The sequence below is a fragment of the Methylobacterium sp. AC433 genome (assembly GCF_979253015.1).
On sequence record NZ_CEEDBN010000024.1, the window covers coordinates 1 to 48,297 of the forward strand.

51 protein-coding genes are annotated in these 48,297 nt (G+C 72.1%); 28 read left to right on the top strand and 23 right to left on the bottom strand.

Annotation, left to right across the window (positions count from 1 at the left end; all coding sequences use genetic code 11):
* Nucleotides 1-87 precede the first annotated feature (87 nt).
* Complete coding sequence (locus AC0IWM_RS22165; RefSeq protein ID WP_471758610.1) at nt 88-900, bottom strand: SCO family protein; 813 nt, start codon at nt 898-900, stop codon at nt 88-90.
* 340 nt (nt 901-1,240) lie between these two features.
* On the opposite strand from AC0IWM_RS22165, the gene AC0IWM_RS22170 reads away from it, so the two are divergent.
* From AC0IWM_RS22170 to AC0IWM_RS22215, 10 genes are all read left to right on the top strand, one after another.
* The gene (locus tag AC0IWM_RS22170) at nt 1,241-1,900 is read left to right on the top strand and encodes a cytochrome c3 family protein (protein WP_471758612.1); all 660 of its coding nucleotides are present in this window, start codon (nt 1,241-1,243) and stop codon (nt 1,898-1,900) included.
* Nucleotides 1,900-4,893 (top strand): TAT-variant-translocated molybdopterin oxidoreductase, encoded by a 2,994-nt coding sequence (locus AC0IWM_RS22175; protein ID WP_471758614.1) that lies wholly within the window; start codon nt 1,900-1,902, stop codon nt 4,891-4,893. The genes AC0IWM_RS22170 and AC0IWM_RS22175 overlap by 1 nt, the downstream gene beginning before the upstream one ends.
* A 3-nt stretch (nt 4,894-4,896) precedes the next feature.
* Entirely contained in the window at nt 4,897-6,903 is a 2,007-nt protein-coding gene (locus tag AC0IWM_RS22180) for a quinol:electron acceptor oxidoreductase subunit ActD (protein ID WP_471758616.1), read from the top strand.
* The gene (locus AC0IWM_RS22185) at nt 6,900-7,469 is read left to right on the top strand and encodes a c-type cytochrome (RefSeq protein WP_471758618.1); all 570 of its coding nucleotides are present in this window, start codon (nt 6,900-6,902) and stop codon (nt 7,467-7,469) included. Before AC0IWM_RS22180 ends, AC0IWM_RS22185 begins: the two co-directional genes overlap by 4 nt.
* Nucleotides 7,466-8,470: a hypothetical protein gene (locus AC0IWM_RS22190; protein WP_471758620.1), complete on the top strand. Its 1,005-nt coding sequence runs from the start codon at nt 7,466-7,468 to the stop codon at nt 8,468-8,470. The genes AC0IWM_RS22185 and AC0IWM_RS22190 overlap by 4 nt, the downstream gene beginning before the upstream one ends.
* Nucleotides 8,471-8,481: 11 nt before the next feature.
* Nucleotides 8,482-8,997 carry a hypothetical protein gene (locus AC0IWM_RS22195; RefSeq protein WP_471758622.1) on the top strand — a complete coding sequence of 172 codons (516 nt, stop codon included), beginning with the start codon at nt 8,482-8,484 and terminating at the stop codon, nt 8,995-8,997.
* Complete coding sequence (gene coxB / locus AC0IWM_RS22200; protein WP_471758624.1) at nt 8,994-9,956, top strand: cytochrome c oxidase subunit II; 963 nt, start codon at nt 8,994-8,996, stop codon at nt 9,954-9,956. The genes AC0IWM_RS22195 and coxB overlap by 4 nt, the downstream gene beginning before the upstream one ends.
* On the top strand, nt 9,953-11,632 hold the full coding sequence (locus AC0IWM_RS22205) for a cytochrome c oxidase subunit I (RefSeq protein ID WP_471758626.1): 1,680 nt from the start codon (nt 9,953-9,955) through the stop codon (nt 11,630-11,632). The genes coxB and AC0IWM_RS22205 overlap by 4 nt, the downstream gene beginning before the upstream one ends.
* Nucleotides 11,629-12,303: a cytochrome c oxidase subunit 3 gene (locus tag AC0IWM_RS22210; protein ID WP_471758628.1), complete on the top strand. Its 675-nt coding sequence runs from the start codon at nt 11,629-11,631 to the stop codon at nt 12,301-12,303. The genes AC0IWM_RS22205 and AC0IWM_RS22210 overlap by 4 nt, the downstream gene beginning before the upstream one ends.
* Nucleotides 12,304-12,381: 78 nt before the next feature.
* Nucleotides 12,382-12,624 carry a cytochrome C oxidase subunit IV family protein gene (locus AC0IWM_RS22215; protein WP_471758630.1) on the top strand — a complete coding sequence of 81 codons (243 nt, stop codon included), beginning with the start codon at nt 12,382-12,384 and terminating at the stop codon, nt 12,622-12,624.
* Between the two features lie 108 nt (nt 12,625-12,732).
* On the opposite strand, the gene AC0IWM_RS22220 is transcribed toward AC0IWM_RS22215, so the two are convergent.
* From AC0IWM_RS22220 to madL, 4 genes are all read right to left on the bottom strand, one after another.
* Nucleotides 12,733-12,999: a hypothetical protein gene (locus tag AC0IWM_RS22220; RefSeq protein ID WP_056471075.1), complete on the bottom strand. Its 267-nt coding sequence runs from the start codon at nt 12,997-12,999 to the stop codon at nt 12,733-12,735.
* A gap of 198 nt (nt 13,000-13,197) precedes the next feature.
* Entirely contained in the window at nt 13,198-13,881 is a 684-nt protein-coding gene (locus AC0IWM_RS22225) for a GntR family transcriptional regulator (protein ID WP_471758632.1), read from the bottom strand.
* A gap of 38 nt (nt 13,882-13,919) precedes the next feature.
* The gene (madM, locus tag AC0IWM_RS22230) at nt 13,920-14,684 is read right to left on the bottom strand and encodes a malonate transporter subunit MadM (RefSeq protein ID WP_447678860.1); all 765 of its coding nucleotides are present in this window, start codon (nt 14,682-14,684) and stop codon (nt 13,920-13,922) included.
* A 4-nt stretch (nt 14,685-14,688) separates the two neighbouring features.
* A complete protein-coding gene (madL, locus tag AC0IWM_RS22235) occupies nt 14,689-15,150 on the bottom strand; it encodes a malonate transporter subunit MadL (protein WP_471758634.1) in 462 nt (153 codons plus the stop codon).
* 224 nt (nt 15,151-15,374) lie between these two features.
* Here madL and mdcA point away from each other — a divergent pair, with 224 nt between their 5' ends.
* The 8 genes from mdcA to AC0IWM_RS22275 are packed head-to-tail and all read left to right on the top strand — an operon-like array spanning nt 15,375 to nt 22,477.
* The gene (mdcA, locus tag AC0IWM_RS22240; RefSeq protein ID WP_471758636.1) at nt 15,375-17,021 is read left to right on the top strand and encodes a malonate decarboxylase subunit alpha; all 1,647 of its coding nucleotides are present in this window, start codon (nt 15,375-15,377) and stop codon (nt 17,019-17,021) included.
* Between the two features lie 13 nt (nt 17,022-17,034).
* Nucleotides 17,035-17,346, top strand: coding sequence for a malonate decarboxylase acyl carrier protein (gene mdcC, locus AC0IWM_RS22245; RefSeq protein ID WP_447678857.1), 312 nt, complete (start codon nt 17,035-17,037; stop codon nt 17,344-17,346).
* A complete protein-coding gene (locus AC0IWM_RS22250; RefSeq protein WP_471758638.1) occupies nt 17,346-18,278 on the top strand; it encodes a biotin-independent malonate decarboxylase subunit beta in 933 nt (310 codons plus the stop codon). The genes mdcC and AC0IWM_RS22250 overlap by 1 nt, the downstream gene beginning before the upstream one ends.
* A 1-nt stretch (nt 18,279) precedes the next feature.
* Nucleotides 18,280-18,996, top strand: coding sequence for a biotin-independent malonate decarboxylase subunit gamma (gene mdcE / locus AC0IWM_RS22255; protein WP_471758694.1), 717 nt, complete (start codon nt 18,280-18,282; stop codon nt 18,994-18,996).
* Nucleotides 18,989-19,645 (top strand): malonate decarboxylase holo-[acyl-carrier-protein] synthase, encoded by a 657-nt coding sequence (mdcG, locus tag AC0IWM_RS22260; protein WP_471758640.1) that lies wholly within the window; start codon nt 18,989-18,991, stop codon nt 19,643-19,645. Before mdcE ends, mdcG begins: the two co-directional genes overlap by 8 nt.
* 9 nt (nt 19,646-19,654) lie before the next feature.
* Entirely contained in the window at nt 19,655-20,527 is an 873-nt protein-coding gene (gene mdcB / locus AC0IWM_RS22265; protein ID WP_471758642.1) for a triphosphoribosyl-dephospho-CoA synthase MdcB, read from the top strand.
* The gene (locus AC0IWM_RS22270; protein WP_471758644.1) at nt 20,524-21,447 is read left to right on the top strand and encodes an acyltransferase domain-containing protein; all 924 of its coding nucleotides are present in this window, start codon (nt 20,524-20,526) and stop codon (nt 21,445-21,447) included. The genes mdcB and AC0IWM_RS22270 overlap by 4 nt, the downstream gene beginning before the upstream one ends.
* A 25-nt stretch (nt 21,448-21,472) precedes the next feature.
* Nucleotides 21,473-22,477 carry an aldo/keto reductase gene (locus AC0IWM_RS22275; protein ID WP_471758646.1) on the top strand — a complete coding sequence of 335 codons (1,005 nt, stop codon included), beginning with the start codon at nt 21,473-21,475 and terminating at the stop codon, nt 22,475-22,477.
* A gap of 146 nt (nt 22,478-22,623) precedes the next feature.
* On the opposite strand, the gene denD is transcribed toward AC0IWM_RS22275, so the two are convergent.
* The 5 genes from denD to AC0IWM_RS22300 form a co-directional block, all read right to left on the bottom strand.
* Entirely contained in the window at nt 22,624-23,583 is a 960-nt protein-coding gene (gene denD, locus AC0IWM_RS22280) for a D-erythronate dehydrogenase (protein ID WP_471758648.1), read from the bottom strand.
* A 25-nt stretch (nt 23,584-23,608) separates the two neighbouring features.
* Nucleotides 23,609-24,889 carry a 3-oxo-tetronate kinase gene (gene otnK, locus AC0IWM_RS22285; protein ID WP_471758650.1) on the bottom strand — a complete coding sequence of 427 codons (1,281 nt, stop codon included), beginning with the start codon at nt 24,887-24,889 and terminating at the stop codon, nt 23,609-23,611.
* Complete coding sequence (gene otnI / locus AC0IWM_RS22290; protein ID WP_471758652.1) at nt 24,886-25,683, bottom strand: 2-oxo-tetronate isomerase; 798 nt, start codon at nt 25,681-25,683, stop codon at nt 24,886-24,888. Before otnI ends, otnK begins: the two co-directional genes overlap by 4 nt.
* 11 nt (nt 25,684-25,694) lie before the next feature.
* Entirely contained in the window at nt 25,695-26,639 is a 945-nt protein-coding gene (ltnD, locus tag AC0IWM_RS22295) for an L-threonate dehydrogenase (protein WP_471758696.1), read from the bottom strand.
* Between the two features lie 119 nt (nt 26,640-26,758).
* On the bottom strand, nt 26,759-28,075 hold the full coding sequence (locus AC0IWM_RS22300) for an MFS transporter (protein ID WP_471758654.1): 1,317 nt from the start codon (nt 28,073-28,075) through the stop codon (nt 26,759-26,761).
* A gap of 204 nt (nt 28,076-28,279) precedes the next feature.
* On the opposite strand from AC0IWM_RS22300, the gene AC0IWM_RS22305 reads away from it, so the two are divergent.
* On the top strand, nt 28,280-29,308 hold the full coding sequence (locus AC0IWM_RS22305) for a LacI family DNA-binding transcriptional regulator (protein WP_471758656.1): 1,029 nt from the start codon (nt 28,280-28,282) through the stop codon (nt 29,306-29,308).
* A gap of 35 nt (nt 29,309-29,343) precedes the next feature.
* Nucleotides 29,344-30,015 (top strand): 3-oxo-tetronate 4-phosphate decarboxylase, encoded by a 672-nt coding sequence (otnC, locus tag AC0IWM_RS22310; RefSeq protein ID WP_471758658.1) that lies wholly within the window; start codon nt 29,344-29,346, stop codon nt 30,013-30,015.
* 37 nt (nt 30,016-30,052) lie between these two features.
* On the opposite strand, the gene AC0IWM_RS22315 is transcribed toward otnC, so the two are convergent.
* Nucleotides 30,053-31,162, bottom strand: coding sequence for an apurinic/apyrimidinic endonuclease family protein (locus tag AC0IWM_RS22315; protein ID WP_471758660.1), 1,110 nt, complete (start codon nt 31,160-31,162; stop codon nt 30,053-30,055).
* Between the two features lie 104 nt (nt 31,163-31,266).
* On the opposite strand from AC0IWM_RS22315, the gene AC0IWM_RS22320 reads away from it, so the two are divergent.
* The 4 genes from AC0IWM_RS22320 to AC0IWM_RS22335 all read left to right on the top strand — a co-directional run bounded on the left by AC0IWM_RS22320 (nt 31,267) and on the right by AC0IWM_RS22335 (nt 33,358).
* Nucleotides 31,267-31,641, top strand: a complete 375-nt coding sequence (locus AC0IWM_RS22320; protein ID WP_471758662.1) for a hypothetical protein — start codon at nt 31,267-31,269, stop codon at nt 31,639-31,641.
* Between the two features lie 127 nt (nt 31,642-31,768).
* Entirely contained in the window at nt 31,769-31,900 is a 132-nt protein-coding gene (locus AC0IWM_RS22325) for a hypothetical protein (protein WP_272481499.1), read from the top strand.
* Complete coding sequence (locus AC0IWM_RS22330) at nt 31,900-32,112, top strand: hypothetical protein (protein ID WP_108040341.1); 213 nt, start codon at nt 31,900-31,902, stop codon at nt 32,110-32,112. The genes AC0IWM_RS22325 and AC0IWM_RS22330 overlap by 1 nt, the downstream gene beginning before the upstream one ends.
* A gap of 52 nt (nt 32,113-32,164) precedes the next feature.
* Entirely contained in the window at nt 32,165-33,358 is a 1,194-nt protein-coding gene (locus tag AC0IWM_RS22335; protein WP_471758664.1) for an MFS transporter, read from the top strand.
* A 7-nt stretch (nt 33,359-33,365) separates the two neighbouring features.
* Here AC0IWM_RS22335 and AC0IWM_RS22340 read toward each other — a convergent pair whose 3' ends face one another.
* Together AC0IWM_RS22340 and AC0IWM_RS22345 are read right to left on the bottom strand one after the other, a co-directional pair.
* Nucleotides 33,366-34,001 (bottom strand): TetR/AcrR family transcriptional regulator, encoded by a 636-nt coding sequence (locus AC0IWM_RS22340; protein ID WP_471758666.1) that lies wholly within the window; start codon nt 33,999-34,001, stop codon nt 33,366-33,368.
* Nucleotides 34,002-34,144: 143 nt separating this feature from the next.
* Nucleotides 34,145-35,374 (bottom strand): acyl-CoA dehydrogenase, encoded by a 1,230-nt coding sequence (locus AC0IWM_RS22345; protein WP_471758668.1) that lies wholly within the window; start codon nt 35,372-35,374, stop codon nt 34,145-34,147.
* Between the two features lie 185 nt (nt 35,375-35,559).
* On the opposite strand from AC0IWM_RS22345, the gene AC0IWM_RS22350 reads away from it, so the two are divergent.
* Nucleotides 35,560-36,810 carry a CaiB/BaiF CoA transferase family protein gene (locus AC0IWM_RS22350; protein ID WP_471758670.1) on the top strand — a complete coding sequence of 417 codons (1,251 nt, stop codon included), beginning with the start codon at nt 35,560-35,562 and terminating at the stop codon, nt 36,808-36,810.
* Here the strand turns inward: AC0IWM_RS22350 and AC0IWM_RS22355 are convergent.
* The 5 genes from AC0IWM_RS22355 to AC0IWM_RS22375 form a co-directional block, all read right to left on the bottom strand.
* The gene (locus AC0IWM_RS22355) at nt 36,791-37,591 is read right to left on the bottom strand and encodes a fumarylacetoacetate hydrolase family protein (RefSeq protein WP_471758672.1); all 801 of its coding nucleotides are present in this window, start codon (nt 37,589-37,591) and stop codon (nt 36,791-36,793) included. The two genes, AC0IWM_RS22350 and AC0IWM_RS22355, sit on opposite strands and share 20 nt — an antisense overlap.
* Before the next feature lie 100 nt (nt 37,592-37,691).
* Nucleotides 37,692-39,410: an IlvD/Edd family dehydratase gene (locus AC0IWM_RS22360; protein WP_471758674.1), complete on the bottom strand. Its 1,719-nt coding sequence runs from the start codon at nt 39,408-39,410 to the stop codon at nt 37,692-37,694.
* Between the two features lie 22 nt (nt 39,411-39,432).
* Nucleotides 39,433-40,368: a dihydrodipicolinate synthase family protein gene (locus tag AC0IWM_RS22365; protein WP_471758676.1), complete on the bottom strand. Its 936-nt coding sequence runs from the start codon at nt 40,366-40,368 to the stop codon at nt 39,433-39,435.
* 335 nt (nt 40,369-40,703) lie between these two features.
* The gene (locus AC0IWM_RS22370) at nt 40,704-41,699 is read right to left on the bottom strand and encodes an NAD(P)-dependent oxidoreductase (RefSeq protein ID WP_471758678.1); all 996 of its coding nucleotides are present in this window, start codon (nt 41,697-41,699) and stop codon (nt 40,704-40,706) included.
* Between the two features lie 62 nt (nt 41,700-41,761).
* On the bottom strand, nt 41,762-42,700 hold the full coding sequence (locus tag AC0IWM_RS22375; RefSeq protein WP_471758680.1) for a 3-hydroxyacyl-CoA dehydrogenase NAD-binding domain-containing protein: 939 nt from the start codon (nt 42,698-42,700) through the stop codon (nt 41,762-41,764).
* Nucleotides 42,701-42,814: 114 nt separating this feature from the next.
* Between AC0IWM_RS22375 and AC0IWM_RS22380 the strand changes: the two genes are divergently transcribed.
* Genes AC0IWM_RS22380 through AC0IWM_RS22390 form a run of 3 tightly spaced genes read left to right on the top strand, consistent with a single transcriptional unit; the run spans nt 42,815 to nt 45,430 of the window.
* Entirely contained in the window at nt 42,815-43,807 is a 993-nt protein-coding gene (locus tag AC0IWM_RS22380) for an ABC transporter substrate-binding protein (RefSeq protein WP_082511050.1), read from the top strand.
* 8 nt (nt 43,808-43,815) lie between these two features.
* Nucleotides 43,816-44,619, top strand: a complete 804-nt coding sequence (locus AC0IWM_RS22385; RefSeq protein WP_447678830.1) for an ABC transporter permease — start codon at nt 43,816-43,818, stop codon at nt 44,617-44,619.
* A 16-nt stretch (nt 44,620-44,635) separates the two neighbouring features.
* The gene (locus AC0IWM_RS22390) at nt 44,636-45,430 is read left to right on the top strand and encodes an ABC transporter ATP-binding protein (protein WP_471758682.1); all 795 of its coding nucleotides are present in this window, start codon (nt 44,636-44,638) and stop codon (nt 45,428-45,430) included.
* Nucleotides 45,431-45,658: 228 nt separating this feature from the next.
* On the opposite strand, the gene AC0IWM_RS22395 is transcribed toward AC0IWM_RS22390, so the two are convergent.
* The 5 genes from AC0IWM_RS22395 to AC0IWM_RS22415 all read right to left on the bottom strand — a co-directional run bounded on the left by AC0IWM_RS22395 (nt 45,659) and on the right by AC0IWM_RS22415 (nt 48,057).
* On the bottom strand, nt 45,659-45,943 hold the full coding sequence (locus AC0IWM_RS22395; protein WP_471758684.1) for a hypothetical protein: 285 nt from the start codon (nt 45,941-45,943) through the stop codon (nt 45,659-45,661).
* A gap of 78 nt (nt 45,944-46,021) precedes the next feature.
* Entirely contained in the window at nt 46,022-46,255 is a 234-nt protein-coding gene (locus AC0IWM_RS22400) for a DUF2171 domain-containing protein (RefSeq protein ID WP_471758686.1), read from the bottom strand.
* Nucleotides 46,256-46,325: 70 nt separating this feature from the next.
* The gene (locus AC0IWM_RS22405) at nt 46,326-46,595 is read right to left on the bottom strand and encodes a hypothetical protein (RefSeq protein WP_471758688.1); all 270 of its coding nucleotides are present in this window, start codon (nt 46,593-46,595) and stop codon (nt 46,326-46,328) included.
* Between the two features lie 102 nt (nt 46,596-46,697).
* On the bottom strand, nt 46,698-46,940 hold the full coding sequence (locus tag AC0IWM_RS22410; RefSeq protein ID WP_471758690.1) for a helix-turn-helix domain-containing protein: 243 nt from the start codon (nt 46,938-46,940) through the stop codon (nt 46,698-46,700).
* Between the two features lie 820 nt (nt 46,941-47,760).
* Complete coding sequence (locus tag AC0IWM_RS22415) at nt 47,761-48,057, bottom strand: hypothetical protein (RefSeq protein WP_471758692.1); 297 nt, start codon at nt 48,055-48,057, stop codon at nt 47,761-47,763.
* Nucleotides 48,058-48,297 lie beyond the last annotated feature (240 nt).

Sequence of the window (48,297 nt, forward strand, 5' to 3'; positions counted from 1 at the left end):
ACAGGTTCAAATCCTGTCCCCGCAACCAAACCGACAAAGCCCGTCACGCACACACGCGTGACGGGCTTTGGCCGTTCTGGATCCGACTCAGGTCCGGCTGCGCCGGTGCAGCACCAACATGCCGAGGCTGATCGCCAGCACCGTCGCGGCTCCGGCGAAGCTGAGAATGCGCTCGATCAGGGGCGTGTAGACGCCCCGCACGGCGTCGTAGCCGTAGCAGAGCAGGGTGAGCCGATCGGCGAGCGTGCTGCCCCGCCCCTCCCCCGCCTCGATCAGGGCGAGGCGCAGGTCGCGGCCATTGAGCGCCAGGGGCGACAGGATGCGGGCGACGCGGCCCTCGGGCGTGAGCAGGATCGCGGCGGCCGGATGCGCGATGCTGCCGGTGCCGCCGTCGACCACGAAGCGGTAGCCCAGTGCCGCGGTGAGGTCGGCGATGGCCGGCGCCGTGCCGACGAGCGCCCGTGCCGCGGAGGCTTCGCCGCCTTCCTCCCGCAGCATGCGTCGGGCCGCCGCGACATCGTCCTGCGGATCGAGTCCCACCAGGACGAAGCCGACGTCGCGTCCCGGCACGAGCCCGGTCGCCGCGAGGGCCGCGCCGGTCATCGCCAGCATCGGGTCGCAGACATTGGCGCAGGTGTAGTCGACCGGCAGAAGCAGGGCCGCCCGTCCTCCGAGGGCGGCCCCCAGGGTGGTCGGCCCGCTCCCGGCATCGGTGAAGGCGAGACCGAGGGGCACTCGGGCGTCGGGCGCCGGCGTGACGCCGACGCGCGCCAGATCGTTCTGGGCGAGGCGTGCCAGGCCCAGTCCGGGCAGCGTCCCGGATCCCACGAGGCCGAGCAGGAGAACCGCCGGCCAACGGGGCTGCATCCGGATCGAGCGCCTGCGGCCGTGATGTCGCATGGACCCCCTCATGCCCGATCCGGAGGGGCGGCACAGCCCGGCGTGGCGCCGCACGGCCCACGGCTTCCGTCGCGATACCTGCGGTCGCGAGATCTTGCGTCGCGCCGCTCCGGCTCCTGGGGCAACGCTCCTCGGAGAGGCCGGGGTTCCGCCGGATCGACGCGCGGCTGGTCCGGATTGGGTAAAGTTTCGCGGGATGAAATCGCGCACTGAACCGTAGCCGTCAGGTCGCGGTTATCCAGGCGGACCGGGAGGCGTGAGAGCGGATGAGACGACCCCGTGACATCCGGCATCCGGCCTTGCCGCGCCCGGCCCTGCGTTCCGGCGGGCGCCGCGCCTGATGGCGCAGCTGTTCGCGCCCGGGGCCGACGCGCTCCTGCGCCTGGCCATCCTGTCCGGTGCGGCCCTGATCGCCGGGGGCGCCGTGGTGGTGGCCGGGATCGCGCGCTCGGATTACGTCACCGGCGTGGGCATCGCCCCGGCCCAGCCGGTGCCTTTCAGCCACAAGCACCATTCGGGCGAACTCGGCATCGATTGCCGCTACTGCCACACCACGGTGGAGACGCAGGCGACGGCTGGGCTGCCCCCGACCCAGACCTGCATGACCTGCCACGCGCAGATCTGGACCGGCTCGGACATGCTCAAGCCCGTGCGCGACAGCTACGCCAGCGGCGAGCCCCTGCGCTGGGTTCGCCTGAACAAGCTGCCGCAATACGTCTCCTACAACCATTCCGTCCACGTGACGAAGGGGATCGGCTGCTCCACCTGCCACGGGGACGTCACCACCATGCAGATGACGTTCCGGGCCAACGCCTTCGAGATGCAGTTCTGTCTGGGCTGTCACCAAGCGCCCGAACGCTGGGTGCGCACGCCCGACCAGGTCTGGAACATGAACTGGACCCCGCCCGCCGACCAGGCGACCCTCGGGCCTCAGCTGGTGGCGAAGAACCATATCCACGGAGGCGACCGGCTCCTCGAATGCGGGATCTGTCACCGCTGATGGATCAGGACCTCGATCTCCCGCAACTGCGCCAGCGCCTCGCCTCCGGTGACGGACCCGCCTTCTGGCGCAGCCTCGACGGGCTGGCCGGGACGGAAGCGTTCCAGGCCTATCTCCGATCGGAATTCCCCGGCGCTCTGCCCCTGGCGCAGGGGCCGGAGCGGCGCGGCTTCCTCAAGCTGATGGCGGCCTCGTTCGCGCTCGCCGGGCTCTCGGCCTGCGACGCCTTCGACGGACGCGGGCGCGAGGTCCCCTACGTGGTGCAGCCAGAGCGCATCGTCGCCGGCGCTCCCCTCGCCTACGCCACCTCGGCCCTGTTCGACGGCTTTGCCAACGGCATCCTCGTCACCACGCGCAACGGCCGTCCCCTGAAGGTCGAGGGCAACCCGGACCATCCCTGGAGCCGGGGCGGCACCGACGTCCTGGGCCAGGCCTCGGTGCTCGGGCTCTACGACCCCTTCCGCAGCCAGGCGGTGCAGCATCTCGGGCGGCCCGCCGCCTGGTCGGCCTTCCGCGGCGCCCTGCTGGCGCGGCTCGCGGCCCTGCGCGAGACGGGCGGCGCGGGCTTCCATCTCCTCACCGGGCCGGTCACGTCGCCCTCGCTGGCCGCCGAGATCGACCGATTGCGGTCGGCCTATCCGGGCCTGCGCTGGCACGTCTCGCAGACGGTGCCGCGGGACGGGCTCTATGACGGCGCGCGGCAGGCCTACGGCCGGCTCCTGGAAACCCAATTCCGGTTCGAGGCCGCCCGCACCCTCGTCAGCCTCGACGGGGACTTCCTCGATGTCGGGCCGGGCCAAGTCGGCCTGTCCCGCCGCTGGATCGACGCGCGCCGGGCCGCGCAGGCGCAAGGCCGCCTCCTCACCCTGCACGCGGCGGCGCCGACCCCGGGGCTGACCAGCGTCAAGGCCGAGCACACCCTGGCGGCCGGCTCGGACGACCTGGCGCGCCTCGCCGCGGACTTCCTGCGAATGGCCGAGGGCGGTCAGCCCGAGACCGCCGACGGCCCGATGGCGGCGTGGCTCCATCGGGCCGGGGCGGCGCTGCTGGCCGACCGGGGCCGGAGCCTCGTCACCGCCGGTATCGGCCAGCCGGCCGCGGTGCACGCCCTCGTCCACCGCATCAACGGCGCCCTGGGCAACACCGGCACCACGGTGGTGCACACCGCGCCGGTTCCGGCCTCCGGGGCCGAGGGCCTGTCCGACCTCACCGAGGCGATGGCGCGGGGTGCCGTCGGCACCCTGCTGACGCTCGGCGTCAACCCGGTCTACGAAGGGCCGGGCGACCTCGCTTTCGCCGAGCACCTGGCGCGGGTGCCGTTCAAGATCCATGCGGGGACGTATTTCGACGAGACCGCCGCCCATGCCGACTGGCACCTGCCGCTGGCGCATCCCCTCGAGAGCTGGGGCGATGCCCGCTCCCTCGACGGCACCGTGGGGTTGATCCAGCCGACCATCGCCCCGCTCTATGGCGGGCGCTCGGCCCACCAGGTCCTGGCCCTGTTCGGGGCCGAGGCTCCCGCACGGGAAGGCCCCGAGCAGGGGCTCGACCTCCTGAAGCGCCAGTGGCGCCGCCCCGGCGAGGCGGACGCCGCCTTCGAGGCCCGGTTCGCGGAGGCCCTGCGCCTCGGCTTCCTGCCCGACACCGCCCTGCCCGCGGAGACCGTGGCCCTGACCGGGCGCGTCGCGGACCCTGCGCCGGCCCCCGCGACGGAGGACCGGATCGAGGCGGTCTTCCGGCCCGACCCCTGCGTCTGGGACGGGGCCTTCGCCGATCTCGGCTGGCTGCAGGAACTGCCCAAGCCCCTGACCAAGGTGGTCTGGGAGAACGTCGTCGCGATCAGCCCGCGTCTGGCCGAGCGCCTGCACCTCGCCACCGGCGATGTCGTGGCGGTGGAGGCGAACGGCCGCCGCCTCGAGGGCGCGGCCTGGATCCTGCCCGGCCAGGCCGAGCGCACCGTGACCCTCACCCTCGGCTACGGCCGCCGGGTGCCGGACCACCTCGCGCAGGGTCTCGGCTACGACGCCCAGGCCCTGCGCCCCGCCGCCACGCCCTATCGCCTTCCCGACGTCACCCTGACGCGGACCGGCCATCGTGCCAGACCGGCGACGACGCAGGATCTCGGCACGATGCAGGGGCACGACTTCGTGCGTGTCCAGGCCCTGGGCGCCCCGAGCGTCGGCGACCCGCCGGGCGTGGCGGTGCCGTCCTTCTATCCCGAGTCGCCCGCGGCGGGGCGCAGCGCGGCGTCGGCCGATTCGGGCACTGGCGCCGGCCGGGCCTGGGGCATGGTCATCGACCTCGATGCCTGCATCGGCTGCAACGCCTGCCTCACGGCCTGTCAGTCCGAGAACAACATCCCGGTGGTGGGTCGCGAGGAGGTCGCGCGCGGGCGCTGGATGAACTGGCTGCGGGTGGACCGCTACTATTCCGGCGACCTCGACGCGCCGGCGACGCATTTCCAGCCGGTGCCCTGCATGCATTGCGAGGCGGCCCCCTGCGAGCTCGGCTGCCCCGTGGAGGCGACGGTGCACGACAGCGAGGGCCTGAACCTGCAGGTCTACAACCGCTGCATCGGCACACGCACCTGCCAGAGCTACTGTCCCTACAAGGTCCGGCGCTTCAACTACCTCGACTATACCGGCGGCATGGCGCCCGTGGAGCAGCAGCAGCGCAACCCCGAGGTCACCGTGCGGGCGCGCGGCGTGATGGAGAAGTGCACCTACTGCCTCCAGCGCATCGCGGGCGCGCGCATCGATTCCGCCAAGGACTCGCACGCGCCGATTCCCGACGGGGCGGTGGAGACCGCCTGCCAGGGCGCCTGCCCGACCCGCGCCATCGTGTTCGGCGACCTCTCGGACGCGGGCAGCAAGGTCGCGGCGGCGCGCCGGGATCCGCGCAACTACGCGCTGCTCGGCGAACTCAACACCCGGCCGCGCACGACCTACCTCGCGCGCCTGGCGCCCGGCGCCGAGCCGGGCCGGGAGGGCTGAGGGATGGCCGGAGCCGTGCTCACGCCCGACACCCCGGCCCGCGCCGTCTCCGACGCGGCCCTGCACGACCCCCTCGGCCGGCGCTGGTGGATCGCCTTCGCGGCGGCCTCCAGCTTGCTCGCCCTGTTCTTCGGGGTGATCCTGTACCTGCTCTTCACGGGCGTCGGCATCTGGAACAACAACAACGCCGTCGTCTGGGCCCTCGACATCGCCTCCTACGACTGGTGGATCGGCATCGCCTGCGGCAGCCTCGCGCTCGCCGGCACCCTGCGCCTCGCAGGAGGGGCAGCGGGGAGCGCGCTCGGGCGCGGGGCGATCAGCCGCCTCGCCGAGGCCAACGCCCTCCTGTGCACGATCGCGGCCGGGCTCTACCCGATCATCCATCTCGGGCGGCCGTGGTTCTTCTACTGGAACCTGCCCTACCCGAACACGCTCGGCCTGTGGCCGCAATTCCGCTCGCCCCTGGTCTGGGACGCCATCGACATCGTCAGCTTCCTCGTGGTCACCGTGAGCCTCTGGTACATCGGGCTGCTGCCGGACCTCGCGACCCTGCGCGACCGGGCCTTCGCGGAGGCGCAGGCGCAGTCCGAGCGCGCCGGGCGGCCGCGGCGCTGGCCGATGCTGAAGGCGCAGGCCTACGGGGTCGCGGCCGCCGGCTGGCGCGGCTCCGCCTCGCACTGGCAGGTCTGGGCGCAGGCCTACCGCATCGTCGCGCTGCTCGGCATCCTCCTCGTGGTCTCGCTCCAGACCGGGGCCTCGGTGATGCTGGCGGGGTCCGTGCTGCCGGGCTGGCACGACACGATCCTGCCCGTCACCTTCCTGGTCAACGCGGTGTTCTCCGGGGTCGCCGTCACCGCCGCCCTGGCGATGCTGGTCCGTGCCCTCTACCGCCTCGAGGCGGTCGTCACCCTGCGCCACGCCGAGATCCTGGCCCGGATCCTCCTCGGCCTCGGGCTCGCCAGCCTCTACGGCCACGCGGCCGAGCTCGTCTCGGGCTTCCTGCACGGCGACGCCTACGCACGCGCGACCCTGGTGCGCCGGTTCACCGGTCCGCAGGCCTGGGCGGCCTGGACCGTGCTGACCTGTGCGCTGCTGCCCGTCCACCTGTTCTGGTGGGCGCGCCTCCGGCACTCGCCCGGGGCGCTGGCCCTCGTGGGCTGCCTCGTGGCGGTCGGCGCCCATGCCGACCACGTCATGGTGCTGGTGGTGACGCTGTCCCACGACTTCCTGCCCGCCGCCGCCCTCGACTACCGGGTCGGACTCTGGGGCATCGCCACCTTCGCCGGGTCGGTGGGGATGTTCCTCGTCCTGCTGCTCCTGTTCCTTCGCGCCCTGCCGGTGGCCTCGATCGCTGACCTGCGCCGGCAGGCGGGCCTGGGCGACGGCTCCGCCCGCGCCGGGGCCGAGGCGGACGCACCCGAGCCCGGGGCGGGAACGCCGCTCTGGGGCGTCAGCGCCGAATTCGCGACGCAGGCGGAACTCGCCGCCGCCATGCGGGCGCTGGCCCGGCACCATCCCCAACACGACGACCAGCCCCCGCGCGGCAACACCATCCGTCTCGACGCCTTCGGCCCGGTGCCGATGCCCGACGCCCTGAAGGGGCTCGGCCGCCACAACCGCTCGATCCTGCCCTACGCCCTCGGCGCGGCGCTCGTTGGCGGGGCCGCCTTCTACGGGATGTGCGTCTACGCCACGGCCTACGGCTACGTCTTCGACGTCGGCGGGCGCCCGCGCTTCTCCTGGCCCTCCTTCGTGGTGCCGAGCGTCTCCTTCGCGATGATGAGCGGGACGCTCGCCGTGCATGCGGTGTTCCTGTTCGTGAACCGCCTGCCGCGCCTCAACCATCCGGCCTTCAACATCCCGGGTTTCGGGCGGGCGATGCAGGACCGCTACTTCCTGGCGGCGGAGGCGCGCGGTCCGGATTTCGATGCCGAGCGCATCGCGCGCCAGCTCGCCGCCCTGCCCGAGGGCGCCGGGCGGCCGCTCGCCATCGCGCGGGTGCCGCGATGAGGCGCCGGTTCGCGCTCAGGCCCGGCCTGGGGCTGCTCTTGCCCGCTCTGGTCCTGGCCCTCGCCGGCTGCGGCGAGGCGAACATGCGCGACCAGCCCAAGGCCAAGACCTGGGACGCCAACCGCTTCTTCCCGCAGGGCATGACCATGCGCCCGCCCGTGGCCGGCACCGTGCCCCGCACCGACCCGGCGCGCTTCGTGCCGCGCCCGGCCGTCATCGACGCGGCCCTGCTGGACCGGGGCCGGGAGCGCTACGGCATCGCCTGCACGCCCTGTCACGGCGACAGCGGCGACGGACGGGGCATGATCGTGGCGCGCGGCTTTCCCGCCGCCCCGCCCTTCGCCGGCGAGCGCCTGAGGGCGGCGAGTTCCGACCGGCTCTACGCGGCGATCACGCAAGGGCACGGGGCGATGTTGCCCATGGGCGCGCAGGTGGCGCCGGCCGACCGCTGGGCCATCGTCGCCTATCTGCGCGCCCTGCAGCTGAGCCAGGGGGCCGCGGTGGCGAGCCTGCCGCCGGAGGACCGCGTCAAGCTGCAGGACAGCGCGATGCGGGCCGTCCGATGAGCGCCGGCCGTCCCCTGATTCTCCTCTGCGCCGGCGTTGCCGCCCTCGGCCTCGCCGGCCGCCTCGGCGACTGGCAGGCCGGCTACCTGGCGGCCTGGCTCGCCCTCCTGGGCCTTCCCCTCGGCGCCCTCCCCCTGGTCGCCGGCCTCGACGCCCTGGCGCCGGAGCGGTTCGCGTCCCTGCGCCCCGCGCTCGTCGGGTGCCTGCGCCTGATGCCGGTGGCGGCCCTCCTCGCCCTGCCCCTGGCGGCAGTGGTGCCGGCGCTCTACCCCTTTGCGAACGGAACGCCCGCCGCGACCCCGCTGGCCGGGATCTGGCTGACGCTGCCGTTCCTCGCCGTGCGCCTCGTGGCGGCGCTCGCCCTCTGGCTCTGGCTCTGCCGCCGGGTCGCGGCGGGCCGGGGACCCGCTGCCCTCGCGCTCGGGCTCCACGCCGTGCTGGCGACGCTGATGAGCTTCGACCTGATCACCGCCCTCGACCCGCGCCTCGGCTCCAGCCTGATCGGGCTCCTGACGATGGTGGCCTGGAGCGGCGCGGCGCTCGCCGCCGCCCTCCTCGTCACGCCCTCCGCGCATCGGCCCGAGACCGGGCTGCCGCCGCTCGCCCTGCTGACGGCCGCCTGGGTCTTCCTGCACTTCGTGCAGTTCCTCGTGGTCTGGTCGGCCAACCTGCCCGCCGAGGTGTCGTGGTACCTCGCCCGTGGCGGCCCCCTCGGGCGGGGCTTGAGCGTCGCGGGCGGGGCCGCCGCCCTCCTCGCCGCCGCCCTCACCCTGCGCCCCGGCCCGTGGACGACGCGGGCGCTGGCGGCTTCGATCCTCGCGGTCCACGCCGCCGAGATGGCCTGGCTCGTGACGCCGGCCGCGCGCGGCGCCTTCGTGCTCACGGGGCTGGACGTCCTGGCCGGGCTCGGCATCGCCGCCCTCGCGGCCGGCCTCGTGCGCCTGCTGGCGCCGCTCCGGGCGCGGCGCGCCCCGATCGCGGACGCCAAGGTCGCCGCATGATGGATCGCCGCATGAGCCCGCCCGATGCCCCCCGCCGCTCCAGCCTCGCCCTCGTCCCGGCGATCCTGGCCGGCCTGATCCTGCGCCGCACCGGCGCGGTGCCGCCCGGCCCCGGGACCCCTGCCGAGGCCTCCCACGGGGGGGACTGGGATTACGAGCGCAGCGACGCCGAGGCCGGCAAGACCGCCTGGGTGATGCTCGGCCTCGCCGGCGCGGTGCTCGCGACGATCGGGGCGGTGCTCGCCCTCAACCACGTGGTGCTCGGGCGCCAGCGTGCCGCCCTGCCGCCCCTCACCGCCCAGCAGACGGCCGCGATCCGGCCGCCGCCGCCGAACCTGCAGCCGGACCCCTACGCGGAGATCGACGCCAGGCAAGCCGAGGAGGCCGGCCGCCTCTCCGGCTACGCCTACCTCGACGCGGACCGCACCCGCGCCCGCATCCCCATCGACCGCGCCATGGCGCTCATGGCCGGCCGGCCCTTCGATGTGGAGACGGCCGCGGAACCCCGGGAGGCGGCATCTCCATGAAGGCCGAGTCCGCCCTCGCCCTGTGGCCGCCCGCGGCCTCCGCCACGGCCGTCGAGACCGACCACATCATCCTCGGCTTCACGGTGCTGACCCTGCTCCTCACGGTGCCGGTCTTCCTCGCGATCACCTACTTCGCCCTGCGCTACCGGCAGGGCGAGGAGGCCGACCGCAGCACCGACGAGCGCCGCAGCGTCCTCATCGAGATCAGCTGGATGCTGATTCCCTACGTGCTGACGCTGTTCTTCTTCGGCTGGGGCGCCAAGCTCTTCATCGCCTCCCGTCATCCACCGCCGGACGCCATGGTGGTGGAGGCCGTGGGCCGGCAGTGGATGTGGAAGTTCCAGCACCCCACCGGGCAGTCGGAGATCAACGACCTGCACCTGCCCATCGACCAGCCGGTCCGCATCCGCATCACCAGCCAGGACGTGATCCACGCCCTCTACCTGCCGGCCCTGCGCCTGCAGATCGCCGCCCTGCCCGACCGGACGACGGAGATCTGGTTCAGGGCCGACCGCACCGGGACCTACCGGCTCTACTGCTCGGAATATTGCGGCACCGACCACTCGGTCATGGACGGCAACCTCACCCTGATGACCCAGGCCGAGTACCAGGACTGGCTGACCCACGGGCACGCGCAGCAATCGAACGTGGCGGCGGGCCGCGCCCTCTACGATTCCTACGGCTGCGCCGGCTGCCACGACGGCGCGGTGGCGGGCGTGAAGGCGCCCGGCCTCGCCGGCCTCTACGGCCGCGCGGTCCACCTCGCCGACGGCCGCACCATCACGGCGGATGCGGACTACATCCGCGCCAAGATCCTGAACCCCAACGAGAACCGGCTCGCCGGCGGCGGCAAGCAGGTGATGCCGAGCTTCCGCGGAGTGATCCCGCCCGACGACCTCGACCGCCTCGTCGGCTACCTGAAAGCCACCGACCGCGTCGCAGAAGGAGCCCAACGATGAGCAGCGCCGGCACCCTGCACGGCGACGCCGCCGCGCGGGATCCCCACATCCCGCCCCCGACCCTCGACCGGCCGGACGACTACCTCCACGCCCAGTCGACCCTGCGCTCGTGGTTCCTCACCACCGACCACAAGCGCATCGCGCTCCTGTACCTCGCCAGCATCACCACATTCTTCGTCATCGGCGCGGTGGCCGCCGGCTTCGTGCGTCTCGCCCTCGTCGTGCCCGACGGCGCGATCATGACCAACGACACCTACAACAAGGCCTTCACCATCCACGGCGTGGTGATGGTGTGGTTCTTCCTGATCCCGTCGATCCCGGCGACCTTCGGCAACTTCCTGATCCCACTGATGATCGGAGCCAAGGACCTCGCCTTCCCGAAGCTCAACCTGACGAGCTGGTACGTCTTCATGACCGGCGCGGTGTTCACCCTGGTGGCGGTGGTGCTGGGCGGCGTCGATACCGGCTGGACCTTCTACGCGCCGCTCTCCACCGCCTTCTCGAACACCTGGGTGCTGCCGGCGCTGATCGGCGTCACCATCGTGGGCTTCTCCTCGATCCTGACGGGGCTGAACTTCGTCGTCACCATCCACACGATGCGGGCGCCCGGCATGACCTGGTTCCGGCTACCGATCTTCGTCTGGACGCACTACGCCACGAGCCTGATCTTCCTGCTCGCGACCCCCGTCATCACCCTGGCGCTGATCCTGCTCATCGCCGAGCGCGCCTTCCATGTCGGCGTGTTCGACCCGGCCTATGGCGGCGACCCGGTGCTGTTCCAGCACCTGTTCTGGTTCTACTCGCACCCGGCAGTCTACATCATGGTGCTGCCGGGCATGGGCGTGATCTCCGAGATCGTGCCGGCCTTCGCCCAGAAGAAGCTCTTCGGCTACCGCTTCGTCGCCTACGCGGCCATCGGCCTGGCCTCCGTGACGTTCTTCGTCTGGGGCCACCACATGTTCGTCAACGGGCAGAGCGACCTCGCCTCCCTCGCCTTCTCCGCCCTCTCCTTCGCGGTGGCGGTGCCCTCGGCGGTGAAGGTCTACAACTGGACCGCCACCATCCATAAGGGCAGCCTGCGCCTCGACACCCCGATGCTGTACGCCATGGGGTATATCGGCCTGTTCGTGCTCGGCGGGCTGACGGGGCTCTACCTCGCCACGCTGGCCATCAACCAGCACATCCATGCCACCTACTTCGTGGTGGCGCATTTCCACTACATCATGGTCGGCGGCACGGTGCTGGCCTTCCTCGGCGGACTGCACTTCTGGTGGCCGAAGATCACCGGGCGGATGTACAGCGAGCCTTGGGGCCGGATCTCGGCGCTGTTCATCTTCATCGGCTTCAACGTCACCTTCTTCCCGCAATTCATCCTCGGCTACCTCGGGATGCCGCGGCGCTACGCGACCTACCCGCCGGAATTCCAGCTCCTCAACGTGCTCTCCTCCGCGGGCTCGACGATCCTGGCGGCCGGCTACCTCTTCCCGATGGTCTACCTCGTCCATTCCCTCTGGTTCGGGCGCCGCGCACCCGGAAACCCCTGGGACGCCAAGGGCCTGGAATGGGAGACCGCCTCCCCGCCCCCACCCCACAACTTCGCGGGCGTGCCTGAGGTGCCGAAGATTCCCTACGACTACCCGATCCAGGCGCAGGAGACCGGGAGGCAGCACACGTGAGCGCCGATTTCGTCGGTGCGAACCCCGCCGAACCCGTCGGCGTGACGCGCGCCGGGCACTTCGCCACGGACGCCCAGCAGCGCCACGCCGCGACGCTCGGCATGTGGGCTTGGCTGCTCACCGAGCTGCTGCTCTTTGCCGGGCTGTTCCTGACGGCGCTGATCCTGCGCCTGCTCCACCCGGAGGCGGTGCAGGCGGCGGCCGGCCATCTCAAGTTCTGGATCGGGGCCACCAACACCATGGTGCTGCTCTGCTCGAGTCTCACCATGTCGGCGGCGATCGAGCTCTCGCGGCTGGGCTGGCAGCGGATGATGGTCGGCTGCCTGCTCGCCACGGCGAGCCTCGGGGCGCTGTTCCTGATGCTGAAGGGCTACGAGTACTACGCCGACTACGAGGAGCACATGATGCCCTTCCTCGCCCGCCGGCCCTACGCGCTCGCCGAGCAGCCGGCGACGCGGCTCTTCGTCAACCTCTACTACGTGGCGACCGCACTCCACGCCCTGCACCTCTTCACCGGCATCGCGATCCTGCTCGGGCTCACCTGGAAGGCGTCGCGCCCGGGCTTCCTGCAGCGGCACCAGAACTGGATCGAGGTCTACGGCCTGTACTGGCACTTCATCGACCTGATCTGGATCATCGCCTTCCCGGTCCTCTACGTGGTCAACCGGTAGGAGGCGGCGCTGCGCAATCCCCTCCACGCCCTCGGTCCCGCGGACCGCGCCCTCCTCTGGCGCCGCCTGCGCAACCCGGTGCGCACCTTCCTGGCGCTCCTGGCGCTGCTGGCCGTGAACGTGGCGCTCGGGGCGACGCGGCCCTTCGAGCAGGTCTGGCTCGTCGAACTCGGGGTGGTCGCCGTCATGGCGGCGATCATCGTCCTGGTGTCGATGGAGGTCCGCCGGGAGCCACCCCTGGTGCGGCTGTTCGCCGGCGTCGGGTTCTTCTGGGTCGCGATCCTGTTCGGGATGACCCTGACCGACTATCTGGCCCGGTGAATCCCCCGACACGCGAAAGCGGCGGGGCTCGCGCCCCGCCGTCTTCGGTTCGGGTGGTTCTCGGCCTCGGACCGGACCGCGCTCGGCGCGGTCCGGCGAAGCGTGACCTCAGTAGGCCGGGCCGCCCGACGTGGTGCCGTAATTGGCGGTGGGCTTGTTGTTCTGCTCGGCGTTGCCGGCCTTGGCCGAGTCGTCCGCGCGGCGGGTGATCGAGCCGGTGGTCACGTCGTCGAAGGCGCCGACGACGCGGCTGCCGGGCGCCGTGGCGGCGGGGATGCCGGCCGGGGCGTTGTAGCTCTGCGCGAGGGCGGACGAGACGGGAGCGCTCAGGGTCAGGACCAGGGCAGCGGCGGCGGAAGCAAGACGAGTCTTCATGATCGTGGTATCCAGATGTACAGGTCCGGTCTCCGTCAAACATTCGAGGATCAAGTCCAGGACGTCCGGGGGCCGTTCTTCTTGGTACGATCTCGATATAGGACCGGGTTTTCCGGCACGGCGTGCGCTGCGGCACCCGGTGCATGTGTTTGGCGCATTTCTGGCGCCGTCCAGGCACTTCTTTATGCGCGTGTTGCATCACACGTCGGAATGGGCCTCGATGTAGTGGCGCAGGGCGCTGGCCGCATTGAGCATGTGGGCGCGCATGCGCCGTGCGGCCGCCTCGCCGTCGCCCTCGGCGATCGCCGCCAGGATGGCCCCGTGCTCCGCGCGCGAGCCGTGGATCCGGTCCCCGTGGCGCAGCTGCGTCCGCCGGAAGCCCGAGAGGCGGGTGCGCAGCGCCAGCGCCTGCTCCTTGAGGAAGCCGTTATGCGTGGCCCCGTAGAGGGCCTCGTGGAAGCTGCGGTTCAGGGTGTCGTAGGCGTCGACGTCTCCGGCCGCGACCATGTCGCCGGAGCGCGCGTGCAGGTCCATGAGGTGGCTGCGCTCCAGGGGCGTCATCCGGTAGGTGGCGAGCCGCACGCACATCGCCTCGAACTCGGCGGTGGTCTCGAACATGTCCATGATCCGCTCGGGGGTCATCCGCGTGACCACGACTCCCCGGCGCGGGCGCAACTCCACCAGCCCGTTGAAGGCGAGCTGGCGCAGCGCCTCCCGCACGGGGGTGCGCGAGGCACCGAAGCGGTCGGCGAGGTCCTGCTCGTCGAGGGCGGTGCCGGCGGCGAGACGGCCGGCCGCGATCTCGTCGGTGAGCGCGTTGCGGATCTGGTCCGACAGGAGCCCGCGCTCCGTCCCTTGCTCGTCCATGCCGCCCTCGTCCATCACTCGCTCCCTCCACAGGACGCGCGACGCCCCGTCCGTCATCCCACGATCGCCCGTACCGTGAGGTAGAACAGCGAGGGACCGACGAGGCAGCCGATGCCCGTGTGGAAGGTCGCCGTCAGCGCGCCGTAGGGCACGAGCTTCGGGTCGGTGGCGGCCAGGCCCCCGGCGACCCCGCTCACCGTGCCCATCAGGCCGCCGAAGGCCATGGCCGAGCGGGGATTGTCCAGGCCGATGAGCTTGGCCACCAGGGGCGTCCCGACCATGACCATCACGGCCTTGGTGACGCCGGTGGCGATGGAGAGCGCCATCACGGCGGAATCGGCGCCGAGCGCCGCCCCGGTCACCGGCCCGACGATGTAGGTCACGGCGCCCGCCCCGATCGTCGTGATGCTGACGGCGTCGGTGTAGCCGAAGGCCACTGCCGTCAGGGCGCCGACGATGAAGGGGATCACGGTGCCGAGGCCCAGGGCCAGGACGCCGAGGAAGCCGGCGCGGCGCGCCTCCACCACGTCGACCTCGAAGGCGGTGGCCACGATGGCGAAGTCGCGCAGCATCGCCCCGCCCATGAGGCCGATCCCGGCGAAGACCGGCAGGTCGGCGACCCCCTTCTTGCCGCCGGTGTAGAGGCCGGCGACGTAGGCGAGCACCAGTCCGAGCACGATGGCGATGGCCGAGCCGTGGACCCGGCCGGCGGTGAGGCGCTTGCCGGCGAAGTTCGAGATCAGCATCAGCCCGCCGACGACCGCGAAGGCGGCCACCAAGCTCTGCTCGACGAAGACGTGTTCGATCATGTGCAGCATGGGGTTACGCCTTCCTGACGGAGTGGGGCGGCGCGACGGGCGCCGCGTCGTCGTCGAGGCCGCCGCCGATGACCACGCCGCCGTGTCGGATCTGGGCGTCCTCCGCCGGCTCGCGCCGCCCGAAGTGGCCGAGCAGGGCGACACAGGCGAAGCAGAGCAGCAGCGAGACCGTGGCGGCGATGAGCACGATGGGTCCGCCGCGCACGGCCGCCACCACGTTCTGCTGCGCGGCCATCGCCACCACGATGGGGATGTACATAGTCGACCAGAACTCGACCCCGAGCTTGATCCCGCCGCCGAGCTTGCCTCGGGCGAGGAGCCAGGAGCGGGCGGCGATGAGCAGGATCATGGCGAGGCCGACGCCGCCGACATTGGCCTTCACCCCGAGGGCGACGCCCAGGAGGTCGCCGAGGAACACGCCGATCAGCGTGCAGAGCGCGAGGAGCGCGACGCCGAAGATGGTCATCGGGCGTTCTCCCGCGTTGTCGGAAGCGATGGGCGAAATGCACGCGACATGGGGCGTCCCTCCTGGGTATGCGGTGATTCGTTTTTTGATTGGGCTCAGTATACATTTGATTGACAAATACGCAATTTGGAATACTGATAGAGGCCAAGAACGGGTTCCGGCATGTCGGGAGGCGCGATTTGCGCCGGGCCGTATACGTGGGGCGGGGCAAGGGAGCGGACGGGATGATGGATTGGCGCCAGGAACGCACCGCCCGCGAGGCGCGCCTCGAACGGGCGCGGCGCTGCGCGGACGGCAAGGTCGTGCCGGCCGCGCGGGTCGTCGACCTCCTGGAGGCGATCCTCCAGCCGGGCGACCGGGTCTGCCTGGAGGGCGACAACCAGAAGCAGGCCGATTGCCTGGCGCGGGGCCTCTCCGCCTGCGACCCGGCCCGGGTCCACGACCTGCACATGGTGCAGTCGGGCATCGTCCTGCCCGAGCACCTCGACATCTTCGAGCAGGGCATCGCGAAGCGGCTCGACTACTCGTATTCCGGGCCCCAGGGCGGGCGCATCGCCAAGATGCTCTACGGCGGCCAGATCGAGCTCGGGGCGGTGCACACCTACCTCGAACTCTTCGCGCGCTACTTCATCGATTTAACGCCGAACGTGGCCCTGATCGCCGGCGTCTCCGCCGACCGGGACGGCAACCTCTATACGGGGCCCAACACCGAGGACACGCCCACCGTGGTGGAGGCGACCGCCTTCAAGAACGGCGTGGTGGTGGCGCAGGTCAATGAGATCGTCGACCGGGTACCCCGGGTCGACATCCCCGGTGACCGGGTCGATTTCGTGGTGGAGGCCGACAAACCGTTCTACGTCGAACCGCTCTTCACCCGCGACCCCGGCGCCGTGACCGAGACGCAGATCCTGATGGCCATGATGGCGATCAAGGGCATCTACGCCGAGTACGGCATCCGCCGCCTCAACCACGGCATCGGCTTCGGCACGGCGGCGATCGAGCTGCTGCTCCCGACCTATGCCGAGCGGCTGGGCCTCAAGGGCCGGATCGCGACCCACTGGGCGCTCAACCCGCATCCGAGCCTGATCCCGGCCATCGAATCCGGCTGGGTGAAGCAGATCCACTGCTTCGGTTCGGAAGTGGGCATGGACAAGTACATCCGTGCCCGGCCGGACGTGTTCTTCACGGGCTCCGACGGGTCCCTGCGCTCGAACCGGGCCTTCTGCCAGACGGCGGGCCTCTATGCCTGCGACCTGTTCATCGGCTCGACTCTGCAGATCGACCTCCAGGGGCATTCTTCCACCGTCACCACCAACCGCGTCGCGGGCTTCGGCGGCGCGCCGAACATGGGCTCGGACCCGCATGGGCGGCGCCATCCCTCCGACACCTGGATGAAGGCGGGCCTGGAGGCCGGCGGCACGGGCGATCCGGCCCTGCGGCGCGGGCGCAAGCTCGTGGTGCAGCTCGTCGAGACCTTCGGCGACAAGCTGGTGCCGGCCTTCGTGGAGCGGCTCGACGCCCTCGAACTCGCCAAGAAACTCGACCTCGAGCTCGCCCCCGTGATGGTCTACGCCGACGACGTGACCCACATCGTCACCGAGGAGGGTATCGCCAACCTGCTGCTGTGCCGGACGCTCGATGAGCGCGAGCAGGCGATCCGGGGTGTTGCGGGCTACACCGATGTGGGCCGTGGCCGCGACCACGCCGAGGTCGAGCGCCTGAGGGCGCGGGGCATCATCCGGCGCCCCGAGGATCTCGGCATCGAGCCCCTCGACGCCGACCGATCGCTGCTGGCGGCGCGCTCGATCAAGGACCTCGTGCACTGGTCGGGCGGCCTCTACGAGCCGCCGGCCAAGTTCCGGAACTGGTGAGGGATTTCGCGTCATGGAGAAGCTGAGCTTCCGCCACACCACCCGGACGGCGCTCCCCGGCACGCGTGCCAGCGCGATCACCGGGGTCGTCGCCTCCGGCAACCTCGAAGTGCTGCTGGAGCGCAACCTGGCGCCCGACGCCTGCCACGTGGAGATCGACACCGCCATCAAGGGCTACGGCGCGGTCTGGGCCGCGGTGGTGGCCGATTTCGTGGCCCGTCGGCAGCCGGGCGGGCTGACCATCACCATCAACGACGGGGGTGCCCGCCCCGACACCGTGTCCCTGCGCCTCGCCCAGGGCGCCCGCCTGATGGAGCTGCCGTGATGGATTGGAAGCCGGTCGCCCTCTCCGCATCGCCCCTCGACCAGAGCTGGTACGAGGCGAGCGCCCGCGCCCGCCTCGCCGGACTCCTCGACACCGACACCTTCGAGGAATTCATCGGCCCGGAGCAGCGGATGATGAGCCCGCACCTGCCGCTCTTCGCTCTGCCCCGCGCCTTCGACGACGGCATGATCGTCGGGCGCGGGCGCCTCGACGGCCGGGACGTTCTGGCCGCCGCCCAAGAAGGCCGCTTCATGGGCGGGGCCTTCGGCGAGATCCACGGTGCCAAGCTCGTCGGCCTGCTGCGGGCCGCGCTGGCCGTGAAGCCCGCCGCCGTGCTGATCCTGTTCGACACCGGGGGCGTGCGCCTGCAGGAGGCCAATGCCGGCGAGACCGCCATCGCCGAGATCATGCGGGCGATCACCCAGGTCCGGGCCGCCGGCATCCCCGTCATCGGCCTCATCGGCGGCCGGGCCGGCTGCTACGGCGGCGGCGGCCTCATCGCCGGCACCTGCGCGCGCCTCGTCATCTCCGAGGGCGGTCGCCTCAGCGTCTCCGGCCCCGAGGTGATCGAGACCAACAAGGGCGCCGAGGAATTCGATTCCCGTGACCGGGCCCTCGTCTGGCGCACCATGGGCGGCAAGCACCGGCGGCTGCTGGGCGCGGCCGACGTCTTCGCGGACGACACGATCGGGGCGTTTCGCGCGGCGGCCTCGGCCGCGATCCCGGCGGCCCCGGCCTTCGACCTGGGGACCCTGGAGGCGGAGCAGGCCCGGCTCGAGGCGCGCATCGCGCGCTTCGGCGACGCCCGGCACGCCACCGAGATCTGGAGCCGCCTCGGCGTCAACGACCCCGACGCGGTGCCGGGCCTGACCACCGAGGGCTTCGACGCCCTGCTCGACAGCTTGCGGGAGGGCTCCCACGATGCCCGATAAGATGCCCCTCGACATCCTCCTCGCCTCCCTCTTCCCGGCGGGGCACGCCGTCACGGTGGCGGACGGCCTGATCACCGGCGAGGGACCCCTGAACGACGGCCGCCTCGCCGTGATCGGCATCGACGGCGACACCGCCCTCGGGATCGAGGGGGCCTGCCTCCTGGCCGGGCGCGTCCTCGACGTGGTGCGGGCCGGCGGCTCCACGCCGATCCTCGTCCTCGTCGATTCCGACAGCCAGCGCATGAGCCGGCGCGACGAACTCCTCGGCCTCAACGAATACCTCGCGCATCTCGCCAAGGCGCTGCTGCTGGCCGACGCGCAGGGCCACCCGACCATCGGCCTGCTCTACGGCCACAGCGCGGCCGGTGCCTTCATCGCCACGGCCCTGGCCACCCGCGTCCTCGCGGCCCTGCCCGGCGCCCATCCGAGCGTGATGGATCTTCCCTCCGTCGCCCGCGTCACCAAGCTGCCCCTGGAGACCCTGCAGGACATGGCCCGCACGACCTCGGTCTTCGCGCCCGGCCTCGACAACATGGTCCAGACCGGCGCCGTGCAGGCGACCCTCGACCCCGACAGGCCCCTCGGTCCCCAGATCGCCGCCCTGATCGCGGACAGCCCGGCGGCCGATACCCGCGACGCCCTGGGCCGCGAACGCGGCGGGCGTCCGCTGGCCCACGCCATCGCCGCGCGCGTCGTTCGCGAGGCGCAGGGTGCGTGAGGTCGCGCGCCACGACCTGCTCACGGTGGCGCCCGCCGCCTGGGGGCCGCTGCTGGCGCAGCGGCCGGACCTCGACGGGATCCCGCACCTCGCAGATTGGGCCGCGCGCGGCTGGCCCGTGATCGTGCGCCGCCGCGTGCCCGGCGAGGATGGCGCCCTGGTTCCGGCCGGGCTGCCGCTGCCGCCCTCACTAGGCAAGCGCCGCATCGGCCTCGCGCTCCCGCCCGAGGCGGTGCGACCGCGCCGGGGCGTGACCCTGGCCGAGGCCCGCGCGGCCGCGCCCGCCGCCTGGCACCCGGTGCTGGACGCGCTCCTGGCCCACGGGTCCGTCCATGGCCGCGCGCCGCGCGTGTTCGGCGGACTGCTCTGGCAGGCCCTGACGGGCCTTTCCTACCTCTCGGCCACCTCCGACCTCGACCTGCTCTGGCCCGGCCCGGTCGACGAGGCCTTCCTCGACGGCCTCGCCGGCATCGCGGCGCGGGCGCCGATGCGCCTCGACGGCGAGATCGGCCTCGCCGACGGCTTCGCGGTGAACTGGCGCGAGCTGCATGCGGCCGGGCCCGGCGACTCGGTCCTGGCCAAGGGCCTGGAGCGGCTGGAGCTCCGGCCGGTCCCGGCCCTCCCGACCGCCCTGCCGCCGGCGGCCTGAGCCATGCCGATGACCGCCCTCTCGCCGATGCCCGCTCGCCCGTCGGAGACCCGGTTCCCCGCTCCGGCTTCCGGCTGCCCGGACCGGATCGGCCGCCTCGCCACGCAATGCCTGCGCCTGGAGCTCGCCACCTATCCCAAGCCCGGCCTCGTCAGCCACGTGGATTGCGGCAGCCATTCGGACATGGATGCGGACACCTTCCGGGCGAGTGCCTCCGCCCTGGAGCCTTACTTCGCGGACCTCGCCGTGGCGGGGTCCGCCGGGGCCGCCATGGCCGAGCTGCGCCGCATCGGCCTCGCGGCGGAGGCGGCGATGCGGGCGGCGACGGGCGGCGTGAACACGCACCGCGGCGCCATCTTCGGCCTCGGCCTCCTCAGCGCCGCGGCCGGTGCCCTGGGTCCGCGCCCCGTCGCCGGGGCTCTCGGCGCCCACGTCCGGGCACGCTACGCCGAGGCCATCGTGGACGGCCCCGAACTGCTGCATGCGCCGGGCGCGCGGGCGCGCCGGCGCCACGGCGTCGGCGGCGCGCCGGCCGAGGCCGCGGCCGGATTTCCGACCCTCTACGAGATCGGCCTGCCGGCCCTGCGCCGCGCCCGTGCCCTGCGCCCCGAGGCACCCGAGGCGGCGCGGGTGGAGGCCTGCCTCGCCCTCATCGCGTGCCTGGAGGACACCAATCTCCTGCATCGCGGCGGTCCGGAGGGCTATGCCTTCGCGCGGGCGCAGGCCGCCCGGTTCCTCGCCGACGGCGGCATCGCGCGGGACGACTGGTTCGCGCGGGGGGAAGCCCTGCACCGGGCCTTCGTCGCCCGCCGCCTCAGCCCCGGCGGGGCGGCCGACCTCCTCGCCATGACGCTGTTCGTCGATGCCTGGGAGCGGTCATGACCCTCGCGGTCCTGCTCTCCGGCCAGGGCGGCCAGCATCCCGGGATGTTCGACCTCACGGCCGATCTGCCCGAGGCGCAGGGCCTCTTCGCGGCCGCGACTCCCTTGCTTGGGCGGGATCCGCGCGACCTCGTGCGCTCGGGAGAGGACCTGCACGCCAACCGCACCGGGCAGATCCTGTGCTGCGTCGCCGGTCTGGCCGCCTGGACCCTGGTTCGGGCGGCGCAGCCCGCGCGCGCCGTGGTGGTGGGCTACAGCATCGGCGATCTCGCGGCCTTCGGCTGCGCCGGCCTGTTCGCGCCCGAGACGGTGCTGCAACTCGCCGCCGCCCGCGCCGAGGCGATGGATGCGGCGGCCGGTCCCGGCTACGGCCTCGCCGGCCTGCGCGGCCTGCCCGCCGCGCGGGTCTTCGCCATGGCGGAGGGGCATGCGTGCCATCCGGCGATCCGCAACGCCGCCGACAGCGTGGTGGTGGGCGGTCCCGTCGCGGCGCTGGACGCCCTCTGCGCGCAGGCCCTGGCGGCGGGCGCGGCCCGGGCCGTTCGCCTGCCCGTGCACATCCCCTCGCACACGCCGCTGCTCGCGCAGGCCGCCGACGCCTTCCGCGAGCGCCTCCGGGCGGCCCCCCTGGCGACCCCGCCGCGTCCGGCTCCGCGCCTCCTCAGCGGCCTCGACGGGGCGGCGGTGTTCCGGCCGGAGGCGGGGCGGGCCAAGCTCGCCGCGCAGGTCGCGCAGACCCTGGACTGGGCCGCCTGCCTGGAGGGCGTCGGCGAATTCGGGGCCGGCAAGGTGCTCGAGCTCGGCCCCGGCCACGCCCTCGCCACCATGGCCCGCACGGCCTTGCCCGAGGCGCAGGTTCATGCGCTAGAGGATTTTCGCCGGTCCGACGGTGTGATCCAATGGATCAAGGACGGGGCCTGAACCCCAACGGAGTGAGACGCACACGATGCAGTATCGCAATCTCGGCCGCTCGGGCCTCAAGGTCTCGCCGCTCTGCCTCGGCACCATGATGTTCGGCGGCCCCACCGACGAGGCCACCGCCGGCCGCATCATCGACAGCGCCCGGGGCGCCGGCATCAACTTTCTCGACACCGCCGACGTCTACAACGAGGGCCGGTCCGAGGAGGTGGTGGGCCGGGCGATCGCTCGGGACCGCGAGGCCTGGGTGCTCGCCACCAAGGTCGCCAACCCGATGGGTCCGAGCGTCAACGACCGCGGCCTGTCGCGCGCCCACGTGCTGCGCGCCGCCGAGGCCAGCCTCCGGCGGCTCGGCACCGACGTCATCGACATCTACTACCTCCACAAGGAGGACCACACCACGCCGCTGGCCGAGACCATCGGCGCCATCGCGCTCCTCGTGCGGCAGGGCAAGATCCGCTACTTCGGCGTCTCGAACTACCGGGCCTGGCGCGTCGCCGAGATCTGCCGGCTGTGCGACGATCTCGGCATCGACCGGCCCGTGGTGAGCCAGCCCTACTACAACGCCCTGAACCGGATGCCCGAGACCGAGCACCTGCCGGCCTGCGCCCATTACGGCCTCGGCGTGGTGCCCTACTCCCCACTCGCCCGCGGCGTTCTCACCGCCAAGTACGACCCCGCCGCCCCGCCGCCCGAGGGCACCCGCGCCGGCCGACAGGACACCCGCATGATGCAGACGGAATGGCGCCCGGAATCCCTGGTGATCGCCCGGACCTTCCAGGCCCACGCGGCCGAGCGCGGCCTGACGGCGGGGCAGTTCGCGGTGAACTGGGTCCTGGCCAACCGCACCGTCACCTCGGTCATCGCCGGGCCGCGCACGGAGGCGCAGTGGGACGAGTATCTGGGCGCTTTGGGCTACACCTTCACGGACGCGGACGAGGCCCTGGTCGACGCCCACGTGGTCACCGGCCACCCCTCGACCCCGGGCTACAACGACCCGGCCTACCCGATCGAGGGCCGCGTGCGGGGGTAGAACCCCGTCTTCGGGAGCGGTGCCGGGCGGCAGGCTCGCGTCCTGCTCTCCACCGCGTGGAAAGGGACCGCGGGTGAGGGCCACCCGACCGCCCCGATTCCCGACCCCTCCCCGCGAGGGGGAGGGGAACGTGCCGGCGCTTGCGCTCAGACCTGCGTCTCGGCCAGATGCAGCTCCACCAGCGCATCGAAGCTGGCGTCGCCCTTGAACCCCAGATCGAGGGCGCGGCGCGTGTCGAAGGCCTCCGGCCAGGTCTCGACGATGGCCTGGATCGCCGGATTCGGCTCGCGTCGGATCAGCGCCACCGCCGCGTCGCCGGCGACCCGGCGCAGGGCCTCGATCTCGTCGGCCACCGTCGCCGAGAGACCCGGCATGGTGAGGCTGCGGCGCAGGCCCAGGGGCGCGAGGTCGATGCGGGCGGCGTGCAGGAGATACTCGGTCGCCGAGCGCGGGCTGGCGAACCAGTGGCGCACGGTGTCGGGCACCGGCAGGATCGCCTCCTGGCCGGCCAGCGGCTCGCGGATGATGCCCGAGAAGAACCCGGAGGCCGCCTTGTTGGGCTTGCCCGGGCGCACGCAGATGGTGGGCAGGCGCAGGCCGATGCCATCGAGGAAACCGCGCCGGCTGTAATCGGCCAGCAGCAGTTCGCCCATCGCCTTCTGAGTGCCGTAGGAGGTGGCCGGCGTCAGGATCATGTCGTCGGGGATCACGCCCGGAAGCGGCGGCCCGAACACCGCCAGCGACGAGGTGAAGACCACGCGCGGGCGGTAGCCCTCGGCGATGTGGGCCTGTCGGATCGCGTCGAGGAGCAGGCGGGTGGCGTCGAGATTGACCCGGTAGCCCTTCTCCAGGTCGGCCTCGGCCTCGCCGGAGACGATCGCCGCGAGGTGGAAGATCACGTCCGGTCGGCCGATCAGCGCGGCCTCCGCCGCACCCGGGCTCGAGAGGTCGGCGGCGGCGGTGACGACGGAGCCGGCGAAGCCCGCGGGCGCCGTCGGCTCCACCACGTCCACCAGGGTGAGGGCGCGGGCGTCGCCCTGCGCGGAGAGGGCGTCGGTGAGGCGCCGGCCGATCATGCCGGCGGCGCCGAGGATGAGTGCGTGCATGGGTGGTCCGTCTCCGGAAGTCGGGTCAGCGCATCAGGTCGAGGGCGCGGGGGAAGAAGTCGCGGCCGCCGAAATTGCCGGATTTCAGGGCGAGCAGCATGTCCGCCCCCTGCCCCAGCGTGCGGAGCACCGGCACCCCGGCGGCGATCTCGGGTCCGAGCCGGAAGGCCTTCAGCCCGAGCCGGTCGACGACCGCTCCCGACGTCTCGCCGCCCGCGACGACGAGGCGGCGCACGCCCCGCGCCACCAGGGCTTCCGCGATGCGGGCCAGTGCGCCCTCGATGGCGTGGCCGACCCGGTCGCCTCCGTGGCGGGCCTGGAGCGACCGCACCGTCTCGGGCTCGGCGCTGCTGGCGACGAGGACGGGACCGGTGACGATGTGCGCGCCGGCCCAGGCCAGGACGGCCTCGATCTCGGCCTCGGACTCGCCGGCGAGCAGCCGCTCGGGATCCAGGCGGCGCACCGGCATCAGGGCCTCGGCCGCCGCGATCTGGCCGAGCGTCGCCTGCGAGCAGCTGCCGGCGAGGCAGGCGGCCAGGCCGCCCACCGGCGCGCCGAGATCCGCCGCGCGACCCGGTGCGGAGGCGCGCCCGGCCGCGACCAGGGCACGGGCGAGGCCGAGGCCGAGGCCCGAGGCGCCCACCGAGACGCGGTGGCCGAGCGCAGCCGTGCCCAGGGTCTCGAGGTCGGCCTCGACGACGGCGTCCGCGATGGCCGCGCCCACGCCCTCGGCGGCGAGGGCATCGAGGCGCGCGGCCACGGCCCCGGGGCCCCGCGCCACGGTGGCGAAATTCACGAGGCCCACGGGCGCGGCGCTCTGCCGGGCCAGCACGCGCACCAGGTTGGCGTCCCGCATCGGGTTGAGGGGATGGTCCTTGAGGGGACTCTCGTTCAGCGGCACCGCGCCGACGAAGAGGTTGCCCTGGTAGACGGTGCGCCCCGTCTCCGGGAAGGCGGGAGTGACGAGGGCGATGGCCGCGTTCGCCTCGGCCCGCAGGGCGTCCATCACGGGGCCGATATTGCCCGCGTCGGTGGAATCGAAGGTCGAGCAGATCTTGAACAGGACGTGGGCCGCGCCCCGCCCGCGCAGCCAGGCCTCGGCCGCGCGGGAGCGCGCCACGGCCTCCGCGGCCGGGATGGAGCGGCTCTTCAGGGCCACCACCACGGCGTCGACGCCGGCCAGATCCAGGTCGTCGGCGGGGATGCCGATGGTCTGCACCGTGCGCAGGCCCCCCTTGGTGAGCGTGTTGGCGAGGTCCGAGGCGCCGGTATAGTCGTCGGCCACCGATCCGAGGGCGAGGCTCATCGGCCGGCCTCCCGGGCCTCGGAGGCGCGATAGGGCGCGAACCAGCCCAGGCCCGCCTCCGTGTCGGCGGCCGGGTTGTACTCGCAGCCGACGAAGCCCGCGTAGCCGAGCCGGTCGAGCTCGGCGAAAAGGAAGGCGTCGTTCATCTCGCCGGTGCCGGGCTCGTGCCGGGCCGGGACGCTCGCGGTCTGCACGTGCCCGACCATCGGCATCAGGTCGCGCAGGCGCGTGGTCACGTCCCCGTGCAGGATCTGACAGTGGTAGAGGTCGAACTGGAGCTTGAGGTTCGGCAGGGCCAGATCCCGGATCAGGCGGGCGGCCGCGTCGAAATCGTTGAGGAAGTAGCCCGGCATGTTGCGGGCGTTGATCGGCTCCAGCACGAGGTCGAGCCCTTCGCGCGCCACGCGCTCGGCGGTCCAGGCCACGGCCCGGCGATAGGCGTCCTGCGCCCCGCGATCGTTCGCGTCGGCCATGCCGGCCATGAGATGGAGCCGGCCGACGCCGGTGGCCTTCGCGTAGTTCAGGCCGGTCTCGACGCCCGCCTGCAGCTCCGCGAACCGGTCGGGCAGGGCCGCGAGGCCGCGCTCGCCGGCCGCCCAGTCGCCGGGCGGCAGGTTGAACAGGGCCTGGGTTAGGCCGAACCGCGCCAGGCGCTCGGCGATGGCGTCCGCCGGATGGTCGTAGGGGAACAGGAACTCGACCGCGGTGAAGCCGGCCTCCGCGGCGGCGGCGAAGCGGTCGAGGAAGGCGTGTTCCGTGAACATCAGGGTGAGGTTGGCGGCAAAGCGCGGCATCGGTTCCTCCCTCAGGCCTTGGGCGACGGCAGGGTGACGCCGGCCACTTGCGCGTAGAGGCGGGCCACCGAGGCGTCGTCGTCCCGGCCCATGCCGGAGCCCGAGGCCATCAGGAACATCTGGAGCGCTGCGGCGGCCACCGGGACGGGGTACGTCTCCGCGCGGGCCATGTCCTGCACGATGCCGAGATCCTTGACGAAGATGTCGACCGCGCTCTTGGGGCTGTAATCGCCCTCCAGCACGTGCGGCATACGGTTCTCGAACATCCAGGAATTGCCGGCCGAGGCCGTGATCACCTCGTAGACCTTGCGCAGATCCAGGCCCTGTTTGGCGGCAAAACTCATCGCCTCGCTGGCGGCGGCGATGTGCACGCCGGCGAGCAGCTGGTTGATCATCTTGAAGGCGGCGCCCTGCCCGGCCGTGTCGCCGAGTTCGTAGAGCTTGCCCGCCATGGCGTCGAGCGCCGGGCGGGCCGCCGCGAAGGCGGCCTTCGTGCCGGAGGCCAGGAAGGTGAGTTCGCCGTCGGCTGCGCGCACGGCGCCCCCGCTCATCGGCGCGTCGAGGTAGTGGCGCCCGGTCTCCTCGAGCCGGGCCGCGAGGCGCCGGGCGATGGCCGGGTCCATGGTGGCGGAGGAGACGAACACCGCGCCCTCGGCCATGGTCTCGGCGGCGCCGCCGGGCCCGAACAGCACCGCCTCCGTCTGGGCGGCGTTGACGACGACGCAGATCACCACGTCGGCGCCCTCCGCCGCCGCCGCCGGGTTCGCCGCCGCCCGCCCCCCGCTGGCGGCAAAGCGCGACACGGCCTCCGCGTTCACGTCGCAGGCCGCGACGTCGAAGCCGGCCCGGAGGAGCGATCCGGCCATGCCGGCGCCCATGGAGCCGAGGCCGATCACGGCGGCCCGCTGGTTCTGCGTGGTGATGCTCATGGGGACCTGTTCACTGGATGTCGGGATCGGAGGCGGGGATATCGAGACGACGGCGCCGGGACCCAGCCCGTCATCCCGGGCTCGCCTGCGGCGCTCCGGAATGCCGGTGCGGGATTCCGGAGTCGCCGGCCGTCAGCGCAGCCGTTTCAGCGGTTGACCACGTCCTTCGGGGTGACGAACACGCAGACCGAGCCGATCACCAGCATCACCGCCAGCGCGTACATGCCGGCGGCGGTGCTGCCGGTGGAGTCGCGCAGGGCCCCGATGACGTAGGGGCTGGCGAAGCCCGCGAGGTTGCCCACCGAGTTGATCAGCGCGATGCCGGCCGCGGCGCCGGCGCCGCTGAGGAAGGCGGTGGGCAGGGACCAGAACAGGGGCGCGCAGGTGAGCACGCCGCCGGCGGCCACGGCCAGCGCCGCGATGGCCACGACGGTGCTGCCCGTGCTGGCGGCGACCACGAAGCCCACCGCGCCGCATAGAGCCGGGACGATGAGGTGCCAGCGGCGCTCGCGCATCCGGTCGGCGCTGCGGCCGAGCAGGATCATCACGAAGACCGCGAACAGGAACGGGATCGCGCTGACGAGGCCGATGTTGAGGTTGCCCTGGATGCCGGACGCCTTGACGATGGTCGGCATCCAGAAGGTCAGGCCGTACTGGCCCGTGACGAAGGCGAAGTAGATCAGGCTCATGAACCAGATCCGGCCGTTGCGGAACACGGTGGCGATGGAATGCGGGCTCTGCTCCTTGCCGGCGCCGTCGGCGGCGATGTCGCGCTCGATGACCTGCTGCTCCGCCGGATTCAGCCACTTGGCCTCGGAGGGGCGGTTGTCGAGGTAGAAGAACACGGCCAGACCCACCAGCACCGCCGGCACGGCCTCGATCACGAACATCCACTGCCAGCCGGAGAGGCCGTGGGCGCCGTTGAAGGCGTCCATGATCCAGCCGGAGAGCGGGTTGCCGAAGATGCCCGAGACGGGAATCGCCGACATGAACACCGCGATCACGCGGGCACGGCGATGGGCCGGGAACCAGGTGGTCGTGTAGAGGATCACGCCCGGGTAGAAGCCCGCCTCGGCCAGGCCCAGCAGGAAGCGCATGATGTAGAACGAGGTGGCCGAGTTCACGAACATGAACCCGGCGGAGATGATGCCCCAGGTGATCATGATGCGGGCGATCCAGACCCGGGCGCCGACCCGGTGCAGGATGACGTTCGAGGGCACCTCGAACAGGAAGTATCCGATGAAGAACAGGCCGGCGCCGAGGCCGTAGACGGTCTCGCTGAAGCCCAGCTCCTGGGACATCTGGAGCTTGGCGAAGCCCACGTTCACGCGGTCGAGATAGGCGACCACGTAGCAGAGCATCAGGAACGGCACGAGCCGCCAGAACACTTTGCGGTAGGTCTGTTCGACGAAGTCCTCTGCGGGCGCATCGATGCCCCGCGCGCTGGCGGCCTGCACGCTCATGTTTCCTCCTGCCGGCGCGCTTTGCGCGTCGCCGTTCTGGCGTTGCATCATCTTATCGCGGTGCTGCTCTCTTTGGCAGCGCTTGCATCTTGCCTAACAGACATTGGCAGCGCTGCCAATCTGATTGTTGTCGTCGCCTAACCTTGCTATGGGCTTTTCCGCTCCAGTCTTCGACGAGCCCGGAAATACAGGACGAATCCGCCGATGAACGTCCGTGAGCCGCCGCCCGAACCCGAACGCCGCCTCGTGACCCTCTCCGACGTCGCCCGCGAGGCCGGCGTCGGCGAGAGCACGGTCTCGCGGGTCCTGCGCAACCAGGGCTCGTTCTCGAAGCGGACGCAGGACCGGGTGGCGGAGGCGGTGGCCCGCCTCGGCTACGTGCCGAACCGGCTGGCCGGCATGCTGGCGGGCTCGGGCACGACGGCGGGCGCCAAGCTCGTGGGCATCATCATCCCGTCGCTGACCAACATCGTGTTTCCGGACCTCCTGCGCGGCGCCAACGCGGCCCTCGACCGGGACGGCTTCCAGAGCGTGATCGGGGTTTCGGACTACGACCCCGAGCGCGAGGAGGCCCTGATCGGCGCCCTCCTCTCCTGGCGTCCCGCCGGCCTCATCGTCACCGGCCTGGAGCACACGGCGGGCGCCGTCGCGCGCCTTCGGGCGAGCGGCATCCGGATCGTCGAGATGATCGATACCGATGGAGCCGGCCTCGACATCGTGGTGGGCTTCTCGAACCGCGCGGTGGGCTGCGACAGCGCCCGGCACCTGCTCGCGCGGGGCTACCGGCGGATCGGCTATGTCGGCCACGACATCGCGCGGGACCTGCGCGCGGCCAAGCGCCTCGCCGGTTTCCGCGAGACGCTGGCCCTCACCGGGCACCCGCTGGCGGAGACCGAGATCGCGCCGGGTCCCTCCTCGGCGGCGGCCGGGCGCGCGGCCCTGGAGCGCCTGCTCGTCCGCCGGCCCGACCTCGACGCCATCTACTTCTCCAACGACGACATGGCGCTCGGCGGCTACTTCCACTGCCTCGCGGAGGGGATCGCGGTGCCGGGGCGCCTCGCCCTGTTCGGCTTCAACGCCCTCGACATCGCCGCCGCGATGCCGCAGCCGCTGACCACCATCCGCACGCCGCGCCTGGAGATCGGGACCGCCGCCGCCGAGCGCCTCGCCGCCGACGGTCCGGCCGAGACCGTCGACCTCGGCTACGAACTGATCGCGGGCGCCACCGCCTGAGACCGCCCCTTCCTCCGGTGACCTGAAGGACCGCCATGAGCGAGACGACGCTTCGCGAACAGATCTGCCGGTTCGGCCGCTCGCTGTTCGAGCGCGGCCTGACGCCGGGCTCGTCGGGCAACATCTCCCTGCGCCTCGACGACGGCGGCTGGCTGGTGACGCCGACCAACGCCTCGCTCGGCTTCCTCGACCCGGCCACGATCTCGCGCCTCGACGCGACCGGCACCCTGGTCTCGGGCCACGCGCCCACCAAGGAGATCCCGCTCCACGCGGCCCTCTACGACAGCCGCACGGAGGCCCGCGCCATCGTCCACCTGCACTCGACCCACGCGGTGGCGGTGTCGATGCTGCCCGAGATCGACCCGAAGGCGGTGCTGCCGCCGCTCACGCCCTATTACCTCATGCGGGCCGGGGCCACGGCCCTGGTGCCCTATTACCGGCCGGGCGACCCGGCGGTGGCGGACGCGATCCGGGGCCTTGCCGGCCGCTACGCCTCGGTGCTGCTGGCCAATCACGGCCCGGTGGTGGCCGGCTCCACCCTGGAGAACGCGGTCTTCGCCACCGAGGAACTGGAGGAGACGGCCAAGCTCTATCTCCTCCTGCGCAACCTCAATCCGCGCCACCTCAGCCCGGGCCAGGTGCAGGACCTCGTCAGCCATTTCGGCCTGACCCTGCCGGAGCCCGACGGGCACGACCACGACCACTGAGCGGCGCGCTCGAAATCCTGCGCCGCCGCGCACCGCTTCAGGCCGCGACCTCGATCTGCGCTGTTGGGAGCGCAGTGGCGATCTCGGCGGCGATGCCGGCCGAGGCGATGTTCTTGGATTTGGCCTCGATCTCGAAATCCGCCCAGGCCATGTGGCGGGCCACCAGGGCGTTGACGGCCCGGTTCCACATCATGTCGGAATGGGCGGCCAGGTCCCGCCAGTTGTGGCCGGCCTCGGACAGGGCGGCGAAGTCCGGCAGGGCGTCGGGGTCGTGGCCCTCCAGCAGGCCCTCCCGCGAGACGCTGATATGGGCGACCGGGCGGACGCCGCGCCAGGATTCGCGCACCCGGGCGACGCGGGGATCGTCCGGCGCGATGTATTCGCCCCGGCTCTCGACCCAGTGGTGGTGCAGGTCGAGCACCACCGGCACGACGTCGGCCAGACCCAGCACCGTGTCCAATCCGAAGAAATTCTCGTCGTTCTCCACGGTGAGGAGGTCGCGGGCGGTCTGGGAGAGCCTGGGCAGGCTGGCGCGGAACCCTTCGAGGCCGGGATCGCGGGCGCCGACATGGATGTTGATGTGCGCCCCGTGCGGGTGCCAGCCTCTTCCGTAACCGAGCATCTCCATGAGCTCGGCGTGGTGCTCCAACTCCTCGATGCCGTTGCGCTGGGCGGCCGGGTTCTGCGAGGCGATGACGCAGAACGGGCCGGGATGGAAGCTGAGGCGCACCGCACCGGCCCGGGCGATCGCGCCGATCCGGGCGAGGCCGTCCGCGACGAGGCGGCGCATCTCGGGCTCGGCGTAGGCGTCCTGCGCCACCGCATGGGTGTAGCCTGGCAGGACGTTGCTGGCGATCCGCAGCAGGCGCTCGATCGGCGGGCGTGCGGCGACCCAGGTCACCTGACGCTCCAGGGCGCCGAGGTTGTGGCGCACGAGGCCCTCGAGCTTCGCCCGGCGCGCGGCGGGCGCCAGGGTCTTCAGGTGCGCCATGGTGGCGTGGGTGAGGTTCATCTGCAGGGTCGCCTCGCGGGCGGCCTTCAGGGTCTTGAAGGGCTCGGGCGGCGCTTCGAGGATGAACTTGCAGCAGAAGCCGAGGCGAGGGCTTGGATCGGTCGGGGTTGGATCGGTCGAGGCTCGATTGGTCATGGAGCGATAACGCGGCGGAGCGCCTTTGGTGCAGGGCCGGAACCGGCGACCGGATGCGGTGCGTTGCCCCCGCGCCGGCGGCCCCGTCGGCGCCGGAGACCCCCATGGACGCCAAGCTCGCAGACCAGGTCCGCCGCGCGGCCGACCTCGCCCGCCGCCTGACCCTGGCCTATCCGCGGGGATTCCGCCGCGACGACTTCCCCTTCGCGGTGGTGGCGGCCTTCGATGCCGAAATCCGGGGCCGCGTCGAGCGCGACCGCCGGATCGAGGACGAGCGCGACCGGGTGCTCATCGCCGCCGTCAACTTCGCCGAGACGCCGCCCGAGGACGAACCGGAGGCCGTGGAGCCGGCCCGGCGCGCCCTCCTCGCGGCGATCGACTATCTCGAGGAGGCGACCCTGCGCTTCGGGATCGTCAACCGCGAGGGCGCCCGTCTCGGCTACGGCGAGGCCGGGCAGCGGGTCACGACCCCGTCCTGACGGAGCCTTCGGGGCGCGCCGCCGAATTTGTGAGGCTCCGCCCTGCGACCACGCGCCCGTCCCGCGCGTTACCCGCATCCGCCGGCGCGGTCCCGGCGATCCGTCCTGCCAGCGTGGTTCCCTTCCGATGCGTCGCCTGTTCCCCGTCTTCATCGCCGCCGTCGCTCTCCTGGCGGGGCTGATCCTGTTCACCTTCGTCAAGCACGGCGACACGGCCCACACACAGCCGGTGCCGGAAGCCGGCGCGAGCGCCCGCTGATGCCGCGCTGGCTGCCGCTTGCGGGCGCCGCCCTCCTCGCCATCCTGGTGGTGATCGGCCTCGGCCTGTGGAAGTACGACCGCCTGCAGGAGGCACGCATCGAGAACGGCGGGCGCCCGGCCATTCCCGCCTGCGCGCCCGACCGCGTCGGCGAGACGGGGCTGGCCGCCAATTGTCCCGGCACCGCCTTCCCGCCTGCAAAAGCCCCCTGAAGGACCGGACCCGGCGTCCGAGGACCGGAGCGGAGAGAGGGAGCCTGGACGGATGCGCGGTCTCCCTGCCCGATCCGGGCTCGGCTCCTTCCCGGCCTTCGTGTTCCTGCAGGGCAGCCTCTATGCCGCCTACGGGATGGTCTCGCCGTTCCTGCCGAGCTTCCTCGGCGAGCGCGGGCTCGACGCCTCCGAGATCGGGATCGTGCTCGCCGCCGGCACGCTGATGCGCCTCGTGGCCGGGCCGGTGGCGGGGCGGATCGCGGATCGCCTCGACGCCACGCGGACCGTGGTGGCCGCCGGCGCGGCCGCCGCCGGGCTCCTGGCCTTCGCCACGCTCCTCGGGCACGGCTTCCCCGCGCTGCTCGTCCTCGGCCTCGCCCAGGCCATCGCCCTCGCGGGACTCGCGCCCCTGGCCGATGCCCTCACCCTCGCGGCGGTGGAGCGGGAGCGGACCTTCGCGTATGGCTGGGTCCGGGGTGCGGGCTCCGCCGCCTTCATCCTGGCGACCCTGGCATCCGGCCAGGCGGTCGCCTGGGCTGGCCTGTCCAGCGTCCTCGTCTCGAGCGGCCTGCTGTTCCTGCTCACCGCCTTCGCGGCACACCGGGTGCCCGCAGCCCCGCGGGCCGCCGAACCGGACGTGCCGGCTCCGCAGGACTCGCCTCGCCACGCCCTGCGCGCGCTCCTGGCCGCGCCGCTCTTCCGGCGGGTGCTCCTCGTGGCGGCCCTCGTGATCGGCAGCCATGCCCTGCACGAGGCCTTCGCGGTGATCCGCTGGCGTGCGGCGGGTCTCGGCCCCGGCACCGTCAGCCTGCTCTGGTCGCTGGCGGTGCTGTCGGAGGTCGCTGTGTTCGTCCTGGGCGGCGCCTGGCTGCTGGAGCGCCTCGGCACCGCCGGGGCGGCGATGCTGGCCGCCGGCGCCGGAATCCTGCGCTGGGCGATCATGGCGACCACGGTGGCGGTACCGATGCTGGCGATCGGCCAGGCCCTGCACGGCTTCACCTTCGCATTGCTGCACCTGGCCAACATGCGGCTCCTCGCCGACCTCGTGCCCGCCCGCGACGGCGCCACCGCGCAGACGCTTTACGCGACCCTCGGCCTCGGGCTCGCCAACACCGTCCTGACCGGACTCTCCGGGTGGCTCTACGGACGGTTCGAGGCGGACGCGTTCTGGAGCATGGCGGCGCTCTGTGCCGTCGCCCTGCCCCTGGCGGCCGGCCTCCGGCGCCCGCCTTCCCGCCCCGCCTGAGGCGGGATCAGGGCCGGCATGCCCGCAGGAAGAAATCGAGCGACCGCTTCAGCGTCTCACGCTTGACGTGGGTCATGCCCGGCCGCTCGAGGCCGAGCTCCGTCCGGTCGACGAAGCCCCGGATGGTCAGGCCCAGGAAGGCATCGGCCGCGTGCCGGACATCGTCCACCGCGAGGGCGCCCGAGCGCACGCCGTCCTCCAGGCAGCCCTCCACCAGGGGCACCACCCGCGCGAGTCCGAAATCGTGGAGGGCCCGGGCGAATTCCGGGAAGCGGCCGGCCTCGGCCACCATGACCCGCCGGAACGCGATGCAATCCGGCGTCACCACGGTCTCGAGGATCGCCAGGGCGATGCGGTGCAGCCGCTCCTCCACGGAGCCGGCCTCCGCCGCCACCTTCTCGATGGAGGGTACATTCTCCTCGATGAAGCGCACGCACACCGCCTCGAAGAGATCCACCTTGGAGGCGAAGCGCGTGTAGATCGTCTTCTTCGAGAGGCCGGCGGAGCCCGCGATCGCGTCGATGCTCGCCGCCTCGAAGCCCTCGGTGAGGAACACGGCCTTGGCGGCGGCGAGGACGCGCAGCAGCACGTCGCCCTCGGTCCCGCGGGGCGGGCGACCGAGGCGCCGGGATGGCGACGGCATCACGTCCCTCTGAGCCACGGCGCGGTGTCCTCCCCTCGGAAAACGATGCCAGTCCTCTCCGGAGAAGGCCAGGGAGGCGGGGCCTTCGCCGTGTGGACCGAGGGCCGGGGACGGCGGGCGTGTCCGCCCGCTCCCGCTCTCCGTCAGAAGAACGCCTGCAGCCCCGTCTGCGCCCGGCCGAGGATCAGCGCATGGACGTCGTGCGTGCCCTCGTATGTGTTCACCGTCTCGAGGTTCTGGGCGTGGCGCATCACGTGGTACTCGCCCATGATGCCGTTGCCGCCGTGCATGTCGCGGGCGACGCGGGCGATGTCGAGGGCCTTGCCGCAATTGTTGCGCTTGATCAGCGAGATCATCTCGGGCGCCATCCGGCCTTCGTCGAACAGGCGGCCGACCCGGAGCGCCGCCTGGAGCCCCAGGGCGATCTCGGTCTGCATGTCGGCGAGCTTCTTCTGCACGAGTTGGGTCTGGGCCAGCGGCCGGCCGAACTGCTTGCGCTCCAGGGTGTAGGACCGGGCCCGGTGCCAGCAATCCTCCGCCGCGCCCATGGCACCCCAGGCGATGCCGTAGCGCGCCCGGTTGAGGCAGCCGAACGGTCCCTTCAGGCCGGAGACGTTGGGCAGGAGCGCGTCCTCGCCCACCTCGACGTCCTCCATCACGATCTCTCCCGTGGTGGAGGCGCGCAGGGAGAGCTTGCCCTTCAGGGTCGGGGCCGAGAGCCCCTTCATGCCCTTCTCCAGGACGAAGCCCCGGATCGCGCCCTCGTGCGCCTCGGACTTGGCCCAGACTACGAAGACGTCGGCGAAGGGCGCGTTCGAGATCCACATCTTGGCCCCCGACAGGCGATAGCCCCCCTCGGTCCTCACCGCCTTCGTCTTCATCCCGGCCGGGTCGGAACCGGCATCGGGCTCAGTCAGGCCGAAGCAGCCGATCCACGCGCCCGAGGCGAGCTTGGGCAGGAACTTCCGGCGCTGCGCCTCCGAGCCGTAGGCGTGGATCGGGTACATCACCAGGGAGGATTGCACGCTCATCATCGAGCGGTAGCCGGAATCCACCGCCTCGACGGCGCGGGCCACGAGGCCGTAGGCGACGTAGGTCGCATCGGCACCGCCGTATGCCTCGGGCAGGGTGACCCCGAGGAGCCCGCGCTCGCCCATCTTCCGGAACAGGTCCGGATTGCTGGTCTCGTGCGCGTAGGCCTCGACGATGCCCGGCAGGAGTTCCTCCTGCGCGAAGGCCCGGGCGGCCTCGTGGATGGCGCGCTCGTCCTCGGTGAGCTGGTCGTCGAGGAGGAAGGGGTCGTCCCAGGCGAAGCTCGCCGAGGCGGGGGCGGTGGGCGCGGCGGAGCCGGGCGGGCGCGTCGGGGCGTTCATGGGCGGTTCCTCGGGGCTTCTTCGTGTTCCCCGGATCCTAGCAGGCCGCGCCGCGGAGGCCACCTGTGCGACCCGGACTCCGGTGCCGGCTCGGGGCGGGCCGGAATCCTGATAGACAGGCGCGGCTCGAAGCAGCGTCGCGGATGCCGGACCAGGTGCCGCCTACACGAGAGGGAGACCCCACAATGGCCGAGACGACGGCGCGCGAGGACGGCCCCCGTACCCTCCCGCGGCCACTGCCGCTCGACGGCATCCGCGTGCTCGACCTCTCGCGCGTGCTCGCCGGACCCTGGAGCGCCATGTGCCTCGGCGACCTCGGCGCCGAGGTGATCAAGGTCGAGCACCCCGAGCGCGGCGACGACACCCGCGACTGGGGCCTACGCACGGGGGCGACCAACACCTCGTACTTCGACGCCGCCAACCGCAACAAGCGCTCGATCACCCTCGACCTCGCCTCCCCGGAGGGCCTCGCCGTGGCACGCGATCTCGCCCGCACCTGCGACGTGGTGGTGCAGAACTTCAAGACCGGGGGCGCGGATCGCCTCGGCCTGGGCTACGCGGCCCTCAGCGCCGAGAATCCGCGCCTGATCTTCTGCTCGATCTCCGGCTACGCCTCGGACGGCCCGGAGGCGACCCGCCCGGGCTACGATATCGTGGTCCAGGGCGAGGCCGGCCTGATGGCGCTCAACGGCGAGGCCGAGCGGCCGCCCCTCAAGTTCGGCCTCGCGGCGGTCGACCTCTTCACCGGGCAATACGCGGCGCAGGGGGTGCTCGCCGCCCTGTTCGAGCGCGAGCGCACCGGGCGCGGCCGCCACATCGAGCTCGCGCTGTTCGATTGCGGCCTGGCGCTCACGGCCTATTGCGGCCTGGAGGCGATGGTGCGCGGGCACGACCCCGTCCGCGCCGGCAACGCCCATCCGTCGATCGCGCCCTACGGCGTGTTCCAGGCCGGGGACGGGCCCATCGTGCTGGCGGTGGGCAACAACGGCCAGTACCGCCGCCTCTGCGACGAGGTGCTGGCGCGCCCGGACCTCGCCAGCGATCCGCGCTTCTCCACGAACCTGGAGCGCTCGCGCAACCGGGCGCAGTTCCTGCCGGCGATCGAGGCCGAACTCGTCCGCTGGACCCGAGCCGACCTCATCGCCCGGCTCGATGCGGCTGGCATCCCCTGCGGAGAGGTGCTGGGCCTGCACGAGGCCCTGACCTCCGACCGGGCCCGCGCCGGCGACCTCGTCCTGCCCCAGGGCGGCGACGCCTCGCCCGCCGCCCACGTCCTCGCCCCGCCCTACCGCCTCGACGGAGAGCGCCTGCCCGTGCGCCGCATGCCGCCCGCCCTCGGGGCATCGAGCGCCGAGATCCGGGCGGAATGCGAGGCGCGGCGGGCGGCGGAAGCGGAGCGCCCCTCGGGCGGCCCGCTCAAACCGGGAGGAGCGTGAACCCGAGGCTCTGGCCTAGGAACCGGGCCGTGACCCGGCCCGGTCCCGTCAGGTCGAAGGGCACCGAGAGCGTGCCGGTGGAGACGATGCTGCCGGCGGGGATCGTCAGGCCGCGCTCGCGCGCCACGGCCATCAGGTCCGTGAGGGCGGCCAGCGGATCGGTCTCGTCCTCCCCCGTCACGGCACGGACCCGCTCCACGCCGTCGACCTCGACCACGAGGCTGCGCCCCACCTCGGCGAGGTCTCCGGCCGCGAAGACGGGGCCGAGCACGAGGGACTGGAAGGCGGAATTGTCGGCCGCGAAGCTCGGCCAGCCGACGGCACGCCGATCGAAGTAGCGGGACAGAACGAGTTCGAATGCCGCCCGGGTCTCGCCGACGACCTCGGCGGCCGGGACCGCGGGGGCGTCGGGGGCGATGTCGCGGGCGATCACGTAGGCGATCTCGAACTCGATCGTCACCGCCCCGGCATGCGGCATCCGGAGTTCGGCCCCGTCGCCGTGGAGTCGGTTCCGCAGCACCCGCCCGGCGATGGAGCGGCCGACCCCCGAGCCGCGCTTGCCCCTGTGGCTGCCGATGGCGAGCTTCCAGCCGGCGGTTTCGGCGCCCAGCGCCGCCACCAGCCGGTCCTGGACGTCGTAGCCCTCGGCCATCGTCCGCGGACGCACGGCCTCGGGCAGTTCCGCGAACTGCCGCCCCTCGCCATAGGCGGCCAGCAGGATGTCCGCGGCGGGTTGAGGATCGAAGGCTTCGGGCATCGCTTCGGGCATCGCTTCGGACATGGCGGACCTCTTCGCGGAGTCGGGAAGGCCCAGGATCTAGCGGATTTTTCGCGCTCGCGGGGGGATCCGTTCGGATTCCCTCGCGAGGGGTCCCTAGGTCCTACCGCTCCGTCCCACGCGCCGGCTCGGCGCGCAGGAAGTCGAAGTCGCAGCCCTCGTCCGCCTGCAGCACCGTCTCGTGGAACAGGTGCGCGTAGCCGCGCCGCGCCCAGTCCGGTCTCCGGGCCGGGCCGAGGGCGGCGCGGCGGGCTTCGAGCTCCGCGTCGTCCACGAGCACGTCGATGCGCCGGCCGGCGGTGTCGAGGCGGATGCGGTCGCCGGTGCGGACGAGGCCGAGGGGGCCGCCGACGGCCGATTCCGGCGTGATGTGGAGAACGATGGTGCCGAAGGCCGTCCCGCTCATGCGGGCGTCGGAGATGCGCACCATGTCCTTGATGCCGCGCGCCAGGATCTTCTTCGGGATCGGCAGGTAGCCCGCCTCCGGCATGCCGGGCGCGCCCTTCGGGCCGCCGTTCTGGAGGACGAGGACGTCGTCCGGCCCGACGTCGAGGTTGGGGTCGTCGATCCGGGTGGTCATGTCGGCGATGGAGCTGAACACCACCGCCCGGCCGGTATGCTGGAGCAGTTCCGGACTCGCGGCGCTGTGCTTGATCAGGGCGCCCCGCGGGGCGAGATTGCCGCGCAGGACCGCCATGGCGCCCACGGGCTTGATCGGATCACCGGCGGCGCGGATCACCGTCTGGCCCGGTACCGCCTCGGCCGCCGCCACCACGTCGCGCAGGGTCCCGCCCGCGACCGTGCCGGCCTCGAGGTCGATCAGCGATCCCAGGTTCCGGAGGAGCACCGGCATGCCGCCGGCATGGTGGAAGTGCTCCATGTAGTGCAGGCCCGAGGGCTTCAGGTCGACGAGCACCGGCACCGCGCGCCCGAGGGCATCGAAGGCGTCGAGGTCGATGCCGTGCGGCGTCCGGTTGGCGATGGCGGTGAGGTGGATCAGGCCGTTGGTGGAGCCGCCGATCGCCTGGAGCACCACCTGCGCGTTGCGAAAAGCGGCGGGCGTCAGGAGTTCGCTGGGCCGGGGCCCGCCCGACAGCGCCATCTCGGCGGCGCGGCGCCCGCTGAGTTCCGCGATGCGGATGCGCTCGGCATGCGGCGCCGGCACGGTGGCGCTCAGGGGCAGGGCGAGGCCCAGCGCTTCCGTCACGCAGGCCATGGTGCTCGCCGTGCCCATCACCATGCAGGTGCCGACGGACGGGGCGAGCCGGCTGTTGACGGCCTCGATCTCGGCCTCATCGATCGCGCCGGCCCGGTGCGCGCTCCAGAGGCGGCGGCAATCCGTGCAGGCGCCGAGCACCTCGCCCTTGTGGTGGCCCACCACCATGGGGCCGACGGGGATGACCACGGTGGGCAGGTCGACGCTCGCCGCCGCCATGATCTGCGCCGGCAGGGTCTTGTCGCAGCCGCCGATGACGATGACGGCGTCCATCGGCTGGGCCCGCAGCATCTCCTCGGTGTCCATCGCCATGAGGTTGCGCAGGAACATCGAGGTCGGGTGGGCGAAGCTCTCGTGGATCGAGATCGTCGGGAACACCATGGGCAGGCCGCCGGCCAGCATCACCCCGCGCTTGGCCGCCTCGATCAGGGCCGGGGCGTTGCCGTGGCAGGGATTGTAGTCGCTGGCCGTGTTGGTGATGCCCACGATGGGCCGGTCGAGGGCGTCGTCCGAGTAGCCCGCGGCCTTGATGAAGGCCTTGCGCAGGAACAGGGAGAAGCCCGCGTCGCCGTAGCTGGTGAGGCCCTTGCGCAGACCCTTGCTCATGATGCTCGTCCCGTTCCGGGTGTCAGGGAGCCACGCGGGCGCGCGGATCGACGCGGGCGATGCGCGACAGCAGGTAGTCGACCTCCGCCCGGCCCTGGGCCGACAGGCTCGCGGCCGGCTTGCGCTGGGCGTCCGAGGCGAAGATCCCGCGCTTCTGGAAGACGTACTTGCGCACCGCCAGGCCCAGGGGGCCCTGCTGCTGCTCGTATCGCAGATACGGCAGGTGCGCGTCGAAGAGGTCGTGGGCCGCATCGCGCTCCCCGGCCCGCGACAGGCGCACGACGTCGACGAGCATCTCCGGGAAGGCGTAGCCGGTATTGGCCCCGTCCGCGCCGCGCTCCATCTCGAAGTCGAGGAACAGGCCGCCATTGCCGGTGAGGATCGCGATGTGGCGCATCGAGCCGTCCTGCTCGAAGCCGCGCAGGGCGGTGATCTTGTCGAGGCCCGGCCAGTCCTCGTGCTTGAGCATGACGCAGGACGGGTTCTCGGTGACGATCCGGCGGATGACGGCGGGCGTCATCACCACCGAGAAGGTCAGCGGATAGTCCTGGATCACGAAGGGGACGTCGGGGCCGATCGCCTCGGCGGCGTTGCGGTAATAGGCCACCACCTGGTCGTCGGTGCGCAGGGTGTTGGGCGGCCCGATCATGACCCCGGCGGCGCCGAGCTCCATCACCTCGCGGGCGAGCGAGCGCATGGCGGCGAAGCCCGGGGCCGAGACGCCGACGAGGACCGGCACGTCCACGCGCCCGATGACCCGGCGGGCGATGGCGACCGCCTCCGCATGGTCGAGCTTCGGGGCCTCGCCGAGCTGGCCCAGGATGGTGAGGCCGTCGATGCCCGCGCCGAGGAAGAACTCGGACATCCGGTCGAGGGAGGTGTCGTCGACCCGGCCGTCGGGGTGGAACGGCGTCGGGGCGATCGGGATCACCCCCTTGATCGCGCTGGTGAGAGCCATGGTGTCCTCCATCGAAAGGCCTGTTCGCCCCCGCGCGGCCGCGCCGGGGCCTCGCGCGCGTCAGACGCTCGGGATCATCCCGCCATCGACCCGGGAGCCCGCGGCCGCCAGGGCCGTGGCGCTGGCGCGCAATCCGGGATCCATCGGCCATGTCCTCTGCGTCGATCGCTCCCGACGGACGGTCGAGGCGTGTTCCGGGGGCGGTCGGTTCCTCCCTCCGGCGGAAGGCCGTTCTACAGCCTTGCGGAGGCGACGATAAGCGGGGGCCGGCGACGTTCTGCCGGCCCGGGCGAACAGAGCGTCGGCGGCCCGGCTGCGCGAGCGAGCGGCCGTGATCAGTCCGTCCGCCGAAGGGCTTCCGGATTGACGAGGTTCGGCGGCTCGGCGCCGCGCAGGATGCACAGCATCGCCTCGGCGGCCCCGAGGCCCATCACCCGCAGGCTCTCGGCACTGGTGCCGGCGACGTGCGGGGTCAGGAGCAGGTTCGGGCAGGCGAAGTAGGGATGGTCCGCGGTCAGCGGCTGGGTCGCGAACACGTCGAGGGCCGCACCCCCGATCGCTCCGGCCCGCAGGGCCGCCGCGAGGGCCTCGTCCCGCACGATGGGGCCGCGCGCCACGTTGATCAGCACGGCGTCGGGCCGCATCCGGCCGATCAGCCCGGCATCGACGAGGCCGCGGGTCTCGGGCGTCAGCGGGCAGGCGACGACGACGGCGTCGCTTCCGGAAAACAGGGTCTCGCGGTCCACCGGCTCGATCAGGCCGCCGGCGGTGCCGCCGCTGCGGGAATGGCCGAGCACCCGCATGCCGAAGCCGTGCCGGGCGATGGCGGCGACGCGGCGGCCGATCTCGCCGGTGCCGAGGATGCCGATCGTCGTCCCGCCGATCTCGCCGAGGTCGCTCGCCAGGTATTTCGCCGGGAGCCAGCCGCTCTCGCGCAGGGTCCGGTCCAGGGGGCCGAGCCGCCGGCGCAGGTGGAGCAGGGCCGCGAAGACGTACTCGGCCACCGCCCGGGTGTTGCTGCCCGGCAGGTTGGCCACCGGGATGCCGCGGGCGGTCGCCGCCTCCAGGGGCACGAAGTCGAGCCCGACGCCGTGGCGGACGATACCGCGCAGGTGCGGCGCATGGTCGAGGATGTCGTCGGGCAGCTGCGCCCGCACGATCAGGCCCGCCGCCTCGGCCGCCAGGGCCCGCAGGGTCTCGGGCCGGGTGTCCGCGGCGGTGACCACCCGGGCCGCGCCCGAGAGCAGGGCGACGGCGTCCGGGTGGATGGGATTGGTGAGGACCACCAGGGGGCTGAGGCCGGGCGATCGGTCGGGCCGGGATGCGCTCACGCTCTGTCTGCCTTCGGGGATGGGGGTGGATCGGGGATCGCTCGTCGTGCGCTGGCGCCGGCTCAGGGGTCCTGCCCGGCCACCTCCGTGCGGGCCTTGAGGATCTCGATGAGGGCGCGGTCGCGGCGCTCCGCCAGGACCGCGAGCGAGCGGCCGGCGGCCTCCGCCTCGATCCCGGCCACGATCCGGTCCTTCACGGCCTCGGTCAGCTCCGGAGTCCCGAGGCTGGCCCAGCGCCGGACCTGGCTGGGGCCGAGATGATCGAGATAGTGCCGGATGCCGCCCTCCCCGCCGCCGAGATGATAGGTCATGTGCGGGCCCATCGCGGCCCAGCGCAGGCCGGGGCCGTTGCACAGGGCGGCGTCGATGTCGGCGACGCTCGCCACCCCTTCGGCCACGAGGCTGACGGCCTCCCGGTAGAGGGCCGAGGCGAGGCGGTTGGCGATGTGGCCCGGCATCTCGCGGGTGAGCACCACCGGCCGGCGCCCGAGCCGGGCGTAGAAGGCGGCCGCCCGCGCCGCCACCGCCGCCTCGCCGGCCACGATCTCCACCAGGGGCACGAGGTGGGGCGGGTGGAACGGGTGCGCCACCAGGATCCGCCCGGGCCGGGCGCAATCCGCCACCAGGGCGCTGCGCAGCATCGCCGAGGTGCTCGACGCGACGAGGATCGCGGGAGGCAGCAGGCGATCGACCTCGGCCAGCAGCGCGCGCTTGACCGCCTCGTTCTCCGGCGCGTTCTCCTGCACGAAGCCGGTGCCGGCGAGTGCGTCCTCCAGGCGGTCGTGGAAGCGGAGGGACCCCTGCCCGCTCAGGCCGAGCTCGGCCAGCTGCGCCCGCGCCGCCTCGATCGCGCGGGCGGCGCCCGCCTCGAACCCGGGTGCCGGATCGCAGGCCGCCACGTCGAGCCCGTGGGCGAGGAACAGGGCCGCCCAGCTGGCGCCCAGGGTGCCGCAGCCCAGCACGGTGACCCGCTGAATTTCATCCGTTTCAATGGCTGTCAAAACTCTCTCCCCGGCGGGTTTACTTTCGAATCCAGAATACGCTTATTCAACCGCGTACCGACCGTTTTCCCGTCGGACGAAGTGGGCGACACGACCCGCGACCGGAGGACACCGATGTTCAAGCGCCACGCGACCACGCGCGCCGCCCTGCTCGTTCTCGCGACCCTGGGAGCCCTCGGCAGCGCCCGGGCCGAGGACGTGGTGCGCCTCGGCAACCTGAAATTCGCCCATTACGGCGCCATCTCCTACATGAAGGAGATCGCCCCGAAATTCGGCCTGAAGATCGACGAGAAGGTCTTCGCCAAGGGCGCCGACATCTACCCCGCCATGGCGGTGGACCAGATCGACATCTCCGCCTCCGGCGCCGACGGCGCGGTGGCCGCGCGCGGCAACGGCGTGAAGCTCTACGTGGTGGCGGGCTTCGCCAATGGCGGCGTGCGCATCCTGCGCCGGCCCGACCTCGACAGCGTCAAGACCCTGAAGGACGTGAAGGGCCTCAAGGTCGCCACGGTCCGCGGTGGCACCCAGGACCTGATGTTGCTGGCCGAACTCGACAAGCACGGGATGACCTGGTCCGAGCGGGCCGGCAAGGACGTGCAGCTGATCTACTTCAACAATTACGCCGACCTGAACCAGGCCCTGTCGCAGAAATACGTCGACGTGATCTGCCAGAGCGAGCCGCAATCGACCCAGGCCATCAGCGCCGGCTACGCCACCGAGGTGGTCAAGCCATACGACACCCCCATCGGGGTGCCGGTGCGCCCCCTGGTGATGACCGAGAAGATGTACAACGAGCGTCCCGAGGTCGCCGCCAAGGTGCTTAAGCTGTTCGTGGCCGCCACCAAGGCCTTCATCGACGACCCGGCGCTGGCCGAGAAGTACGTCCGCGAGACCGTGTTCAAGGGCCAGCTCTCGAGCCAGGATTTTCGCGACGGCATGGCCAACGCCAAGTACACCTACGACGTGCCGGCCGGCCACATGCAGACCACGACCGACTACATGATGAAGTACGGGCTGGGTAAGATGGTCAACCCGCCGAAATCCGACGCCGAATGGGTGAAGACCGACCTGCTCGAAAAGGCCAAGGCCGAACTCAAGACGAACTGAGCGCCAGCATGAACCGGCTTCGCGGCGCCATCGTCCCCCTGGTCCTGCTCGTGCTGTGGGAGATCCTCAGCCGGGTGGGGGTGTTCTCCCCCATCGTGCTGCCGCCGCCGAGCGCGGTGGCGATGAAGTGGTATTCCGGGCTCCTGCCCGGCCTGCCCTACGATCCGGCCACCGAGAGCTACTGGCACTGGATGTTCTCCGGAGAGATGCCGCACGACGCCGTGGCGAGCCTCACCCGCGTGATCATGGGCTTCTGCGTCGGCGCCGGCCTCGCGGTGCCGGTGGGCCTCCTCCTCGGCACCAGCGACCGGCTCTACGCGCTGTTCAACCCCCTGCTCCAGATCCTGCGGCCGATCCCGCCCATCGCCTACATCCCGCTCGCCATCGTCTGGTTCGGCCTCGGCAACCCGCCGGCCCTGTTTCTGATCGCGCTGGGCACCTTCTTCCCGGTCCTGGTCAACACCATCGCGGGGGTGCGGCAGGTGGATTCGATCTACATCCGGGCGGCCCGCAACCTCGGGGCCAATTCCTGGACCATGTTCCGCCGGGTGATCCTGCCGGCGGCGAGCCCCTTCGTGCTCGCCGGCATGCGGATCGGCATCGGCACCGCCTTCATCGTGGTGATCGTGGCCGAGATGATCGCGGTCTCGGACGGGCTCGGCTACCGCATCCTGGAGGCCCGCGAATACATGTGGTCCGACAAGATCATCGGCGGCATGCTCACCATCGGCATCCTCGGCCTCATCATCGACGGGGCGATGTCGCGCCTCAACGACCACCTCCTGCGCTGGCATCGCGGCCTTGAACGCTGAACCGGGACGCCTCACCATGTCGGCGCAGATCGAGATCGCCCAGGCCAGCAAGGTCTTCGGGACGGGGGCCGGCGCCGTGCCGGCGCTGGACGACATCTCCGCGACGGTGCCGGAGGGGCAGTTCCTCTGCCTGCTCGGGCCGTCCGGCTGCGGCAAGTCCACCCTGCTCAACGCCATCGCGGGCTTCACGCCGCTGAGCGAAGGGCGGATCACCATGGGTGGGCGCCCCGTCACCGAGCCGGGGCCGGACCGGGGTATGGTCTTCCAGGAATACGCCCTGTTCCCCTGGATGAACGTGGAGGACAACGTCCGCTTCGGCCTCGACATCCGGGGCGTGCCCCGCGCCGACGCCACCGTGACGGTGGACCGCATCGTGGCGACCCTGGGCCTGTCGGATTTCCGCAAGCGCTATCCGAAGGACCTCTCCGGCGGCATGCGCCAGCGCGTGGCCATCGCCCGCATCCTGGCCCTCGACCCGCCGGTGATGCTGATGGACGAGCCCTTCGGAGCCCTCGACGCCCTGACCCGGCGCACCCTGCAGGACGAGCTCCTCCGGATCTGGGCCGAGTACCGCAAGACGGTGATCTTCGTCACCCACTCCATCGAGGAGGCGATCTATCTCGCCGACCGCATCCTGGTGATGACCTACCGGCCGGGGCGCATCAAGCGCGACATCACGGTGGAGATCCCGCGCCCGCGCGACACCGCTTCGGGCGAGTTCAACGTCCTGAAGCGGGAGCTCGCCGGGCTGGTGATGGCCGAGCAGCAGCGCTTCACCAGCGCGGAGCTGCATGGCACGGCGGTGGACTGAGGGAGCGTCGTCGTCGGAAGGTCGGGGTCCGGCCCCGGACGTTCCGGGCGACCGGTTTGCCCGCCGGCGATGCGCTATCCGGAGACAAGAACGCCCGCAGGCCGGTGGGCCGCGGGCGCCGAAGGTTGTTGCAAATCACCCGAGGACCAGCACGGGCAGCGCGAAGATGAAAGCGGTTCTCGCTGCGGCTGGCAAGAAGAAAAACGGAGCCTGATCGGCGAACCCTGTTCAGTACCGGCCCGGTCGCAGCCCCTCGGACAACCGAAGCGCTTCGAGGACGGCCTTGCCGATACGATCCGCCTCGTCCTCGCCCGCGGCGTTGGCCAGCACGACGGCCACGGGCCGCGGAACCGACAGGGCCTGCGCACCGACCGTGACCTGAAGCTCGTCGCCGTGCGGCGCCTCGATGCGGCGCAGGCCGACGCGCAGGCCGGCGGCATCTCCGAAGACGCGCTCCAGGCCCGCCAGGGCCTCCCGGCTCGTGCCGAAATCGCCCGTGATGACGTCAGCCATGCATTCTTCTCCTTCGGGTCGGCGGGGCGGATGCGCGGGCCCGGTCGCCTGCGGACTCGGCGAAGGGGCGTAGGGCGATCAGGAGGTCGACCATTCCCGCTTGACCTCCTCGGCCGACCGGTCGAGCCGCACGGTGTCGCCCTCGACGGACTGGACGAAATCCACCGGGATGAAGTGGTGGAGGCCGCCCGCGTCCGGGTCCTTCTTCGTCAGCTTGATCTCGCCCTTGTCGACGTGATCGACTGTGCCGACATGCGCACCGTCCGAACCGACGACGTCGGCATGTTCCTTGATCTGCGAGACATCGACCATCGGCATCACTCCCCGTTGCGAGGTCAACGGGAGCGGCGTGGCGGTGTTCCAGCCGCCGGACGGGGCTGCGTCAGGGATCGGCGCCGGTCGGGTCCGCACCGTCGCGCCGCGCTGCGCGGGCCATGTTGATGAGTTCGCGGGCCGTGAGCCCGCGCGCCGGGACCTCGGACGCCTCCGGCCCCGCCATAGCCTGCCGGATCGTGGCCAGAATCGGCCGGCCGAGGGCGAGCCCGCTGGACCGCAGCGTGGCGTCCTGGCTCCGCCAGAGCCGGCGCAGGCGCATCGCCCGCGAGCCGCTCGCCTGATTGCCGCTCACCCGCCTGTCGATCTCTGCCGCCATTCGTCCTCGTCCCGTCCTCGTCGGGGGCGAATAGCAAAGCTTGATCGCAGGCGACATTCTTGAAGTGACCCGCCGCTGCTCTATCGCGCCTGATGGCCCGGCCTATCCGTCCGGCGGTGCGATCAGGTCGTCGGGCGTGACGCCGAGCGCCCAGGCCAGCCGGCCGAGGGCCGCGAGGTCGACGGCGTCGCCCTCGCCGCGCTCCACCGCCTGAATCGTCGAGATCTCGACCTCCGCGAGGTAGGCGAGGTCCTCGAGGGGCAGGCCGAGGCGCAGCCGGGCGGCGCGCAGGTTCCGGGCGAGGGTCATCAGGAGGGTGCGCGTTTCGGCGGACCGATCGGACATGCCCACCATATGGCGTGCGGCACCGACCGGCGGTCAGGCTCTGCGGCGTTTGGCGCGTGGCCGGACATGGGTCCGGTCCTCCCGCACGGTCATCGATTCTTAACCATGATGCGTCAGGGTCCGATCAAGCCGGTGGCGGCCTCGCGGCGCCTGACCGGCGACGGCCATGCTGCCGGATCGGGTGACGCCGGATGTACGCGCACCCGATCTCGGCGGCATGCCCGTCGGCCCTCCGCGCCGAGGCCGGGGCGTGCGTGCGAAACCCTCTCCCCCGGTCCGGCGTTGATGCTGATCCTACGGGGAGTATCTCGCTTCGGGCTCCTCACCCGGACCCGAGCAGCCTGCCTCGAACCGACGCATCGGACGGTCCCGCATGTCTCTCTTCTTCGCCCTCGCCCTCATCGGCATCCCCATGGCCCTCGCGGCGATGGAACTGGTCCGCATGCGCGCCTCCCGCCCTCTCTAGGACGGGCAGGGCGCGCTAAGACGGGAAGGCCGGGATCGATCCGCCGGCGGCTGGCCTCACTCGCGGTCGATTGGGAGAACGCGGAGCGGGGCCTCGACTTTCGGCGGGCGAATGGTCAGCCGTCGCGCCCGCATCCGGCCCCGGGATCATCGGTCCCGCCGCGGCGGGCGGCGTCGCCCTCCAGGCATTGCGGGTTGGCAGTGCGTTCGGGCGCGCAGCAGGGCCACCTGATCGTCGGTGGATCGACCCTGCTTCGCGCCTTCGAGGTCGACCTCCTGAGGGGCGCCGAGACGGGCAACCTGCCCGTTCCGCTCCGCCCTCCTCCTTTTCCGACGAGCGTTCCGCGCGTGCGGATCAGCGCATCAGGCGCTCCTGGATGAAGCGGTCCCTGCGACGCTTGGAGACGTAGGAGCGGGCCGCGTAGCCCAGCGCGAAGCCCAGCGCGATCATCACCAGGACGGCGAGAAACTGGAGCAGGAACGAGATCAGGACCCCGAGCGTGACGCCCACGGCGAGGAGCGCGTAGCCGGTGCCGCGCGTGCGCGGCTTGCTCATCTCCACGGCGGCGGCCAGACGGACGACCTGAACGTTCCGCCGGATCGCCCCGCGGAGGGACTCGAACTTGGCGCCGAAGGCGTGGGAGGCGTGCATCGAGGGCGCTCTGCGTGAAGGCGGGTCGTGAGTCGGCTGCAGGCCAGCATATCGTGATCGCGCCGGCTTGGTGAAGTCCGGCTTCGGAGACGTCCGGTCGCCGGCCGGTCGCGTCGGCGCGCGGCCGGGAGGTCGGGCGTTGCTCGGGCCGGGCGTGAGGACCCGCTCAGAACGCGTTGGTTCGGCGCGTGATTTCGGCCAGGACGGTGCGCACGAGGATCTGGATGTCGAGGCGCAGGC

What these genes read in the sequence shown, in the direction of transcription:
- AC0IWM_RS22165 (WP_471758610.1), bottom strand. Translation starts at nt 900, where the DNA reads ATGCGACATCACGGCCGCAGGCGCTCGATCCGGATGCAGCCCCGTTGG.
- AC0IWM_RS22170 (WP_471758612.1), top strand. Translation starts at nt 1,241, where the DNA reads ATGGCGCAGCTGTTCGCGCCCGGGGCCGACGCGCTCCTGCGCCTGGCC.
- AC0IWM_RS22175 (WP_471758614.1), top strand. Translation starts at nt 1,900, where the DNA reads ATGGATCAGGACCTCGATCTCCCGCAACTGCGCCAGCGCCTCGCCTCC.
- AC0IWM_RS22180 (WP_471758616.1), top strand. Translation starts at nt 4,897, where the DNA reads ATGGCCGGAGCCGTGCTCACGCCCGACACCCCGGCCCGCGCCGTCTCC.
- AC0IWM_RS22185 (WP_471758618.1), top strand. Translation starts at nt 6,900, where the DNA reads ATGAGGCGCCGGTTCGCGCTCAGGCCCGGCCTGGGGCTGCTCTTGCCC.
- AC0IWM_RS22190 (WP_471758620.1), top strand. Translation starts at nt 7,466, where the DNA reads ATGAGCGCCGGCCGTCCCCTGATTCTCCTCTGCGCCGGCGTTGCCGCC.
- AC0IWM_RS22195 (WP_471758622.1), top strand. Translation starts at nt 8,482, where the DNA reads ATGAGCCCGCCCGATGCCCCCCGCCGCTCCAGCCTCGCCCTCGTCCCG.
- coxB (WP_471758624.1), top strand. Translation starts at nt 8,994, where the DNA reads ATGAAGGCCGAGTCCGCCCTCGCCCTGTGGCCGCCCGCGGCCTCCGCC.
- AC0IWM_RS22205 (WP_471758626.1), top strand. Translation starts at nt 9,953, where the DNA reads ATGAGCAGCGCCGGCACCCTGCACGGCGACGCCGCCGCGCGGGATCCC.
- AC0IWM_RS22220 (WP_056471075.1), bottom strand. Translation starts at nt 12,999, where the DNA reads ATGAAGACTCGTCTTGCTTCCGCCGCCGCTGCCCTGGTCCTGACCCTG.
- AC0IWM_RS22225 (WP_471758632.1), bottom strand. Translation starts at nt 13,881, where the DNA reads ATGGACGAGGGCGGCATGGACGAGCAAGGGACGGAGCGCGGGCTCCTG.
- madM (WP_447678860.1), bottom strand. Translation starts at nt 14,684, where the DNA reads ATGCTGCACATGATCGAACACGTCTTCGTCGAGCAGAGCTTGGTGGCC.
- madL (WP_471758634.1), bottom strand. Translation starts at nt 15,150, where the DNA reads ATGACCATCTTCGGCGTCGCGCTCCTCGCGCTCTGCACGCTGATCGGC.
- mdcA (WP_471758636.1), top strand. Translation starts at nt 15,375, where the DNA reads ATGATGGATTGGCGCCAGGAACGCACCGCCCGCGAGGCGCGCCTCGAA.
- mdcC (WP_447678857.1), top strand. Translation starts at nt 17,035, where the DNA reads ATGGAGAAGCTGAGCTTCCGCCACACCACCCGGACGGCGCTCCCCGGC.
- AC0IWM_RS22250 (WP_471758638.1), top strand. Translation starts at nt 17,346, where the DNA reads ATGGATTGGAAGCCGGTCGCCCTCTCCGCATCGCCCCTCGACCAGAGC.
- mdcE (WP_471758694.1), top strand. Translation starts at nt 18,280, where the DNA reads ATGCCCCTCGACATCCTCCTCGCCTCCCTCTTCCCGGCGGGGCACGCC.
- mdcB (WP_471758642.1), top strand. Translation starts at nt 19,655, where the DNA reads ATGACCGCCCTCTCGCCGATGCCCGCTCGCCCGTCGGAGACCCGGTTC.
- AC0IWM_RS22270 (WP_471758644.1), top strand. Translation starts at nt 20,524, where the DNA reads ATGACCCTCGCGGTCCTGCTCTCCGGCCAGGGCGGCCAGCATCCCGGG.
- AC0IWM_RS22275 (WP_471758646.1), top strand. Translation starts at nt 21,473, where the DNA reads ATGCAGTATCGCAATCTCGGCCGCTCGGGCCTCAAGGTCTCGCCGCTC.
- denD (WP_471758648.1), bottom strand. Translation starts at nt 23,583, where the DNA reads ATGCACGCACTCATCCTCGGCGCCGCCGGCATGATCGGCCGGCGCCTC.
- otnK (WP_471758650.1), bottom strand. Translation starts at nt 24,889, where the DNA reads ATGAGCCTCGCCCTCGGATCGGTGGCCGACGACTATACCGGCGCCTCG.
- otnI (WP_471758652.1), bottom strand. Translation starts at nt 25,683, where the DNA reads ATGCCGCGCTTTGCCGCCAACCTCACCCTGATGTTCACGGAACACGCC.
- AC0IWM_RS22300 (WP_471758654.1), bottom strand. Translation starts at nt 28,075, where the DNA reads ATGAGCGTGCAGGCCGCCAGCGCGCGGGGCATCGATGCGCCCGCAGAG.
- AC0IWM_RS22305 (WP_471758656.1), top strand. Translation starts at nt 28,280, where the DNA reads ATGAACGTCCGTGAGCCGCCGCCCGAACCCGAACGCCGCCTCGTGACC.
- otnC (WP_471758658.1), top strand. Translation starts at nt 29,344, where the DNA reads ATGAGCGAGACGACGCTTCGCGAACAGATCTGCCGGTTCGGCCGCTCG.
- AC0IWM_RS22315 (WP_471758660.1), bottom strand. Translation starts at nt 31,162, where the DNA reads ATGACCAATCGAGCCTCGACCGATCCAACCCCGACCGATCCAAGCCCT.
- AC0IWM_RS22320 (WP_471758662.1), top strand. Translation starts at nt 31,267, where the DNA reads ATGGACGCCAAGCTCGCAGACCAGGTCCGCCGCGCGGCCGACCTCGCC.
- AC0IWM_RS22325 (WP_272481499.1), top strand. Translation starts at nt 31,769, where the DNA reads ATGCGTCGCCTGTTCCCCGTCTTCATCGCCGCCGTCGCTCTCCTGGCG.
- AC0IWM_RS22330 (WP_108040341.1), top strand. Translation starts at nt 31,900, where the DNA reads ATGCCGCGCTGGCTGCCGCTTGCGGGCGCCGCCCTCCTCGCCATCCTG.
- AC0IWM_RS22335 (WP_471758664.1), top strand. Translation starts at nt 32,165, where the DNA reads ATGCGCGGTCTCCCTGCCCGATCCGGGCTCGGCTCCTTCCCGGCCTTC.
- AC0IWM_RS22340 (WP_471758666.1), bottom strand. Translation starts at nt 34,001, where the DNA reads ATGCCGTCGCCATCCCGGCGCCTCGGTCGCCCGCCCCGCGGGACCGAG.
- AC0IWM_RS22345 (WP_471758668.1), bottom strand. Translation starts at nt 35,374, where the DNA reads ATGAACGCCCCGACGCGCCCGCCCGGCTCCGCCGCGCCCACCGCCCCC.
- AC0IWM_RS22350 (WP_471758670.1), top strand. Translation starts at nt 35,560, where the DNA reads ATGGCCGAGACGACGGCGCGCGAGGACGGCCCCCGTACCCTCCCGCGG.
- AC0IWM_RS22355 (WP_471758672.1), bottom strand. Translation starts at nt 37,591, where the DNA reads ATGTCCGAAGCGATGCCCGAAGCGATGCCCGAAGCCTTCGATCCTCAA.
- AC0IWM_RS22360 (WP_471758674.1), bottom strand. Translation starts at nt 39,410, where the DNA reads ATGAGCAAGGGTCTGCGCAAGGGCCTCACCAGCTACGGCGACGCGGGC.
- AC0IWM_RS22365 (WP_471758676.1), bottom strand. Translation starts at nt 40,368, where the DNA reads ATGGCTCTCACCAGCGCGATCAAGGGGGTGATCCCGATCGCCCCGACG.
- AC0IWM_RS22380 (WP_082511050.1), top strand. Translation starts at nt 42,815, where the DNA reads ATGTTCAAGCGCCACGCGACCACGCGCGCCGCCCTGCTCGTTCTCGCG.
- AC0IWM_RS22385 (WP_447678830.1), top strand. Translation starts at nt 43,816, where the DNA reads ATGAACCGGCTTCGCGGCGCCATCGTCCCCCTGGTCCTGCTCGTGCTG.
- AC0IWM_RS22390 (WP_471758682.1), top strand. Translation starts at nt 44,636, where the DNA reads ATGTCGGCGCAGATCGAGATCGCCCAGGCCAGCAAGGTCTTCGGGACG.
- AC0IWM_RS22395 (WP_471758684.1), bottom strand. Translation starts at nt 45,943, where the DNA reads ATGGCTGACGTCATCACGGGCGATTTCGGCACGAGCCGGGAGGCCCTG.
- AC0IWM_RS22400 (WP_471758686.1), bottom strand. Translation starts at nt 46,255, where the DNA reads ATGGTCGATGTCTCGCAGATCAAGGAACATGCCGACGTCGTCGGTTCG.
- AC0IWM_RS22405 (WP_471758688.1), bottom strand. Translation starts at nt 46,595, where the DNA reads ATGGCGGCAGAGATCGACAGGCGGGTGAGCGGCAATCAGGCGAGCGGC.
- AC0IWM_RS22410 (WP_471758690.1), bottom strand. Translation starts at nt 46,940, where the DNA reads ATGTCCGATCGGTCCGCCGAAACGCGCACCCTCCTGATGACCCTCGCC.
- AC0IWM_RS22415 (WP_471758692.1), bottom strand. Translation starts at nt 48,057, where the DNA reads ATGCACGCCTCCCACGCCTTCGGCGCCAAGTTCGAGTCCCTCCGCGGG.